The 54,284-nt window shown below is 65.5% G+C and carries 61 protein-coding genes, 1 tRNA gene and 1 pseudogene (2 of these 63 cut by a window edge); 30 read left to right on the top strand and 33 right to left on the bottom strand.

The window, feature by feature from the left end:
• Positions 1-439, top strand: the 3' portion of a protein-coding gene (gene hisH, locus Q0C42_RS07275) for an imidazole glycerol phosphate synthase subunit HisH (protein WP_295074081.1). The gene continues 212 nt to the left of window position 1, outside the view; only the last 439 of its 651 coding nucleotides appear in the window; its start codon lies beyond the left edge, outside the window; it ends in the stop codon at positions 437-439.
• Positions 436-1,338: a glutaminase gene (locus tag Q0C42_RS07270; RefSeq protein WP_295074078.1), complete on the top strand. Its 903-nt coding sequence runs from the start codon at positions 436-438 to the stop codon at positions 1,336-1,338. The genes hisH and Q0C42_RS07270 overlap by 4 nt, the downstream gene beginning before the upstream one ends.
• On the opposite strand, the gene Q0C42_RS07265 is transcribed toward Q0C42_RS07270, so the two are convergent.
• Genes Q0C42_RS07265 through Q0C42_RS07255 form a run of 3 tightly spaced genes read right to left on the bottom strand, consistent with a single transcriptional unit; the run spans position 1,335 to position 3,080 of the window.
• Complete coding sequence (locus tag Q0C42_RS07265) at positions 1,335-1,742, bottom strand: VOC family protein (protein WP_295074075.1); 408 nt, start codon at positions 1,740-1,742, stop codon at positions 1,335-1,337. The genes Q0C42_RS07270 and Q0C42_RS07265 overlap by 4 nt on opposite strands.
• Positions 1,743-1,766: 24 nt before the next feature.
• A complete protein-coding gene (locus Q0C42_RS07260; RefSeq protein ID WP_295074072.1) occupies positions 1,767-2,642 on the bottom strand; it encodes an EamA family transporter in 876 nt (291 codons plus the stop codon).
• 48 nt (positions 2,643-2,690) lie between these two features.
• Positions 2,691-3,080: a DUF2147 domain-containing protein gene (locus tag Q0C42_RS07255; RefSeq protein ID WP_295074069.1), complete on the bottom strand. Its 390-nt coding sequence runs from the start codon at positions 3,078-3,080 to the stop codon at positions 2,691-2,693.
• 144 nt (positions 3,081-3,224) lie between these two features.
• Between Q0C42_RS07255 and hisA the strand changes: the two genes are divergently transcribed.
• The 5 genes from hisA (at position 3,225) to Q0C42_RS07230 (ending at position 6,877) form a co-directional block, all read left to right on the top strand.
• A complete protein-coding gene (gene hisA, locus Q0C42_RS07250; protein ID WP_295074066.1) occupies positions 3,225-3,944 on the top strand; it encodes a 1-(5-phosphoribosyl)-5-[(5-phosphoribosylamino)methylideneamino]imidazole-4-carboxamide isomerase in 720 nt (239 codons plus the stop codon).
• An 854-nt stretch (positions 3,945-4,798) separates the two neighbouring features.
• Positions 4,799-5,266, top strand: coding sequence for a DUF2867 domain-containing protein (locus tag Q0C42_RS07245; protein WP_295074063.1), 468 nt, complete (start codon positions 4,799-4,801; stop codon positions 5,264-5,266).
• A 102-nt stretch (positions 5,267-5,368) separates the two neighbouring features.
• Positions 5,369-6,130 carry an imidazole glycerol phosphate synthase subunit HisF gene (gene hisF, locus Q0C42_RS07240; RefSeq protein ID WP_295074060.1) on the top strand — a complete coding sequence of 254 codons (762 nt, stop codon included), beginning with the start codon at positions 5,369-5,371 and terminating at the stop codon, positions 6,128-6,130.
• A 7-nt stretch (positions 6,131-6,137) separates the two neighbouring features.
• Positions 6,138-6,443 carry a phosphoribosyl-ATP diphosphatase gene (locus Q0C42_RS07235; protein WP_295074057.1) on the top strand — a complete coding sequence of 102 codons (306 nt, stop codon included), beginning with the start codon at positions 6,138-6,140 and terminating at the stop codon, positions 6,441-6,443.
• Positions 6,444-6,550: 107 nt separating this feature from the next.
• On the top strand, positions 6,551-6,877 hold the full coding sequence (locus Q0C42_RS07230; protein WP_295074054.1) for a helix-turn-helix transcriptional regulator: 327 nt from the start codon (positions 6,551-6,553) through the stop codon (positions 6,875-6,877).
• A 138-nt stretch (positions 6,878-7,015) separates the two neighbouring features.
• On the opposite strand, the gene Q0C42_RS07225 is transcribed toward Q0C42_RS07230, so the two are convergent.
• Together Q0C42_RS07225 and rlmB are read right to left on the bottom strand one after the other, a co-directional pair.
• A complete protein-coding gene (locus tag Q0C42_RS07225; protein ID WP_295074051.1) occupies positions 7,016-7,429 on the bottom strand; it encodes a CoA-binding protein in 414 nt (137 codons plus the stop codon).
• A 156-nt stretch (positions 7,430-7,585) separates the two neighbouring features.
• Positions 7,586-8,380 (bottom strand): 23S rRNA (guanosine(2251)-2'-O)-methyltransferase RlmB, encoded by a 795-nt coding sequence (gene rlmB, locus Q0C42_RS07220; RefSeq protein ID WP_295074048.1) that lies wholly within the window; start codon positions 8,378-8,380, stop codon positions 7,586-7,588.
• 131 nt (positions 8,381-8,511) lie between these two features.
• Here rlmB and Q0C42_RS07215 point away from each other — a divergent pair.
• Both Q0C42_RS07215 and Q0C42_RS07210 read left to right on the top strand, forming a co-directional pair.
• A tRNA-Tyr gene (locus Q0C42_RS07215) sits at positions 8,512-8,595 on the top strand.
• A 407-nt stretch (positions 8,596-9,002) separates the two neighbouring features.
• Positions 9,003-9,236, top strand: a complete 234-nt coding sequence (locus tag Q0C42_RS07210; protein WP_295074045.1) for a hypothetical protein — start codon at positions 9,003-9,005, stop codon at positions 9,234-9,236.
• A gap of 204 nt (positions 9,237-9,440) precedes the next feature.
• Here Q0C42_RS07210 and Q0C42_RS07205 read toward each other — a convergent pair whose 3' ends face one another.
• The 12 genes from Q0C42_RS07205 to Q0C42_RS07150 all read right to left on the bottom strand — a co-directional run bounded on the left by Q0C42_RS07205 (position 9,441) and on the right by Q0C42_RS07150 (position 19,988).
• Positions 9,441-9,623: a hypothetical protein gene (locus Q0C42_RS07205; protein WP_295074042.1), complete on the bottom strand. Its 183-nt coding sequence runs from the start codon at positions 9,621-9,623 to the stop codon at positions 9,441-9,443.
• On the bottom strand, positions 9,620-11,137 hold the full coding sequence (locus tag Q0C42_RS07200; RefSeq protein WP_295074039.1) for a winged helix-turn-helix domain-containing protein: 1,518 nt from the start codon (positions 11,135-11,137) through the stop codon (positions 9,620-9,622). Before Q0C42_RS07200 ends, Q0C42_RS07205 begins: the two co-directional genes overlap by 4 nt.
• A gap of 302 nt (positions 11,138-11,439) precedes the next feature.
• Positions 11,440-11,754: a MocE family 2Fe-2S type ferredoxin gene (locus Q0C42_RS07195; protein WP_295074036.1), complete on the bottom strand. Its 315-nt coding sequence runs from the start codon at positions 11,752-11,754 to the stop codon at positions 11,440-11,442.
• A gap of 28 nt (positions 11,755-11,782) precedes the next feature.
• A complete protein-coding gene (locus tag Q0C42_RS07190) occupies positions 11,783-12,583 on the bottom strand; it encodes a 3-methyl-2-oxobutanoate hydroxymethyltransferase (RefSeq protein ID WP_295074033.1) in 801 nt (266 codons plus the stop codon).
• Positions 12,584-12,594: 11 nt separating this feature from the next.
• On the bottom strand, positions 12,595-13,695 hold the full coding sequence (locus tag Q0C42_RS07185) for a fatty acid desaturase family protein (RefSeq protein WP_295074030.1): 1,101 nt from the start codon (positions 13,693-13,695) through the stop codon (positions 12,595-12,597).
• 43 nt (positions 13,696-13,738) lie between these two features.
• Positions 13,739-14,587, bottom strand: coding sequence for an aldose 1-epimerase (locus Q0C42_RS07180; RefSeq protein ID WP_295074027.1), 849 nt, complete (start codon positions 14,585-14,587; stop codon positions 13,739-13,741).
• Entirely contained in the window at positions 14,588-15,295 is a 708-nt protein-coding gene (locus Q0C42_RS07175) for an SDR family oxidoreductase (protein ID WP_295074024.1), read from the bottom strand. It lies immediately after the preceding gene.
• A gap of 5 nt (positions 15,296-15,300) precedes the next feature.
• On the bottom strand, positions 15,301-16,032 hold the full coding sequence (locus tag Q0C42_RS07170; protein ID WP_295074021.1) for an ATP-binding cassette domain-containing protein: 732 nt from the start codon (positions 16,030-16,032) through the stop codon (positions 15,301-15,303).
• Complete coding sequence (locus Q0C42_RS07165) at positions 16,029-17,015, bottom strand: ABC transporter permease (protein WP_295074018.1); 987 nt, start codon at positions 17,013-17,015, stop codon at positions 16,029-16,031. The genes Q0C42_RS07170 and Q0C42_RS07165 overlap by 4 nt, the downstream gene beginning before the upstream one ends.
• 68 nt (positions 17,016-17,083) lie before the next feature.
• Positions 17,084-18,061, bottom strand: coding sequence for a sugar ABC transporter substrate-binding protein (locus tag Q0C42_RS07160; protein WP_295074015.1), 978 nt, complete (start codon positions 18,059-18,061; stop codon positions 17,084-17,086).
• 35 nt (positions 18,062-18,096) lie between these two features.
• Positions 18,097-19,299: a mandelate racemase/muconate lactonizing enzyme family protein gene (locus Q0C42_RS07155; protein WP_295074011.1), complete on the bottom strand. Its 1,203-nt coding sequence runs from the start codon at positions 19,297-19,299 to the stop codon at positions 18,097-18,099.
• Complete coding sequence (locus tag Q0C42_RS07150; protein ID WP_295074337.1) at positions 19,296-19,988, bottom strand: FadR/GntR family transcriptional regulator; 693 nt, start codon at positions 19,986-19,988, stop codon at positions 19,296-19,298. The genes Q0C42_RS07155 and Q0C42_RS07150 overlap by 4 nt, the downstream gene beginning before the upstream one ends.
• Between Q0C42_RS07150 and Q0C42_RS21615 the strand changes: the two are divergent.
• From Q0C42_RS21615 to Q0C42_RS07135, 3 genes and pseudogenes are all read left to right on the top strand, one after another.
• Positions 19,938-20,264: pseudogene (locus Q0C42_RS21615) on the top strand (SMP-30/gluconolactonase/LRE family protein); the annotation flags it as partial. The gene Q0C42_RS07150 and the pseudogene Q0C42_RS21615 overlap by 51 nt on opposite strands.
• Positions 20,265-20,476: 212 nt before the next feature.
• Positions 20,477-21,619, top strand: a complete 1,143-nt coding sequence (locus Q0C42_RS07140) for a hypothetical protein (RefSeq protein WP_295074005.1) — start codon at positions 20,477-20,479, stop codon at positions 21,617-21,619.
• Complete coding sequence (locus Q0C42_RS07135; RefSeq protein ID WP_295074002.1) at positions 21,616-22,614, top strand: hypothetical protein; 999 nt, start codon at positions 21,616-21,618, stop codon at positions 22,612-22,614. Before Q0C42_RS07140 ends, Q0C42_RS07135 begins: the two co-directional genes overlap by 4 nt.
• Before the next feature lie 25 nt (positions 22,615-22,639).
• Here the strand turns inward: Q0C42_RS07135 and Q0C42_RS07130 are convergent, their stop codons facing one another.
• Positions 22,640-23,092, bottom strand: coding sequence for an Lrp/AsnC family transcriptional regulator (locus Q0C42_RS07130; protein WP_295073999.1), 453 nt, complete (start codon positions 23,090-23,092; stop codon positions 22,640-22,642).
• Between the two features lie 73 nt (positions 23,093-23,165).
• On the opposite strand from Q0C42_RS07130, the gene Q0C42_RS07125 reads away from it, so the two are divergent.
• Positions 23,166-23,765, top strand: coding sequence for a LysE family translocator (locus tag Q0C42_RS07125; protein ID WP_295073996.1), 600 nt, complete (start codon positions 23,166-23,168; stop codon positions 23,763-23,765).
• Positions 23,766-23,800: 35 nt separating this feature from the next.
• On the opposite strand, the gene Q0C42_RS07120 is transcribed toward Q0C42_RS07125, so the two are convergent.
• From Q0C42_RS07120 to phhA, 3 genes are all read right to left on the bottom strand, one after another.
• Positions 23,801-24,775: a hypothetical protein gene (locus Q0C42_RS07120; RefSeq protein WP_295073993.1), complete on the bottom strand. Its 975-nt coding sequence runs from the start codon at positions 24,773-24,775 to the stop codon at positions 23,801-23,803.
• Positions 24,772-25,563, bottom strand: a complete 792-nt coding sequence (locus Q0C42_RS07115; RefSeq protein ID WP_295073990.1) for a dimethylarginine dimethylaminohydrolase — start codon at positions 25,561-25,563, stop codon at positions 24,772-24,774. The genes Q0C42_RS07120 and Q0C42_RS07115 overlap by 4 nt, the downstream gene beginning before the upstream one ends.
• Positions 25,564-25,797: 234 nt before the next feature.
• Positions 25,798-26,592 (bottom strand): phenylalanine 4-monooxygenase, encoded by a 795-nt coding sequence (gene phhA / locus Q0C42_RS07110; RefSeq protein ID WP_295073987.1) that lies wholly within the window; start codon positions 26,590-26,592, stop codon positions 25,798-25,800.
• 115 nt (positions 26,593-26,707) lie between these two features.
• On the opposite strand from phhA, the gene Q0C42_RS07105 reads away from it, so the two are divergent.
• Together Q0C42_RS07105 and Q0C42_RS07100 are read left to right on the top strand one after the other, a co-directional pair.
• A complete protein-coding gene (locus Q0C42_RS07105; RefSeq protein ID WP_295073985.1) occupies positions 26,708-27,181 on the top strand; it encodes an Lrp/AsnC family transcriptional regulator in 474 nt (157 codons plus the stop codon).
• A 44-nt stretch (positions 27,182-27,225) separates the two neighbouring features.
• Positions 27,226-27,690, top strand: coding sequence for a thioesterase family protein (locus Q0C42_RS07100; protein WP_295073982.1), 465 nt, complete (start codon positions 27,226-27,228; stop codon positions 27,688-27,690).
• Here the strand turns inward: Q0C42_RS07100 and Q0C42_RS07095 are convergent.
• The 3 genes from Q0C42_RS07095 to Q0C42_RS07085 all read right to left on the bottom strand — a co-directional run bounded on the left by Q0C42_RS07095 (position 27,687) and on the right by Q0C42_RS07085 (position 31,422).
• On the bottom strand, positions 27,687-29,444 hold the full coding sequence (locus Q0C42_RS07095; protein ID WP_295073979.1) for a monovalent cation:proton antiporter-2 (CPA2) family protein: 1,758 nt from the start codon (positions 29,442-29,444) through the stop codon (positions 27,687-27,689). The genes Q0C42_RS07100 and Q0C42_RS07095 overlap by 4 nt on opposite strands.
• Positions 29,445-29,552: 108 nt before the next feature.
• Entirely contained in the window at positions 29,553-30,923 is a 1,371-nt protein-coding gene (locus tag Q0C42_RS07090; protein WP_295073975.1) for an HWE histidine kinase domain-containing protein, read from the bottom strand.
• Between the two features lie 88 nt (positions 30,924-31,011).
• Positions 31,012-31,422, bottom strand: a complete 411-nt coding sequence (locus Q0C42_RS07085; RefSeq protein ID WP_295073971.1) for a VOC family protein — start codon at positions 31,420-31,422, stop codon at positions 31,012-31,014.
• Between the two features lie 222 nt (positions 31,423-31,644).
• Here Q0C42_RS07085 and Q0C42_RS07080 point away from each other — a divergent pair, with 222 nt between their 5' ends.
• Positions 31,645-32,934, top strand: coding sequence for an O-acetylhomoserine aminocarboxypropyltransferase/cysteine synthase family protein (locus tag Q0C42_RS07080; protein WP_295073968.1), 1,290 nt, complete (start codon positions 31,645-31,647; stop codon positions 32,932-32,934).
• A gap of 16 nt (positions 32,935-32,950) precedes the next feature.
• Here the strand turns inward: Q0C42_RS07080 and Q0C42_RS07075 are convergent, their stop codons facing one another.
• The 3 genes from Q0C42_RS07075 to Q0C42_RS07065 all read right to left on the bottom strand — a co-directional run bounded on the left by Q0C42_RS07075 (position 32,951) and on the right by Q0C42_RS07065 (position 35,717).
• Complete coding sequence (locus Q0C42_RS07075; protein ID WP_295073965.1) at positions 32,951-33,733, bottom strand: hypothetical protein; 783 nt, start codon at positions 33,731-33,733, stop codon at positions 32,951-32,953.
• On the bottom strand, positions 33,733-34,899 hold the full coding sequence (locus tag Q0C42_RS07070) for a hypothetical protein (protein ID WP_295073962.1): 1,167 nt from the start codon (positions 34,897-34,899) through the stop codon (positions 33,733-33,735). Before Q0C42_RS07070 ends, Q0C42_RS07075 begins: the two co-directional genes overlap by 1 nt.
• Before the next feature lie 125 nt (positions 34,900-35,024).
• Positions 35,025-35,717: an SIMPL domain-containing protein gene (locus Q0C42_RS07065; RefSeq protein WP_295073959.1), complete on the bottom strand. Its 693-nt coding sequence runs from the start codon at positions 35,715-35,717 to the stop codon at positions 35,025-35,027.
• 160 nt (positions 35,718-35,877) lie between these two features.
• Between Q0C42_RS07065 and Q0C42_RS07060 the strand changes: the two genes are divergently transcribed.
• Positions 35,878-38,880: a hypothetical protein gene (locus tag Q0C42_RS07060; RefSeq protein WP_295073956.1), complete on the top strand. Its 3,003-nt coding sequence runs from the start codon at positions 35,878-35,880 to the stop codon at positions 38,878-38,880.
• 336 nt (positions 38,881-39,216) lie between these two features.
• Here Q0C42_RS07060 and cobT read toward each other — a convergent pair whose 3' ends face one another.
• Entirely contained in the window at positions 39,217-40,224 is a 1,008-nt protein-coding gene (cobT, locus tag Q0C42_RS07055) for a nicotinate-nucleotide--dimethylbenzimidazole phosphoribosyltransferase (RefSeq protein WP_295073953.1), read from the bottom strand.
• A gap of 77 nt (positions 40,225-40,301) precedes the next feature.
• On the opposite strand from cobT, the gene cobS reads away from it, so the two are divergent.
• From cobS to Q0C42_RS07025, 6 genes are all read left to right on the top strand, one after another.
• Positions 40,302-41,072, top strand: a complete 771-nt coding sequence (gene cobS / locus Q0C42_RS07050) for an adenosylcobinamide-GDP ribazoletransferase (RefSeq protein ID WP_295073950.1) — start codon at positions 40,302-40,304, stop codon at positions 41,070-41,072.
• Positions 41,073-41,230: 158 nt separating this feature from the next.
• Positions 41,231-42,313, top strand: a complete 1,083-nt coding sequence (gene ribB / locus Q0C42_RS07045) for a 3,4-dihydroxy-2-butanone-4-phosphate synthase (protein WP_295073947.1) — start codon at positions 41,231-41,233, stop codon at positions 42,311-42,313.
• Between the two features lie 4 nt (positions 42,314-42,317).
• Positions 42,318-42,818, top strand: coding sequence for a 6,7-dimethyl-8-ribityllumazine synthase (locus Q0C42_RS07040; protein ID WP_295073944.1), 501 nt, complete (start codon positions 42,318-42,320; stop codon positions 42,816-42,818).
• Positions 42,815-43,285 carry a transcription antitermination factor NusB gene (nusB, locus tag Q0C42_RS07035; RefSeq protein WP_295073941.1) on the top strand — a complete coding sequence of 157 codons (471 nt, stop codon included), beginning with the start codon at positions 42,815-42,817 and terminating at the stop codon, positions 43,283-43,285. Before Q0C42_RS07040 ends, nusB begins: the two co-directional genes overlap by 4 nt.
• A gap of 41 nt (positions 43,286-43,326) precedes the next feature.
• Positions 43,327-43,764 (top strand): META domain-containing protein, encoded by a 438-nt coding sequence (locus tag Q0C42_RS07030; RefSeq protein WP_295073938.1) that lies wholly within the window; start codon positions 43,327-43,329, stop codon positions 43,762-43,764.
• A gap of 78 nt (positions 43,765-43,842) precedes the next feature.
• Positions 43,843-44,616 carry an ion transporter gene (locus tag Q0C42_RS07025; RefSeq protein WP_295073935.1) on the top strand — a complete coding sequence of 258 codons (774 nt, stop codon included), beginning with the start codon at positions 43,843-43,845 and terminating at the stop codon, positions 44,614-44,616.
• A gap of 210 nt (positions 44,617-44,826) precedes the next feature.
• Here the strand turns inward: Q0C42_RS07025 and Q0C42_RS07020 are convergent, their stop codons facing one another.
• Together Q0C42_RS07020 and Q0C42_RS07015 are read right to left on the bottom strand one after the other, a co-directional pair.
• Entirely contained in the window at positions 44,827-45,771 is a 945-nt protein-coding gene (locus Q0C42_RS07020; RefSeq protein ID WP_295073932.1) for an alpha/beta fold hydrolase, read from the bottom strand.
• Complete coding sequence (locus tag Q0C42_RS07015) at positions 45,768-46,055, bottom strand: SCP2 sterol-binding domain-containing protein (protein ID WP_295073929.1); 288 nt, start codon at positions 46,053-46,055, stop codon at positions 45,768-45,770. Before Q0C42_RS07015 ends, Q0C42_RS07020 begins: the two co-directional genes overlap by 4 nt.
• A 161-nt stretch (positions 46,056-46,216) precedes the next feature.
• On the opposite strand from Q0C42_RS07015, the gene Q0C42_RS07010 reads away from it, so the two are divergent.
• From Q0C42_RS07010 to Q0C42_RS06990, 5 genes are all read left to right on the top strand, one after another.
• Complete coding sequence (locus tag Q0C42_RS07010; RefSeq protein ID WP_295074336.1) at positions 46,217-46,684, top strand: tetratricopeptide repeat protein; 468 nt, start codon at positions 46,217-46,219, stop codon at positions 46,682-46,684.
• A 3-nt stretch (positions 46,685-46,687) separates the two neighbouring features.
• A complete protein-coding gene (locus Q0C42_RS07005) occupies positions 46,688-49,603 on the top strand; it encodes a helicase-related protein (protein WP_295073926.1) in 2,916 nt (971 codons plus the stop codon).
• Positions 49,604-49,927 (top strand): RNA-binding S4 domain-containing protein, encoded by a 324-nt coding sequence (locus Q0C42_RS07000; RefSeq protein WP_295073923.1) that lies wholly within the window; start codon positions 49,604-49,606, stop codon positions 49,925-49,927.
• Between the two features lie 52 nt (positions 49,928-49,979).
• Positions 49,980-50,318 (top strand): ferredoxin FdxA, encoded by a 339-nt coding sequence (fdxA, locus tag Q0C42_RS06995; protein ID WP_295073920.1) that lies wholly within the window; start codon positions 49,980-49,982, stop codon positions 50,316-50,318.
• Between the two features lie 286 nt (positions 50,319-50,604).
• The gene (locus Q0C42_RS06990) at positions 50,605-51,117 is read left to right on the top strand and encodes a CarD family transcriptional regulator (protein ID WP_295073917.1); all 513 of its coding nucleotides are present in this window, start codon (positions 50,605-50,607) and stop codon (positions 51,115-51,117) included.
• A gap of 66 nt (positions 51,118-51,183) precedes the next feature.
• Here the strand turns inward: Q0C42_RS06990 and Q0C42_RS06985 are convergent, their stop codons facing one another.
• From Q0C42_RS06985 to Q0C42_RS06975, 3 genes are read right to left on the bottom strand one after another with little or no spacing between them, the layout of a single operon-like run.
• Positions 51,184-51,342 (bottom strand): hypothetical protein, encoded by a 159-nt coding sequence (locus tag Q0C42_RS06985; RefSeq protein ID WP_295074341.1) that lies wholly within the window; start codon positions 51,340-51,342, stop codon positions 51,184-51,186.
• Complete coding sequence (locus tag Q0C42_RS06980) at positions 51,339-51,644, bottom strand: hypothetical protein (protein WP_295073914.1); 306 nt, start codon at positions 51,642-51,644, stop codon at positions 51,339-51,341. The genes Q0C42_RS06985 and Q0C42_RS06980 overlap by 4 nt, the downstream gene beginning before the upstream one ends.
• Before the next feature lie 9 nt (positions 51,645-51,653).
• Complete coding sequence (locus Q0C42_RS06975) at positions 51,654-52,256, bottom strand: riboflavin synthase (protein WP_295073911.1); 603 nt, start codon at positions 52,254-52,256, stop codon at positions 51,654-51,656.
• Positions 52,257-52,365: 109 nt separating this feature from the next.
• On the opposite strand from Q0C42_RS06975, the gene Q0C42_RS06970 reads away from it, so the two are divergent.
• The gene (locus tag Q0C42_RS06970; protein ID WP_295074335.1) at positions 52,366-53,655 is read left to right on the top strand and encodes a capsular biosynthesis protein; all 1,290 of its coding nucleotides are present in this window, start codon (positions 52,366-52,368) and stop codon (positions 53,653-53,655) included.
• Positions 53,656-53,753: 98 nt separating this feature from the next.
• Positions 53,754-54,284, top strand: partial view of a polysaccharide biosynthesis/export family protein gene (locus Q0C42_RS06965; RefSeq protein ID WP_295073908.1) — the beginning only. Its footprint extends 600 nt past the window's final position; only the first 531 of its 1,131 coding nucleotides appear in the window; it begins with the start codon at positions 53,754-53,756; its stop codon lies beyond the right edge, outside the window.

Genomic DNA, 54,284 nt, shown 5'->3' with positions numbered 1-54,284 from the left:
CATCGAAGAGTCTGTCATCCGCCGCGCCCGCCCCTTCCTCGGCATCTGCGTCGGCATGCAGATGCTCGCCTCGCGCGGTCACGAATACCGCCTGACCGAAGGTTTCGGCTGGATTCCGGGCGACGTCGTGAAGATCGAGCCCGCAGATCGCACCCTGAAGGTCCCGCACATGGGCTGGAACGACCTCGTCATCGAAAGCCATGCGAACGGGCCGCACCCCGTCCTCGACGGCATCGCCACCGGCGACCACGCCTATTTCGTCCACTCCTACCACTTCCGCGTCACCGACCCGGCCCACCGCCTCGCCTTCTGCGACTATGGCGAGCCGGTCACCGCCATCGTCGGCCGCGACAATATCCTCGGCACCCAGTTCCACCCCGAAAAATCCCAGGCCGCCGGCCTCCGTCTGATCGGCAACTTCCTCCGCTGGACGCCGTGACCATCGCTGACCACCTGGCCGAGATCGCGGCCGAAATGACCTCCCGCACTGACCGGGGCCAGGTGGCCGACTACATCCCCGAGCTTGCCGCAATCGACCCGAACCAGTTCGGCATCTCCGTCACGCTGCCCGACGGCACGCAGCACTCGGTCGGAGACACCACCACGCCCTTCTCGATCCAGTCCGTCTCCAAGGTCTTCGGCCTCGCCATCGCGCTTGGCCGTCTGGGCGACCAGCTCTGGACCCGTGTGCGGCGCGAACCCTCGGGCCTTGCCTTCAACTCCATCCTGCAGCTGGAAAGCGAACAGGGCATCCCCCGCAATCCCTTCATCAACGCAGGCGCCATCGTCACCACCGACGCGGCGCTGGGAAACCGCCAGCCGCGCGAATACCTGGCCGAGCTTCTCCTGTTCCTCCGCACCGCCGCGGGTGACGAGGACATTCACATCGACCGTGCGGTCGCGAAGTCGGAAACCGAGACCGGCCACCGCAACTTCGCCCTCGCGCATTTCCTGAAGGCCGAGGGCAATTTGAGGAACGCCCCCGAGCTTGTCCTCGGTGCCTATTTCCACCAATGCGCCATCGCAATGAACGTCGAACAGCTTGCCCAGGCGGGTCGTTTCCTCGCGGGTTTCCAGCGCCTGATCGCCCCAGAGCGTGTGCGCCGGATCAACGCCCTGATGCTGACCTGCGGCCACTACGACGGCTCCGGCGAATTCGCCTTCCGCGTCGGCCTTCCCGGTAAATCGGGGGTGGGCGGCGGCATCCTCGCCATCGCCCCAGGCCGCGCCTCCATCGCCGTCTGGTCCCCGGGTCTCAACGCCCAAGGCAACTCCCAGCTCGGCACCGAGGCCCTGGAGATGCTCGCCCGTCGCACCGGCTGGTCGATCTTCGGCTAGGCCTCCCAAAGCCTCGGTTCGGCGAACTCCACCGAATTCCCGCCCGGATCGCGCACGTACAGCGACCGCGCGCCATTGGGCCAGTCGAACTCCGCCTCGACCGCCACATCCGCCGCGAAGAACCGCTGCCGCCAGCCTTCGATCTCCTCGCGGCTCGCGGCGAAACACACATGCCCCGCCCCCCGCGCGCCGTGCACGGGCACCGGCAGGTCCGGGTTGCCCGAAGGCACCTCCGTCGCGGCGGGATTGAACACCAGCAGCACCCCCGGCCCCACCCGGAAGAACACATGCCGCCCCTCGACCTTGGCGATCACATCCAGCCGCAGAAGGCCGGTATAGAACTCCTCCATCGCCGCAAGGTCATCGGCATAAAGCGCCGTCTCCAGAATCGCCGAAGGTGTCATGACCACTCCCCTTTCAATACCGCCTCAACGCCGCGCCGCGCGCACCCGTTCCATCAGCGCCAGCCCCCCAAGGATCAACGCCAGCCCCGCGAAGTGCCGCAACTCCAGCCGTTCGCCCAGCACCAGCCAGCCCAGGCCCGCCGCGCTGAACGGAATGAGGAAAGTGACCAGCGAAATCGCCGTCGCCCCCGCCCGCGCGAGGATGCGAAAGAAGATCAGATAGGCCAGCGCCGTCGACAACGCGGCCAGGGCCACCACCGCCGCCACCGGCACCGCGCCCGGCCATTCCATCGCCCAGGGCCGGTCCACCACCAGCCAGACCGGCGCCAGCAGGACGGCGCTGCACGTCACCACCCCCGCCGCCGTCTGCAACGGCGAAACCCCCGCCGCCTTGAACCGTCGTCCCCAGACCCCCGCCAGCCCATAGGACAAAGCCGCACCCAGACAGGCCAGCATCGCCAGGCCCTCACCTCCCAGATCCTCGCCGGCCATCATCACCACCACCCCGCCGAACCCAAGCGCCACCCCCACCGCCTTCACCGGCGTCAGCCGCTCGTCCGACGTCGCCAGATGCGCGACCAGCACGGTGAAGAGGGGCGTCGTCGCGTTCAGCACCGAAGCCAGCCCCCCGGTGATCTGCCCCTGCGCCAGCACGAACAGCGTGAAGGGCACGATGTTGTTCAACACCCCCATCACCGCCAGCGCGGGCCAGACCCGGCGCGCAGGCATCCCCTGCCCCGACAGCCGCACCACCAGCGCCAGCAGCACCGCCGCCAGCGCCACCCGGCCCCAGACGATGGTCAGCGCAGGCAGACCGGACAAGGCCAGCTCGTTGAAAAGGAAAGACCCTCCCCACAAGAGGGAGAGGGTCCACAAAAGCATCCAGTCAATCGGTTTCATGCCGCCCTGATGCCCGAACCGAAGGGCAAAGGCGACCCGATCCTTGCGCTACTTCACCCGCTTCCAGGTTCCGCCATCGCGGCAGATCCCCAGCACGCAGCCCCTGACCGATAGGTTGTTGCCCGCCAGAGTCATGTCGCCGTTGTATTCCTTGTCGCGGTCGGGCGAATAGATCTTGCCGTCGTCATAAAGCCCGTCCGCATAGGCGACCATGTCCCAGACGATCTTGCGGCCGACATTGGGGCTCTCGATCTCTTTGCCCGCACCGTCGAACGCCTTGACCAGCACGCCACAGAACGCCGGCCCGCATGGTGTGATCTCCACATGCCCGAAATTGCCGTTGTCGTCCTTCTTCGTCTGCCAGACCCCCTCGACCGGATCGGCAAACGCCGCTCCACCGACCAACGCCAGCACCGCCGCAAAAGCGAAAACCTTCATCACACGTCTCCTCCAGACTGTCCCTGCTCGCGTGACTTTGCGCGGCCTGCAAAACCGATCAAGCGTGACGTGGGGTCGCTTTTGCCTGCTTTTCTTTCGCGCCGCCCCATGCCAAAGACCGGCCACCAGCGAAGGGGGCCGCCGATGATCCTGTATCCCGCAATCGACCTGAAGGACGGCCAGTGCGTCCGCCTCCTCCGCGGCGAGATGTCAGCGGCCACCGTCTTCGGCGACGACCCCGCCGCCCAGGCCCTGAAGTTCCAGACTGCCGGATGTGAGTGGCTCCACCTCGTCGACCTGAACGGCGCTTTCGCCGGCCAGCCGGTCAACGCCGCCGCCGTCGAAGCCATCCTGAAAGCAGTCAAGGTCCCCGCCCAGCTTGGCGGCGGCATCCGTGACATGGCCACCATCGCCATGTGGCTGGAAAAGGGCCTTTCCCGCGTCATCCTCGGCACCGTCGCCGTCGAAAACCCCGACCTCGTGCGCCAGGCCGCCAAGGCCTTCCCCGGACATGTCGCCGTCGGTATCGACGCCCGCAAGGGCCGCGTCGCGACCAAGGGCTGGGCCACGGAAACTGATATCATGGCCACCGACCTCGCCCGCTCATTTGAGGACGCCGGGGTCGCCGCGATCATCTACACCGACATCGACCGCGACGGCGCGATGCAGGGCCCGAACATCGAGGCGACCGAAGCCCTCGCCCGCGCCGTCGCCATTCCGGTGATCGCCAGCGGAGGCGTAAGCCGGATGGAAGACCTGATCACCCTGCGCGACACCGGGGTCATCGCCGGCGCCATCTCCGGCCGCGCGCTCTATGACGGGGCGATTGATCTTTCTGCAGCCCTGCAGGCCCTCAAGGCATAGCTCCTCGTTCGACTTCGTCTCCTCATCGCCTCAAAGCGCACCCCCAGCGAGGAGTGACGAAGTCATCGACGAGCAACCGGAGCGGCAAGTCGCGCGCCTCTTGCGACAGGTCCAGAATCCCGGGGGCGCCATCAGCGGGTCCACCACCTCGCGCCGGACCTTGTTGCACGACACCAGGATGACCCGTCGTCGGGGGAACCTCCAGTGCAAGGTTCCCGACAGCGCCAGCTGGTGCGGCCAGTGGGGCAACCGCCGCGACCTGATCCAGCCCATCGGCTGCACAGAGGGCGCAGCGCCGCTCAGACCCTAGCATGCCGTTGTATAGCCGACGCCCGGGTTCTGGTTAGCCCAGACGATCGCTTCGCCACGGCTGTCGACATCGCAGGCCGAAAGCCTTGCGGGTGCATGGGGGGCTTCGAACACGACGGCGCCCGTGACAAGTGCAACTGAAATTAAGAGAGACAATTTGATCATGTCATCCTCGCTTTATGAATGTTGCGTATGCTCAAGGTGCCAGACGCCGTGCGCTTGCGCTGTTTCCCAGGGAACAGCAACGTCACGATTGCACGCGGGCCAAGCGAGTGCAGCGACATGCAGCTTGCACCTGGCAGCAAGGTCGCCCGAAACGCCCTCTGACCGAGTGTTCTTTTGCGCCAAGCGGTGCCCGTGGTCGCTGAACGCCCCAAGTCGGGCGCGATGATCCTTCGGGCGTCATCACCCTGGCGCCGAGGCTCCCGTTTCTTCTGCACGCGGCAAAGCCCCCCTTGGCGCATTCGGTCTTGGTGGGGGGCGCAGGCAAGCCCCGCGACCAGTCGCCTCATTCCCAATTGCCGGCCCCGGTGTAGGCTGCCCGCATGTCCCGCATCCGTTCCGACACCCTCCCTCGCGCATCCTCGCTCTGGGCCCTCCACCGTTCCGGGGACTTTCTTGATTGCTACTCGGTTCCCTCCACCCTTTCCCCGGCCGAGGCCGCAAAGCGGGGCCTCGCTCTTCCGGGCTGGGCCGGTGCCCTGCTCCGCCTGCGCAACGCCCTCGTCCGCCCCTTCGGCCTGAAAACCGGAGAACCGGACCGCCCAATCTTCCCGACCTGCCTTGAGACCGAGGACGAGATCGTCCTGGGCACCGACGACAAGCACCTGAACTTCCGCATCGGCCTGTTCCGCGACAAGGGGCGCATCTACATGTCGACCTGGGTTCACCGTCACAACCGCTGGGGCCGCGCCTATCTGCGGCTGGTGATGCCCTTCCACATCCTCATCTCACGCGGGGCGGTGGCGCGGATGGCGACCGAACCCGCCGCAGACAGGTTGCCAAACCCTTAACGCCCACAGCCAAGCCATTGATTTTCCTGAACCGGAGAAGCCCGCCACGCGTGGGCAGCTTCCCGCTTGCTTTTCCGGCCCCCTCGCGGCATTTCTCCCCCCATGCTGAAGACCCGCATCATCCCCTGTCTCGACGTGGCCGACGGCCGCGTGGTGAAGGGCGTCAACTTCGTCGACCTGATCGACGCCGGCGACCCGGTCGAGGCCGCGAAAGCCTACGATGCCGCCGGGGCGGACGAACTCTGCTTCCTCGACATCATGGCGACCGAGGACAACCGTGCCACGATGTTCGACCTCGTCACCCGCACCGCCGAACAGTGCTTCATGCCCCTCACCGTCGGCGGCGGCGTCCGCACGCCCGATGACGTGAGGAAGCTCCTCCTTGCAGGTGCCGACAAGGTCAGCTTCAACTCCGCCGCCGTCGCCCGCCCCGATGTGGTCGCCGAAGCAGCCGACCGCTTCGGCAGCCAGTGCATCGTCGTCGCCATCGACGCCAAGACCGTCGCCCCCGGCAAGTGGGAGATCTTCACCCACGGCGGCCGCCGCGCGACGGGCATCGACGCCGTCGACTTCGCCCGCACCGTCGCCGCCAAGGGCGCGGGCGAGATCCTTCTGACCAGCATGGACCGCGACGGGACGAAGGGCGGCTACAACCTCCCCCTCACCCGCGCCATCGCCGATGCCGTCGACATCCCCGTGATTGCCTCGGGCGGCGTCGGCACGCTCGACCACCTGGCCGAGGGGATAACGGAAGGCCACGCCTCTGCCGTCCTCGCCGCCTCGATCTTCCATTTCGGCACCTTCACCATTGGCGAGGCCAAGGCCCACATGGCCGCCGCCGGCATCCCCGTTCGCCTGTCGTGAGGTTGCCATGAGCCTGGAAAAACTCGCCGCCACGATCGCCTCCCGCAAGGGCGCCGATCCGGAAACCTCCTGGACCGCCAAGCTTTTGTCCAAGGGACCAGAGAAATGCGCCGAGAAGTTCGGGGAAGAGGCCGTCGAGGCCATTATCGAGGCGGTCAAGGGCGACCGCGCGCGGCTGACCTCCGAAGCGGCCGATGTGCTTTACCATCTCCTCGTCATGCTGACCGCCCGCGACGTGACGCTGGAGGAGGTCCTTCAGGAACTCGAACGCCGTGAGGGCACATCGGGCATCGCCGAGAAAGCCGGGCGCTGATCAAATTTCTTTAGCAAGAAATTTGTCAAAATCCTTGCTCAAGGATTTTGGGTCGCCCCGTTGACAAACCCATCACCAAAGGGTGCGTTATTCATAGCCACACGGTGATGAATTGGACCGCACAAGACAGCCTTTTCCACGCCCTTTCCGATCCCACCCGCCGGGGGCTCCTTGAACATCTCATGCGGGTGGGGGAGACGAATGTCGCCAGCCTGACGCAGGCCGCAGGCGTCTCGCAGCCTGCCGTCTCGAAGCACCTGACCATCCTCAAGGATGCGGGCCTCGTCTCGGGACGGGCCGAGGGACGGCAGACCCGCTACCGCACGGAACCCCGGGCGCTTGCTCCGCTGTTCGACTGGATGACCTTCTACCGCGCCTTCTGGGATGACCGGCTGGCCACGCTGGAAGACACGCTGAAACGGATGGACCAATGACCGAAAGCATCCGGATCAAGAAGGACCTGCCCACCCGGTTGTTAAGGTCTGGCGCGCGCTGCCGCTGGCACCTTTGGCACTGATGATGCTGTCGGGACTTTACCTGTTCTTCCGGCCCTACCTGAGCCGGGCGGCGGCTTAAAGCCCCAGGCGTGGGATCTCGATTGCCGGGCAGCGGTTCATCACGACCTTCACGCCCGCCCCCCGCGCCCGGGATGCGGCCGCCTCGTCCACCACGCCGATCTGCATCCAGACCACCTTCGCGCCCAGTCGCACCGCCTCATCCGCCACGGGCCCGGCTTCCTCGCTGCGGCGAAAGATGTCGACCATATCGACCGGCCCCGCCTCGGCCAGCGTCGCCACCACCGTCTCGCCCAGCGCCTCCTGCCCCGCCTGGCCCGGATTGACCGGGATCACCCGATAGCCCTTGCGCTTCAGGTAGTCTGCCACCCGGTGGCTGGGACGGTCCGGCTTCGCCGACCAGCCCACCAGGGCAATGGTCTTCACTGAAGACAGGATGTCACGGATTTCGGCATCGCTGGTGCTTGTCATGGGACCTCCGAAAAGAAAATGGCGCCCAAGGATAACCTCAGGCGCCAAGTCGCGGAACGAGGGACAGTGAAGAGAGTACGGGGTTCCGGTCCCGTGCCTCTACACATTCATTTAGGAAGCAGGACGCAGGATTGAAGACCCGTCGCAGAGTCGTGATCAAGCGACGCCCCTTGTCGCGGCATAAAGCGAAACCGCAGCGGCGTTCGACACGTTCAGGCTGCCGAACACGCCCGTAAAGGGAATGCGCGCCAGCACATCGCAGGTCTCGCGGGTCTTTTCCCGCAGTCCCGGACCTTCGGCACCCAGGACCAGCGCGATCGGCCGACCGTTCACGTCCGCCACAGCCTTGTCCAGCGCAAGCTCTGCCTCGCCGTCCAGCCCGATCAGGGTGAACCCCATGTCCTTCAACGCCTGCATCGCCTCGGACAGGTTCGTCACCTTCAGATAGGGTTGCCGTTCCAGCGCCCCGCTGGCGGTCTTCGCAAGCGCCCCCGTCTCGGGCGCCGAATGGTGCTTGGGGGCGATCACGGCGCGCGCGCCAAAGACCTCGGCAGACCGCAGGATGGCACCCACGTTGTGCGGGTCCGTCACGCGGTCCAGCAGAACCACCAGCGGCAGGCCTTCTCCGGCTGCGCAGACATCGGTGAACTTGCCCCAGTTCAGGGGCCGGACCTCGACCGCCGCGCCCTGGTGGACCGAGCCTTCGTCAATCGGCACGTTGAAATGGCGCGGCTCGACCACTTCGGGCGCCATGCCCGAGGCTGCGACCGCCTCTTCCAGCTTGTCCAGCGCGTTCTTGGTGACCACCAGCCGCAGCTTTTCGCGATTGGGGTTCGCCAGCGCATCCCGCACCGCGTGCAGGCCGAAAAGCCACACGGTCTCCCGCGCCTCGCGCCGCTCGCCGCGCTCTTTGTCAACCACCCAGGCTGGCTTCTTTCCGCCCGCTGCCATCCGAAAACCCCCAGAAATCAGGCCCGGACCTTGACCTGCGGACCGCGCCCGATGCAAGCCGAAATCTTGGCCCCGCCGCCGCTGATCCGCCCTTGACGCCTCCGGTGCCCTTGAGTACACGACGCCTCAGTGGGCGATATGCTACAAGGTGTGGCAGCGGACTGTAACTCCGCCGAGGCGACTCATGCCTGGTTCGATTCCAGGATCGCCCACCATCAGGAAACCTAATGTGTGATTTGTATTGCGTTTTTGGCGGTTGAGGCTGCTCGACGCTCCAAAAACCCATCAAAATCAATGCGGCTGAAGCAAACGTAGTGCGACAAGCTGTGCTTGCTCAGCCTTTGTTCCTCGCAGACAATTCGATGCGCCCCGAGAGCAGTTGTTCCAGCCCCGGCACTCTGGGCGCGGACTCGCTGTAGCGGTTGCAGCTCCCGCTCTAATCCTGCTTTGGGCTCTTCCTTGCGAAGCCAAAGTGATCGCGAGATAGCTATAACCACTTTGCAGCCGACACTGGAATTGGAACTTTTCGGAATGCATTTCGGAAGAATTCGGACCGCTTCAGGACGATGATGGCCCTCGTCTGACAGGTTTGTCTGGTCAACCAGGACCGGAGGAACAGACCATGACAGACCTTCCCATCAGCCATTCGCAATCGGCCGACAGCACCGGAAAAATCGCCGCGGCTTTCACATGGCTGATCACCCTGTTTCGGACCGCTTGCGGCGCTCTGGCCCAAGCCACCGCGCGGAATGCCGAACGCAGAGCCATGCGCCGCGCGCCCGAGGAAATCCTGGCTGCACAGGCCCGCCGCGAAGAGGCGCGCCGTACTGTGGACCGGCTTTTACAGCGGCGCTGATCACTCCGGTATGCCGATGCCGCGCAGACAAGCCCCCATCCTGCGATGGTCATCGGGCACCTTGTCAGGTTGGCAAAAGGCTGTACCGCGAGCGACGGCTTGTCCGGCAATGGCGGGGCCTTTGCCGGATCTGCCTGAGCTTCGGCGGAAAGCGTCAATTGATAAGGCGACACTCGGCACCGTCGACGATGGTCCGCGCTCCGATCAGCTTGTGCAGGCCCAGACATGCTCCAGCAGTTCCACCTTGGTCACCACCCGGCCGGATGGCGCGTCGAGATAGTACAGCACGTCAAAGGCCCGCGCGCCGATCTCCCCGGTCTCGCCATCGATCCGCACCGCGCGCCCGGCGGGCAGGATGACGACCGACTGTGCAGGGGGCGCGGTCATTCCGGAACTCCCAGCCCGCGCAACGCCGCTTCGACCAGGACGCGGAAGCTTGGCAATCGCTGCGGCATGTCATTCAGCAGTCCCGAGATCGTCAGGTCCGGGACTTTCTGCATCAGAATCGAGCAATGGCGAGCGGCCTCCTCCTTGCGACCAGCGGACCAATAGGCAACGGTAAGGAACTGGTGCAGCGTCCCCATTTCCGGGACCTGCGTCAGCGCCTGCTCAAGTGTGGAAATCGCCGCATCCACTTGCCCAGCCATCAGCAGGGCAAGTCCCAGTCCGACGTAGGCATGGCCAGTGTTCGGCGCCAGCGGGTCCAGTCGGATCGCTCGGCGAAAATGATCAGCAGCGATGTCCAGCTCTTCGGCGTAGGTGTGGACATAGCCTGAAGATATCAGCACGAAGCTGGAATTGGGATGGAATCCAAGGGCCTGTCGCAGCAGGCCTGCCGCACGCACGGACTGACCGCCGACATAGCCGATCAAATGTCCGGCATATGTCAGGACGAGTGGATCGGCCGGTGACGACTCCAGTATCTCCTCGGCCAGCGGCAGCGCTGTGCGGGCCTCGTCGATACTGATGAAGCGGGCCCCGTAGGCGACCAAATACAAGCGACACATCAATGCCTTTGCTTGCGCATAGTCCGGATCAAGCGCGATCGCACGCTCCAACAACGCTTTCGCCTTGGTGAACGACTCCATGTACGCGACCCGATGCGCCAACATAGCGGCCTGCTGGCACAGGTCATAGGCCATGAGGTCGGTCGTCGGTTTGGAGCTGGCGTGCCGCTGTTCGGCAAGGATCAGGTTGGGCTCGATCACGGCGGCTATTTGTGCGCTCACTTGATCCTGCAACGCGAAGATCTCGTCCAGAGCGCCATCGAAACGCTGACTCCAGATCGTGTGTCCGGCCGCAGCGTCGACAAGCTGTGTGTTGATCCTCAGTCGATCGCCGGCGACCTGAATGCCGCCCTCCAGAATGTACCGCACACCCAGTTGCCGACCGACCTCGGCCAGATCGACGCTGCGGCCCTTGAAGGTGAAGCTGGTGTTCGCTCCGATCACAAAAACCGTAGGAATGCGGGACAGCGTCCCGATCAGGTCAGAGACGATCCCATCCACCAGATAGTCCTTGCCCGCATCGCCCGTGAGGTTGGCGAAGGGAAGCACCGCGAGCGAGGGCTTGTCCGGCAGCGGCAAGGCCTTTTCCGGATCTGCCGGAGAGGTGGCCGCCAGGGTCAACTGATACCCGACACCCGGCACCGTCGCGATGGCCCGCGCGCCGATCAGCTTGCGCAGCGTGGCGATCTGGACCGTGAGGTTGCTTTCCTCGACGTTAAGATCGGCCCAGACATGCTCCAAGAGTTCCGCCTTGGTCACCACCCGGCCGGAATGCGCGTCAAGATAGGCCAGCACGTCGAAGGCCCGCGCGCCGATAACCTGTTCAGAACCGTCGATCCTGAGCCTGCGCAAGCTACGCAGTAGCTCAATGTGGGGTTGAACGGGATCAATCACTGCAACGCCCAAGAAATGGATATCGGGCGACGATAGAGGCCAAGGGGCTACATGCCAAACTCTATTCCGCCGGCGAGGTTCGCGCCCCTAGACGCCGGCCTTCCCATCACTTCCTGAACCAAGGGGCAGCTTTTGCGGTTGCCGCGCTGAACTTCGTACAAACAGCGAGCGTCTGCATCCCGCCCCTGAAGGACATTCAAATGCAGCCGAAACACCCTGTCGTCGTCGGCATGACCAAAAAGAGCGCCGCTCGTCCTCGCATGGGTCCGACCAGGTCACTGACTTGCCGCCAGGGTGGAGCCTCAATCTACATCGATGAACACCAAGCCATCCTTAGCCTTCACGGGAAATGTCCGCAGATTGACGCAGACGGGGGCACGCTTTGCCTCGCCCGTGCGATAGTCGAATTGGCCGTTGTGTTTCGGGCATTCGATCAGATGTCCCATTACCAGCCCGTCACAGAGATGCACGTCCTCATGGGTGCAGCGGCCTGCGGTGGCATAGAACTGGCCGTCGGGTGCGTGATAGATGGCATAGGTAGATCCGGCGTGGTCAAAGCGGATCAGATCTTCGCGCTCGATATCGGTTTCCGCGCAGGCGCGAATCCATTCCGGCATGGTGCTTCTCTCCTGTCCTTTCGTCGGTTTAGTCCGCGGGAATGGCGGCTTTGAACGCTGACAGTTCCTCCGGTAACATTTTGACGACGTGCTTGTCTTCGGGATAGGCCGACGAGGCGACATCGGCGATGAATTCTCGAAACGCCGCCACCCGTTCGGCCTGCAGGCGGTCATATTCCTCGGCAAAGTTGCGATAGACTTTCGAATGCCGGGGCATGTGGCCGCGGTTGGTACCCAGAATGTCTTCTGCGAACAGGTATTGCGCATCGCAGCCCGGGCCCGCCCCCATCGACCACAAGAGGATGCCGACCCTTCGGCTGATTTCGCTGGCGACTTCGACGGGGACAACCTCGATCTCGACCGCAAAGGCCCCCGCCGCCTCATAGGCGCGCACTTCATCCAGCAGGGCCATGGCATCCTGCGCGGTTTTGGCCACCGCCTTCATGCCACCGGTCCAGGTGGCGCGGCTGGGCACCAGACCGACATGGCCGACCACGGGGATATGTTCCCGCGCCACATGTTCCACCGTGCCAAGCCCGCCCGAGCAATAGACCGCGTCCGCCCCCGCCAGCATTACCTTGCAGGCCCAACGCAGATAATCGTCGCGCGTCCCCGCCTCCAGATGGGTCTGGCCGGTCATCGAAAACAGGGTCGGCGCCACTTCGCGGTAGCGCGGATGGGTGACGATTTCGGCAGGCACCGAGACGATGTCGATGCCCGCGTCTTCGGCGGCCGCCGCCTCCTCCAGCGACATCACGCGCAGCATGGTCAACTGTCCTTTGCCCTTGCGGGCCCGAAGATCGGCGATGGTGGGTTTGGTCCGGGTCATGGCAGTCTCCTTCAGGTCCCAGGACGGGCGATGTCGAGGTTGTGAAACTCTTCGCGGTAGGGCCGGGCCGTGGGGGGCAGTTCCTTGCGCAAATAGTATTCTGGGTCGATCTTCTGCTGGCGCAGAGAGGCCAGGATCTCGCGGTAGCCATCCAGGATCGAGGGGTTGGGCGGCGGCAGATCGTCCTTGATCAACGCGTGCAGGCGCGGAAGTGCGTGATAGGGCACCATCGGGAACATGTGATGTTCGATGTGGTAGTTCATGTTCCAGTAGATGTAGCGGCTGATCGGGTTCATGTAGACGGTGCGCGAATTCAGCCGGTGATCCAGCACGTTCTCCGCAAGCCCCGCATGCTGCAGGTGCCCGCACATCACCATGTGCCAGCAGCCGTAGATGCGCGGAAAGCCGATCAGGAACAGGGGCAGCCATGACTGCATCCAGAGGGCCGTGACCACGGTTGCAGCATAGATGGCCATATGGACGCGGGCGGCAAAGACGGTCCTGCCCCATTCGCTTTGCGGAATGAAGTCCTTTTCATCCGGCGAAAGCCTTCCCGAAGCGTTGCGGAGAAGGATCTGCAACGACTTGAACGAGCCGATGACATCGAAAAAGGCGAGGAAGTTCATCAGGGTCCTCGGCGGACGCATCCAGGCGATTTCGGCGTCGCGACCGACGATGTAGGTATCGGTGTGGTGGCGGGCATGGCTCCAGCGCCAGGTGACGGGATTGCGGATCACCATGAAGCTTGCGATCTGGTAGATGACATCGTTCATCCAGGCGGTCTTGAAGGCTGTGCCATGGCCGCATTCATGCCAGCGGCTGTCGCAAGATGACCCATAGATCACGCCGTAAACGATGAAGAACGGCACGGCTGCCCAGGTGCCCCAGAAGTATATGCCCCCCCACGCCCCGCCGATCAGCAGCGCAAACCACAGGATCGTATCGCGGATAGCCGGGCCGTCGGTGCGCTTCATCAGGTCTTTCATCACGGCACGTGGCACCTGGGAATGATACCATTCCGCCGATGCCAGTCCGATCTCGACGGCGCGGCGGCTGTCGGCACCGACCAGACTGTAGTCGCGTTGTCCGACGGGGATTGTGGCTGTGGTCATGGTTGCACCTTTGGTCGGCGAAGCGGGGTCATGCGGCGTGCTCTCAGTTCAGGGTCATTGAAACGATGAAATCTGCACCGGGGGCAAGGCGGACAAGTCCGGGTTGACTGGGCAGATTATGCGCGTCGACCGGATGCGAAACCGGCTCGAAACAGAAGAAGTCGGCTCGATCGGACGGGGAATAAAGCAGGGCCGTGCCAAGGCCTGTGCAGGCGATCCGCAACGACATGGCCGCATTGCCCTGAACGATCCGGGCCTTGCCGTCCCAACCGGAAAACCCGCTGTTGATCCAGCCGTGCGGCAATGGTTCAGGCCGCGCCCAGGGGCAGGTCGTGCCGAATGGTACCGGGACCGGCGATGTCGGCAGGTGGTCGGGGCCCTCGGGCCACTGACCGGTGGCGCTGAATTGCAGGCGGGTATCTTCATCGCGCGGGAACCAGGGATGAAGACCCAGACCAAAGGGCAAGGCCAGATCGCCGGTATTGGTGACGGAAAGCCGGGTTTCCAGCGACCCTTGGGTCAGGTGGTACCGGACAGAGGCGGAATGACGGAACGGGCCGATTTCACCACCCACCAGGCTCAGTTCGGCACGGTTCCCGGTCACGTCCACCACTTGCCAGGGCCGCTGAAAGCCATCGCCATGGATCGGACAGACCTCGCCCGGCAAATTGGGGTGAAGCGAGTGCCGTGCCCCCTCATAGTCAAAGCCGCCACCCGAAATCCGGTTCGAAAAGGGCACCAGCAGGTTGCAGGCCAGCGCAAAGAGGCCATCTTGCACACGGCCTGACCAGGGCCGGAGCACAGGCTTTTTGTCGGCCCACAGACCAGCCAGCCCGGCCCCCATTTCGGCAATGATCTCGGCCTTCGACGGACCTGCGGTCAGCGTGATCATTTACCAGCCCCCGTCGATGCCGATGTTCTGGCCCGAGATCATCCGCGCCGCATCCGATGCCAGAAACACCGCCAGATTAGCCACGTCTTCCGCCTGGATCCGGGACTTCAGGCTCTGGCGGTCAAGGATGAAGCGGTTGTATTCGTCCAGACGGTCGGCAAACACGCGGTTCTCGGCCTCGGACACCACGGCACCGGGGGAGATGGCATTGACAGTGATGCCATGGGGCCCAAGTTCTCGCGCCAGCGCATGGGTCAGGCCCAGCAATGCGCCCTTCGAGGCGACGTAAGGTACAAAACCGTCCCATTGGCCGTTCAGCGTCAGCGAGGTCAGGTTGATGACACGGCCCCAGCCCCTAGCCTTCATCGCGGGGGCGCAGGCGCGGGTCAGGGCGAAGGCGGCCGATGAGTTGATGCGGATCTGCTCCTCGTATTCTTCAAGGCTGAATTCTTCGAAAGGCTTGTTGATGATCAGGGCCGCGTTGTTGATCAGGATGTCAAAGGGGCCTGCCGCGGCCACCCGGGCCTGCACGCCCGACAGGTCGCCAAGGTCCACGCCAAGCCAGCCGTGGCCGACAGGTGGCGGGGCGGAGGGGCGGTCAAGCACCGTCACCCGCGCCCCGGCTGCGGCCAAGGCCGTGGCAATGGCGGTGCCGATGGTGCCGACGCCCCCGGTGACCAGGGCATGTTTTTCGGACAGATCGGTCATGGCGGTCACAGCATTTCCGAGACTTCCTCGATCGAAGTTTCAGACACGGGCTTGTCCAGCACAATCTGACCCAGCGCCATGGCGACGATCCGGTCGCAGCAGGCAAAGACGTGGTGCATGTTGTGGCTGATGAAGATCGCAGTCACGCCCTGCGCCTTGAGGCCTTGGACAAAGCCGATCACCTTGGCCGTTTCCTTGACTGACAGGTGGTTCGTCGGCTCGTCCAGGATCATTACCTTGGATTTGAAATGCATGGCCCGTGCAATTGCCACGCCTTGCCGCTGGCCGCCCGACAATTCACCCACCAGCGCATCGGGTGAGCGCAGATGCAGGTCAACATCGGCAATCGCCTTGACCGAGTCTTCACGCATCTTGCGTTCATCCAGGATACCAAAGCCGCCAATCGACCACTTCAACGGCTCGCGTCCGATAAAGACATTGCGCGAAATCGTCATCAGCGGAACCATCGAGTTGTACTGGTAGATCGTCTCGATCCCCAGACGCATCGAATCCTTGGGGTTGCGGATATTGACCGGCTGGCCTTCCAGCAGAATCTCGCCTTCATCCTGCTGGTGCAAACCAGAGAGGATGTTGATCAGGGTCGATTTGCCCGCGCCATTGTCGCCCACCAGACCCAAGGCCTGTCCAGGTTCCACCTTAAGGCTGACACCTTTCAGCGCATGCACGCCCGAGTACCATTTGTGCAGATTGCGGGTTTCGATGATGGGGGTGGTCATTTGTCCGTCTCCACCTTCATGGCGCGGCCACGGCGGCGCAGCCACGCATTGCCGACCACCGCAAAGATCGTCAGCGCGCCGATGGCGAACTTGAACCAGTTGGCGTCGATCTGCGACAGGACCATGCCATTGTCGATCACCCGGATCAGCGTGGCACCGATCAGCCCGCCCAGGATGGACCCGACCCCGCCTGACAGGGAAGTGCCCCCGATCACGGCGGATGCCACGGCCTGCAACTCCATGCCTTCGCCAATCGACGGCAGGAAAGAGTTCAAGCGCAGGGATTGGATCATGCCCGCAAAGCCGGCAAGCACAGAGCAGATCATGAAACAGGCAATCTTGACCTTGCCCGTCGATATGCCCATGGCCGCCGCCGCAGGGGGAAAGCCGCCCGTTGCACGGACCCAGTTGCCGAAATTCGTGCGGGACAGCAAAAGGCTGATCAGGATGGCAATGCCCACAAACCACAGCACCGAAGCCCGCACCAGCCCGCCCTCATCGACAAAGCCGACGAACAACCAGCTTGGTACCTCGCCGGGTTTGATCCGGGGTGGGAAGCCGCCAGATATCACCACCGTCAAAGAGCGTGCCATGAACAGCATGCCAAGCGTGGTGATGAAGGATGGGATGTCGTAGCGAATGGTGATCCAGCCGTTCAGGAACCCGATGAGGGCGCAAAGGGAAAGTCCTGCCAGCACGGCAATCCAGAACGGCCAGCCGCCCACGACAAGTACCGCCATAGTCATCGGCATCAAGGCAAAGACCGACCCGACCGACAGATCAAACTCACCACAGATCATCAAGAGCGTCACACCCAAGGCAACGAGCGCGGTTTCCGGCAAGATGCCCAGAATTCCACGGATGTTGTTTGCCGAAAGGAACACGCTGTCGGACCGGACCTGGAACACGATCACCAGCAGCAATAGCAAGAGCGCGCTGGCCAGCTCGGGCTTTTGCAGGGACAGTTTGAAAAGGCGACGCATCTGGCGGATATCCCTTGATGAGAAGGTGGTTGGCGCAAGGACATCCCGCGCCAACCGGTTTCGAACTGTCAGCGCAGGCCCTGCTCGGACAGCTCACGCACCGCGGCTACATCCTTGGGGTAGACCAGTGCCTCGCCCGTGTTGATGTCCACCGGGGCCAAGCCGACCGTCTTGGACTGATAGACCATCATCACCGGCATGAAGCCCTGCATGAAAGGCTGCTGGTCCACCTCGACCTGAATATAGCCCGCGTCCATCTCGTCGAGGACGATGGGAACAAGGTCAAAGCCCGCAAGCAGAACCTTGCCCGGTTCGATCCCACGGTCGCGCAACACGCCCGCGACGCCTGCATGCCAGAAACCGGTATCGAAGTAGGCGTTGGTTTCAGGGCGTGCCGAAAGATACGCCCCGACACGGTCTGCCACGATTGCCAGATCAAGGCCGGAGTCGATCTTTTCATAGGTGATGGCGCGGTCTGGATTTGCCGCGATCATCTCGTCAAGGAAGGTCGTCACCCCCAACGCGCGGGTTTCAGACCAGTTTTGACCCGGGCCAGAGACGCCAACAAGCACATGGATCGGCCCTTCGGCAGGCATGTTGGCCCATTGGGCGCGCGCCAGGCCATAGCCGGCAGGCTTGAAACCCTGCCCGACGAAGGCCTGCCGCGCGTTGCCGGCAGCGCCTTCAAGATCATCCACGTTGGCCGCAATCACGATCACACCGGCGTCACGGGCGCGCTGGATCACCTCGTCAAAGGCGGTGTTGTCGATGATCGAGGTGATCAGGGCGTCAGGGCTGCGGGCAAGGGCTGCCTCCATGTTGGCAACCTGCTCGGGGATCGAGCCGTCGGTCTGCAAATAGACCATCTGGCAGGTTGCGCCGATCTTGCCGCAGGCATCCTCATACCCCTTTTGCACGGCCTGCCAGAAGGTGTTCGACGCACCCGAGTGGACGGTGAACACAATGTCCAGCGGGTCTTGGGCGAATGCCCCGGTTGCAGTCGTCGACAACATGGCCGCGATGGCCAGTCCCTTTAGCTTCTTCATCTTTTGCTCCTCCCATGAAGCAGGTTGCGGCCGTTTCAGACCGTAGTTGCGTCGGATATCTTTCGCGACGTCGTGAAAGCCCGGTCAAGGTCGGGATGAAGCGCCATCCCAAGCCCCGCCCCTGGCGGAACCGAGATCATGCCGTTCTTGACCTCGGGCAAAGCCGTAACCAGATCGCGGTACCAAGTGCGGTAGAAGGCGCGCACGCTTTCCTGTATCAGCGCGTTCGGCGCGTTAAGCGACAGATGCGTGCTGGCGCACAAGACCACGGGACCCGTACAATCATGCGGGGCTATTGGCAGGTGCCATGCCTCGGCCATTGAGGCGATCTTGCGCGCCTCTGACAGGCCACCGCACCAGGACAGGTCCAGCATCACCACCCCTGCAGCTCCGGTTTCCAGAAGGTCGCGAAAGCCCCAGCGGGTGGCCAGCGTCTCGGACGCCGAGATCGGCGCGGGCGACACCTCGGCATAGCGTTTCAGGCTGGACAGGCTGTCCATCTTGATGGGGTCTTCGTGCCAGAACGTTTGAAATGGCGTCAGGGCCTTGGCGATCTGCATGGCGGGCAGAAGCTGCCACATCGAATGAAACTCAACCATGATGTCCATCCGGTCACCAACGGCGGAACGGATTTTCTCGAATGGTTCCAGTGCCTTGCGCATGTCTGGCATGGAAATGTACTGGCCGAGAGTGGCCTCGGCCGCTGCGTCAAACGGCCAAATCTTCATGGCCGTGATACCCTCTTCCAGAAGGGAATGCGCCACTTCATCGGCCCGTGTCAGAAAGCCGTTCAGGTCGTCAAACTCCAGGCGGGTGCCAAGGCCATAGTTCGCTGTCACTTGCCCGCTGGTCTTCTTCACATAGTCCACCCCGGCGCATGTGTTGTAGGTGCGAATCTCGCGCCGGGTGAACCCGCCCAGCATTTGCGCGATGGGCTGGTTCATCGCCTTGCCGAAGAGATCCCACAGCGCAATGTCAAAGGCCGAATTGCCTCGCATTTCGGCCCCGGATGACCGAAATCCCAGATAGCCGACAAGGTCGGCGGACAGGCGATCAATTTCGAAAGGATCGCGGCCAAGGACCCGGGGTGCGATGTAGTCATGCACATGCGCCTCGACCGCGGCGGCACCAAAGAAGGTTTCACCCAAGCCGGAAACACCTTCGTCGGTATGAACCTGCAACCACAAGAGATTGGGCCGCTCAGCAACACGGATGGTTTCCAGTGCCATGATCTTCATGACATGCCTGCCGCCAGCAAGGCCCGCACGCTTTCATCAAAATGCTGCGCCATGGCGTCCACGGCCTGCTGCGGGTCACCTGCGGCTACGGCACGGGCAATGTCTTGATGGGTGGCCAGCATCAGATCCCGCGAAGCTTGGGTCGGCCGGCTTTTCCAGCCAATCGGCCAGGTCTGCCGGATGATCCCCTGAAAAGCCCCGATCAGCAGTGAATAGACGGGGTTTCGCGACGCGCGGGCCAATGTCGTGTGAAAGGCCAGATCATGCTCCAGCAGGGCGGCGGGGTTGTCAGCGCACTCCAGCATCTGCGCGGCAAGCGAAAGGATCTCTGCCGCCTCGGCATCACTGCGCCGGATGGCCGCCAGCGCAACGATCCGCGTCTCGATGGTGCGCCGGACGTCGTAGATCTGCTGAATGTTGATCTGGTCGGTATGCACCCCGTGTTCGATCATCAGCGACATCGCGCCATGGTCGATCTGGGCCACAGTGGCCCGCTTGCCGGTTGCGAGCTCAATGATGCGCATGGCCGCGAGCGACCGGAACGCCTCGCGCACCACGGTCCTGGAAACATTCAACTCTTTCGACAGGATCGCCTCGGATGGCAACCTGTCGCCGGGCATCAGATCCTTTTCACGAATATGGCGCGAGATGGCACCGATAGTGTCGACAACCAGCCCGCTGCTGCCCACCTGTTCCAACTCATCCCCCTCAACCTGTCAGACAGGTTTGGCTTGAAGGGTACATATTTTATGGTCGGCCTGCCTGTCAACGGATTCGTTGATGGACGCTGCCATGGGTCCAATACAAGTCTTGCGGCACAGGATGTCGTCGGCGAAAGCCCAGTCTGGGATGACCGAATTGGTCGGCTGATGTGGGTCGACATCATCGCCCGCCACATCCAGGCGCTCGATCCGGCAACCCTTGAGCACCGGCGTTGGACGCTTGACGGCAGGCCCACGTCGATCGGGATGCGCGCAGTTGGTGGCGCAATCCTTGGTATGGAACGGCACCTCTGCGCTGGGGACGGGCATGCGAAACCCGTCCTTCGAAAGGCTTTCCAAGCTCCCGGGCCACGCCCGAGGGGCTTTTGCGCCTGTTCCGACGCCACCCCAAGGAATCACTCGCCAGATGCCGGCTTTCGTGTAATGTTAATCGTATTAACACGTACGGAGGCGCGATGGACCGCCGCAGCTTTACCCTTGGTTCCCTGGGCTTGGCCGCCGGCCTCGCCACCCCGTTTCCTGCCCTGTCCCAACCCGTCTATTCCGGTCCGAACGTCATCCTCGTCCGCTTCGGCGGCGGGGTGCGGCGCGCGGAAACCATCGACGAGGCCGCGACCTGGGCGCCCTACCTGCGTCACAGCCTGGCACCACGCGGGACCTTCATCCCCGACCTGCGCATCGACCGGCTGGAAGGGGTGAACACCAGCCATGCCGAGGGCACGCTGAACCTTCTGACCGGCCGCTACCTCGCCTACCGCAAGCTTGATGCGGCCAGCGACCGGCTGGAGCCCACCGAGCCGACGCTCTTCGAATACCTCCGCCGCAGCTTCGACATCCCTTCGCACCAGGTGCTTCTGGTGAACGGCGAGGACCGCCCGCAGGAAGAGTTCTTCACCTTCGGCGCGGGCGATCACTTCGGCGTCGCCCACCGGTCCGAGATGCTGAGCCTGCACCGCTACAAGCTTTACCGCTCCGCGATGCAACTGGCCGAGGGCCGCCTGCCGGAAGATCAGTTGCGCGGCATTGCGCAAGAGCGTCAGGCGCTTCTGACGGCCGACGCGCGCGGTGAGACGCCCGCCCCCTCGCCCGAGGTGCAGGCGTTCTGGGCGCGCTGGCGGCAGGACTTCGGCGACACCGGGTTGAAGAACCCGCGCGGCGACCGGCTGCTGACCGAACTTTCCGCCCGCGCGCTGGCCGAGTTGAAACCGCGCTTCCTGATGGTGAACTACCAGGACCCCGACTATGTCCACTGGGGCAACGCCAGCCACTACACCCGCGCCATCGCCATCATTGACGAAGGCCTGCAACGTCTGGTGGCAGCGGCAGATGCGGACCCGTTCTACCGCGACCGGACAATTTTCGTGATCACTCCGGACTGCGGGCGCGATGCGAACCCGCTGGCCGAAGTCCCCTTCCAGCATCATTTCAACTCGCGGTCCGCACACGAAACCTGGGCGGTGCTCTTCGGTCCCGGCATTGCGCGTGGCGTGATCGACACGCCGGTGGACCAGTCCGCCATCGCGCCAACCATCGCCGCCGCAATGGGCTTTGCCGCCCACCGTGCCGAAGGCAGTGCCATCGAGGGGGCGTTCCTGTGACCGCGCTTGCCCGCCCGCTGGCAACGCCCGGCCGCCTGTCCCGACTGGCCCGGTGGGCGATCGACGCGACGGTGGGCACGCTTCTGTGCACCGGCCCGGTCACTGCCCTTATCGCGCTTGGTTGGCTGACCCGGCGTCAGGGCCACCTTGCCCGTGACCGCTTCGGCGCTGCCGAGGAGGCCCCCGGCTGGCTTCTCGGACCGCGCGAATGGAACGGCCACCCGACCGCGCGCCTTGGCCGCGCGCTTGGTGGCCTTGCCGCCAACATCCGCACCGGCCTCATCGCCCTGAGCGCGCTTGCGGTCTGGACCCTGCCCTTTTCCCTGCTCTGGCTTGGCGCCTGGTGGGCCGGCTGGGAGAATTCGTTCAACAAGGGCTACGAGCAGGCCCTTGTCGGTCCCTCGGTGTTTCTGGCGGGGACGCTTCTCGCCGCGCTGATCCTTCCCGTCCTGCCCTTCATGCTTGCCCATCTCGCGACCGAGAACCGGCTCTCCGCCGCCTTCGAACTGCGCCGCCTGCGGACCCTGATTGCCCAGGCCGGCTGGTGGGTTCCGGGGCTGATGGTCCTGAGCCTCCTCACAGCCGCGCCCTTCGCCGCCGCGCGCGGCCTGATCACCACGGCGACCGACTGGGCGCCCCGGATTGAGGACCTCTCCCCCGAAGCGGCCGCGTCGCTGAACGGGCAGATCGCGCTGGCTCTGGCCGCGCTGGCCTTCCTTTCAGTCTGGACGCTGCGCGCCCTCGCTGCCCGTGCCTATGCCGCCGCCGCCCCTCGCGCCGCTGGCCTGAAGCCTGGGCTTTGGGACGGCACCTGCGCCGCCGAGGCCGCGGTACCCGCCAAGGCCCGTCCCCGCCTCCTCACCTGGCTGTGCTACGGGGTGGCGATGGCCGTCGCACCCGGGGTCGCGTTCCTGATTCTTGCCGGTCAGTTCTTGGACCATGCCTGGTGGCGCTGGCTGTTCCACCCCGCGCTGACCCTGCCCTGGGCGGGGTGAAGCCGCCTGCCGTAAACACCCTCTGTCAAGCGCGGTCATCCTTGGGGCTGCCCATCACGACAAAGGTGGTGATCGCGCGAACCTGGGGAAGGACGCCCAGGACTTCGGTATGCCAGTGCTTGTAGGCGGCCAGATCGGTGCATTCGACCCGCAACAGGTATTCGACCGTGCCGGTGATGTTATGGCATTCGCGGACCTCGGGCGCACGGGCCGCCGCCCGCTCGAAGGCCTCCTGCGCGGCTTTGGTATGGGAACCTAGCCCGACCGTGACATAGGCCACAAAGCCGATCCCAAGCTTTGCCGGGTCCAGGACGGCACGGTAGGACTTGATGATACCGGCCTTTTCCAGCGCCTGCACCCGGCGGAGGCAGGCCGAAGGCGAAAGCCCCACCCGGTCGGCCAGCGCAAGATTGGGCTGGCGCGCGTCCCGGATCAGCTCGCGCAATATCCGGTGGTCAATCTCGTCAAGCTTGCTCATTTGTTGCAAATCTAGCCGCGTCTCCCGCATCTTTGCAATCCTTCGCCGCCTGTGGCGCTGCAGAATTGCATTCATGACCTACGAGCTTTTTGTCGCCCTCCTGGGCTTTGCCTTCGTCACCTCGGTCACGCCGGGGCCGAACAACATGATGCTGCTCGCCAGCGGGGTGAACTTCGGCTTCCGCCGGACCGTGCCGCACATGCTGGGGATCAGCGTCGGACATGCCCTCATGGTCTTCCTGGTGGGCCTGGGGCTGGCGGGGATCTTCAAGGCCTGGCCAGCCGCGCTGATGGCGCTGAAGGTGGCGTCGGTCGCCTACATGCTATGGCTCGCCTGGAAGATCGCCCATTCCGCCGCGCCGGGCGAGGGGCGGGCCAAGGCTGCGCCGATGACATTCCTGCAGGCGGCCGCGTTCCAGTGGGTGAACCCGAAGGCTTGGGCGATGGCCCTTGGCGCGGTCTCGGCCTATGTGGTCGAGCCGTCGGCCCTGGCCTACGCCGCGGTGGCGGGAACCTTTGCCCTGGTCAACCTGCCCTCGGTTTCGGTCTGGGCCGGGGCCGGACAGGCGGTGCGGCGCTGGCTGGACCGGCCAGGGCGGCTCCAGGTGTTCAACTGGGCGATGGCGGGCCTGCTCGTGCTGTCGCTCTGGCCGGTGGTGACGCTGGAGATGTGAGGGCAAGCGCAGGCTGGGCGCTATCGCCCACCTGCCTAGCGCACCCAGAGACCCTCGCGTTTCAGCGTATTGCGGATCATCTGTTCACGGCGAGGCAGATGCGCCCGGTCGAACAGCGCACGGGCCCTTGCGCCTTCATCCTGGATGACCATGCGCTTGAAGGCCCCCCATTGCCGCAACACAGGCCGCAGGTCCGGATCTGCGGCGATGGTCTCCAGCACCTCGACCGCCCGGTCGCTTTCACGCGCGTAAAGCAGGGGAAGCGTGCGGTAGTGACAGGTCGCGGCTCCATCCAGCGCAGCCAGCTCTGGGCCGGGTCGCCCGCCGCCGAAGGAATGGACCACAAGCGGCAGGGTGATCTGGTCAAGCCAGGGGTACAGCTCCTGACAGACCAGTTCCTCGGGCGGGTTAGAGCGGATCTCCTTGGCCCAGGCCAGGAAGCGGTTGCCGAACGCCCGCGGGCTTTCGTGAAAGAACCAGCCCGCGTTGAAATACAGGAAGCGCTGCCAGTAGTCCTCGGGGTGGGCCAGGTCCAGGCTGGTTTCGAAGTCCAGGCCGAAACGCGTATAAAGCGACTTCCAGGTCTGCGTCGCCGTCGGGCCGTAAAGCTCGACCTTCGGCCAGGTGTTTTCCCGCCGCATCGAGGCAGAGGGCCGAGCGAAATCGAAGGGGATCTGGCTGACCGGCCCGGTGATCAGCGTATCGGTATCCAGGAACAGGAACGGCGCGTCCGGCAGCGCCGCCAAGGCCTCGATCTTGTTGCCATGCGGGTAGTCGGCACCGAAGGCGCGGCTCTCGAACGGCAGGATCGTCGCCCCAAGCGCGGCCAGAGTCTTGCCGGCGCGGTCGGACATCCGCGGATCGTCGGGCCACTTCGGCCCCGGCTGCGGTTCGGCGATGAAAAGGGTGCCGGTGAAACCCGGATCGCACAGGCGCAGCGAAGCCGCCAGCAGGATCGCCTCATGCTCCAGCCGGCCGGACTGGCCGACGGCAAGAAGGTTGAAGCTCATCGCGGGGTGAAGCGCAGGCTCAGGCAGGACATCCCGCCGTCCAGCTTGGCACATTCGGAATTGCCGATCTCATGTACCGTGAAGCCCGCCCCGGCGATTGCGTCGCGGGTGCGGGGAAAGCCTGCGGGCATCAGGACCCGGTCGTTGAAGCGGATGGTATTGGCCGCCGCTTCCTCGCCGTCGGGGATGTCGATGACCCGATAGCCGGCGAAGCAGCCCGAGGCTGACAACCGCCTGGTCGACAGGATCGTCTCGGCATCCAGAAGCGAGCAGTCGGTCTTGAAATGAAGCACGCCGGGCGGCGTGATCACCTCGCGGACAGTGTGGCCCCAAGGCGCGACAAGTCGCGTCAGTTCGGCGATCCCCGCCGCATTGGTACGGGCAGAACGGCCCACAAGGATCTCGCGTTCGGTGACCAGGATGTCACCGCCTTCGATGAAGCTGTCCGGCCCGGTGATTTCCACGACATGCCCATAAAGCGCGCGAAGGTGGGGGGCCATCTCGGCGGCTTCGCCCAACCGGGAGGGAGCGCCGGGGCGCATCACGACGGCACCTTGCGGAAGGCAAAGCGCGGTGTCCTCGACGAAGACGCTGTCGGGATAGGCGTCAAGGGCGGCAAGTTCGACCACCGTCGCTCCGGTTTCGCGCAGTGCCGCGATATAGTCGGCGTGATGGGCCTGCATCAGGGCAAGGTCGGGCGCACCGATGTCGACCGCGCGCAGGCCCAGGGTGATGGAAGCGGCGGGGCGGCGGGTGATGGCATGGGTGAAATGGGTGGAAAAGGACATGTCGGACCCCGAAGCTGCGCGTCTTGTGTCGCATCAGCCCGGGGCCGGGCGCAAGGGGGGAGGACTGGACCGATCTTCCCTGCCGGGTTTGTGCAAGGTTGCCGACCAACTGCACCGGCCTGGCATAGCCCTTGAAGACGAAGCTGCGGGTCAGCGTTCCAGCCGCCTCGTCCAGCAACCACTCGCCGTGCAGCCCACCCATCCGTTCCCGGCACTCCGCCGCGTCCAGTGGCCTCACGCCCGCATTTCCTTCGGCGGATACTTCGGCGCATGCAGGCCCAGCTTCCGCGCCGTGGCTATATCAGCCAGAAGATCCCGCTGGGCCGCCGCAAAGAGGTCGTCCAGCCGCTCGATCACGAAATAGACCGGCTGGTGAATGTCGATCCGGTAAGGGGTGCGCAGGATGTCGATCACGTCGAAGGGCCGCAGCTCCGGTTGCCCCTCGCCCTGGCCGACCGCCCAGATCAACTCCGAGGGCGAGGACGCCAACCCCGAGCCGAGTGTCTTCGTCTCGCCCCCCTCGACCGTCAGTCCGAATTCGACGGAAAACCAGTAAAGCCGGATCAGCCAGGCATAATCCTCCTTGGCGCAACGCATCCCCGCCTGCCCGATGGCCTGACTGAACCCGGCAAATCGCGGGTCGGTCAGCAAGGGCGCATGCCCGAAAACCTCATGGAAGATGTCGGGCTCTTCGATGTAGTCGAAATCCTTGCGGCTGCGAATGAAGCTTGCGGCCGGAAACTTCCGCTCCGCCAGCATCCCGAAGAACCGCCCGAACGAGATCAGGGCCGGGACCGGTACCACCTGCCAGCCGGTCAGGGCCTTCAGTGTCCGAGACAGGTCCGGGCATTGCGGCACCCGATCACGCGGCATGTCCAGCACGCCCAGTCCCTTCAGGTACGGTGCTGCCGCATGCCGCTGGACCATCGGCCACTGCCGGGCCACCAGGTCGCGCCAGACCGCGTCCTCCTCTGTCGTGTAGTCGATGAAGCCCGCCGCATCCGGCGTTTTCGCGGCATAGTCGGTCATCGCCGGCCCCCCTGTTGCCTCCCAATCCAGTTTGCCCCATCGCTGCGGAAATTCGTTTCTTTCGCGGTGTCATCTGGCAGTATTCCGGCAAGTCATTCCGCAAAGGCGCGCTATAATGAAATCTGATTTCCCGCTGGACGATGCCGACCGTCGCATCCTGACCGCCCTGCAACGCGACAGCACCCTGTCCGTCCAGGCGCTTGCGGACATCGCGCAGATGTCGCCCTCACCTTGCTGGCGCCGCGTCAAGGCCATGCGCGACGCCAAGGTCATCCGGGCCGAGGTCGCCCTTCTTGACCGCCGCAAGGTGGGGATGCCGACGCTTGCCTATATCCACCTCTCGCTCGTCGACCACTCCGAGGCGACGATCCGCAAGTTGGACGACTTCACGCAGCGCCACGACCGCATCGTGGAATGCGCCACCATCACCGGGGCGGATGACTACATGATCAAGGTCATGGCCCGCGACCCCGAGGATCTGGAGCGTTTCCTGATGCACGACCTGCTTGCCCTTGGCGTCGTCCGGTCCTCCACCACCCATTTCGTCCTGCGCCAGACCAAGTACACCACCGCCGTGCCGCTGGATTGACAAGTGCGGGAAACCCGGCACCTTGACGAAAAGGGGGGACGGACATGACCGTTTGCTACACCACCGACCGGATGCTGCACTTTGGCGATTGCGACATCTCGGGCACCGCCTATTACCCGGCCTACCTCAACATCCTCAACGGCGTGGTCGAGGAGTTCTGGGCCCATATCGGCTGGCCCTGGCACGAGATCATCTGGAAGGAACGCTGGGGCACGCCCACCGTCCACCTCAGCTGCGACTTCTCCAAGCCCTCGTTCTTCGGCGACACCCTGACCTTCCGCCTGCGGATCCTGAAGGTCGGCAAATCCTCCGTCCGGCTGAACCATACGATCCACTGCGGTGACGAACACCGCTGGTCGGTGGAACAGGTCCTTGCGGCAAGCTGGCTCGACAAACACACCTCGATGCCCTGGCCGGACGAGGTGAAGGCCAAGCTTGAAAGCCTGATGACCCCGCCCGAGCCCGCCGACCGCCGCGCCGTGGGCGCGCCCGGACAGGACCGCGCCTAGCTTGCGCGCGCCGTGTGCTCGGCGTTGCCGATGATCAGGCTCTTGCCGGAATAGATGTCCCCGGTCATCTGCAGCGCCAGCCGTTCGGCGTCGCGCCGGATGATTCCCTCCTGGATCGCCCCGATCTCGTCGGGATCGACCCCCAGCACCTCCAGCGCCTCGCCGCCCAAGGCCAGGGCCGAGTGGAAGACCTCGCGCATCTGGTGATCGACCCCCTCGCGGATCAGTTCCAGCGCATGCGCCCGGTCCCAGGCGCGGGCCAGCACCACCGCGTTCGGGAACTCGTGCTTGACCAGTTTGGCGATCCGCGTCGTGGTGTCTTTCTTGTCCGTCGCGATCAGCACCGCCTGCGCCGTGTCCGCCCCCGCGGCCTTCAGGATATCCAGCCGCGTGCCATCCCCGAACCAGACCTTGAAGCCGAACGTTTCCGCCGCCCGGATCATCTCGGCATCATCGTCGATGATGGTGACCGAACAGCGCCGCGCCAAGAGCGGCTGGCAGGCGATCTGCCCGAACCGGCCGAAGCCCACGATCAGGACTGATCCCGACAACCCGTCCGGAGCCTCCACCCCCTCGGTCGACACCAGCGCCACCGCCTTGAACCGGTCGTGCAGGATCACCATCACCGGCGTCAGCACCATCGAGACGATGACGATTGCATTCAGGATCGCGTTTTCTTCGGGGTTCAAAAGCCCATAGGCCAGCGCGGCAGAATAGAGCACAAAGGCGAACTCGCCCCCCTGCGCCATCAGCACCGTCCGCTCCAGCGCCTCGGGGTGGCTGGCCCGCGTCAGCCGCGCCACGCCATAGATGATCGCCGATTTCAGCACCATCAGCGCCGCCACGCTGACCGCGATCAGCTGCCAGTTCGCCGCGATCACCGACAGATCCAGCGCCATGCCGACAGCCAGGAAGAACAACCCCAGCAGGATGCCCCGGAACGGCTCCACATCCGCCTCCAGCTGGTGGCGGAAACTGGATTCGGACAGCAGCACCCCGGCCAGGAACGCCCCCATCGCCAGCGACAGCCCGCCAAGTTGCAGCCATAGCGCCGACCCCAACACCACCAGCAAGGCCGCCGCCGTCATCACCTCCCGCGCCCGGGCAGCCGCGAGCAGCCGGAAGAGCGGGTTCAAAAGGTACAGCCCCGCCACCACCAGCGCCAGGATCGCCCCCAGCCCGATCCCCACCCCCACCAGCCGGTCAGCCAGCGTCACATCCTCACCGCCCGGCGCCAGGAACGCGACCAGCGCCAGCAAGGGCACGATCGCCAGGTCCTCCAGAAGCAGGATCGACACCATCCGCTGCCCCTTCGGCGCGCTGATATCCCCCCGTTCCTGCAGCATCTGCATGACGATGGCGGTCGAGGTCAGGGTGAACCCTGCCCCGGCGATCAGCGAACCCGCATAGGGATAGCCCAGCGCCAGACCCACCAGCCCCAGAAGCGCGATGCAGAGCGCGACCTGCAACAGCCCCAGCCCGAAGATGTCCCGCCGCATCGCCCACAGGCGGGACGGCTCCATCTCCAGCCCAATGATGAAGAGGAACATCACCACGCCCAACTCGGCCACGTGCAGGATCGCCATCGGGTCCGCAAACAGCCCCAGCCCGAACGGCCCGATCGCCAGTCCTGCTGCCAGATACCCCAGCACCGACCCCAGCCCGATCCGCTTGAACACCGGGACGGCCACCACTGCGGCGCCCAAAAGCGTCACCACCGAAACCAGATCAACGCCCCCTGTTTCCGTCGCCATCGCGCACTCCCCTGCCGAATGGAGAGAGTTGGCCGGACGCCGCGCGTTGGCAATGGGATTCGATGCAACCGCCCCGTCCGCGCCCGCCCCCGCGCATCTGTGCCCTCGTCAGGTCATCTGATCCAGTGGCGCGGCAAGGTGCCAGGTCAGGCCACCGGGTGCAAAGTCGATCGTCACCACGCCACGGGTTCCAGCCTCGACCATCTGCCGCGTCACTTTCGAGCCGAACCCGGTGCGCAGAGGCTGCGTGACGGCAGGCCCCCCCACCTCGACCCAGGACATCCGGAACCCGGGCATCGCGTTCGGCTCTGCCGACCAGGAAATCCGGATCGTCCCGGCATCGTCTTTCAGGGCACCATATTTCGCGGCATTGGTGGCAAGCTCGTGGACCGCCATCCCGACGGCCCGGGTTGCGGTCGGGTTCAGCGACATGTCGGGGCCATCCAGCAGGATGCGATTGCCGATCTGGTCAGCAAAGGGCGTCAGTTGCGAGCGCAAGAGCTCGTCCAGGGACACCGCGTCCCAGCCGTTCCGCGTCAGAAGGTCGTTCGAGGCGGCCAGCGCCCAGACCCGCTGGCCGAAGCGTTCCAGAAACTCCTCCGGCCCCGCAAGCGCGGTCTGCCGGGCGATGGCCTGGATCACACCCAGCATGTTCTTGGAGCGATGGTTGATCTCGTCGACCAGCGCCTTGGTCTGGTCCTCGTGCAGCTTGCGCTCGGTGATGTCGTTGAACAGGATCGCCACCCGGTGCTCGCCCGGCTCGTCGATGGGAAAGGCATAGACGTCGAACCAGCGTCCCAACAGCTTGGACGCATCGGCAAATCGGACCGGCGTGCCCGTCCGCGCCACGCGGCCATAGGTATCGAACCAGTGATCCTCCAGCCCCGGTGCCGCCTCGCGCAGCCAGGCCCCCAGGATGCCCGGCGGGAAACCCGTCTTGGCATAGAAGGCCGGGTTGGCTTCGACAACGCGGTAATCGACCTTGCCCTCCGGCCCCGCCAGCAGCACTTCGACGATGCAGAACCCCTCGTCCAGCGCGTTGAACAGCTTTCGATACCGTCCCTCGCTGGCCCGCAGCCTGTCCTCCAGACTGTGGACGAATTGGACATCCTCGGTGACGTCGACGTTGACGCCGCGCACCACCAGCACCTGCCCCTGCGCGTCGCGTTCGATCACCGCACGGTCCAGAATCATCCGTTCGCTGCCGTCCGGCCGCAGGATGCGAAAGGCGTGGCTGTAGTTCCGCGCGTCCGACCCCAGCAGGGCCGAGGTCTCCCCCTCGACGCGCGTCCGGTCCGCCGGATGCAGCCGCGCAGTGAATTCCTGCTCGGTGGTCGGAGCCGTCGTCAGGCCGTAGATCTTCAACAGGTCAGGCGACCAACGCAGTTGATCCACCAGCGGCCGCCATTCATAGCTGCCGATCTGCAGGCCTTCGATCATGTCGGTCAAGGGCTGTCCCAGCGATGTCTCTGTCGTCACAGGGTACCTCGTCGCAAAAAACACAAGCTTCCGCGCCAAGTCCGATACCTGACACCCGAACGGGACAACGCTTTGCCAGCCCGGTCCTTCAGACGAAGACCGCCCCCAGATCCTGGAACCCCTTCACCTCGATCGGGTTCCCGCTGGGGTCGCGAAAAAACATGGTCCACTGTTCCCCAGGTTGTCCCTGGAACCGCACCTGCGGCGGCAGGACAAAGTCCACCTCCGCCCTGGTCAGCCGGTCGGCCAGCGCCTGCCAGTCAAGCAGGTGCAGCACCAGACCCAGATGCGGCATCGGCACCATGTGGTCGCCCACCTTGCCGGTGTTCGTGGTCCTGAACGGCTCGCCCAGGTGCAGGCTGATCTGATGGCCGAAGAAGTCGAAGTCGACCCAGGTTTCGGTGCTGCGGCCCTCGCGGCAGCCAAGCACGCCGCCATAGAAGGCGCGGGCCTCGTCCAGACTGGTGACATGATAGGCCAGATGGAAGGGGGTCAGCATGGCGCTGGCTCCGGGGTCAGGCGGGGCGATCCAGGCATGGAAGCGCTGCGGGCCGCAACAATCCTTCTCCCGCAGGTCCTGTGCAGAGATTGAGATTCTGTAAACGTGAAGGACCAAGCCATTGATATACTTATTCAAGCAAGGACTGCCCACCGTGGACAGACCCCGTTGCCAGCCGATCCGTTCCCCCCTACCCTCGCGTCAAACAAGGGAGGACGACCCATGACCGACAGACCCCTCGGCTTCGACACGCTCGCCATCCATGCCGGTGCCGAACCTGACCCCGCGACCGGCGCCCGGCAGGTGCCGATCTACCAGACCACCGCCTACGTTTTCCGTGACGCGGACCACGCGGCCAAGCTCTTCAATCTGCAAGAGGTCGGCTATATCTATTCCCGCCTGACCAACCCCACCGTCTCGGCCCTCGCCAATCGGGTGGTGGCACTTGAAGGCGGCGCGGGCGGCATCGCCTGCTCCTCGGGCCACGCGGCGCAGATCATGGCGCTGTTTCCGATCATGGCCCCCGGTCGCAACATCGTCGCCTCGACCCGGCTTTACGGGGGCACGATCCAGCAGTTCTCGAACACGATCCGCAAGTTCGGCTGGTCGGCCAAGTTCGTCGACTTCGACGACCCCAAGGCGATCGAGGCCGCCATCGACGCCGACACCCGCGCCCTGTTTTGCGAGACGATCTGCAACCCGGGCGGCGCGCTCTCGGACCTGCCCGCCATCGCCCGCGTCGCGAACCAGGCCCATATTCCGCTGATCGTCGACAACACCACCGCCTCGCCCGCGCTTTGCCGCCCGATCGAGCACGGCGCGACCCTCGTCGTCCATTCGGCCACCAAGTATTTGACCGGCAACGGCACCGTCACCGGCGGGATCGTGGTGGACTCGGGGAAATTCGACTGGTCGAAGGATGACAAGTTCCCGTCGCTCTCGCAGCCCGAGCCCGCCTACCACGGCCTCGTCTTCCACCCGACCTTGGGCAATATGGCCTTCACCTTCCACTCCATCGCCATCGGCCTGCGCGACCTTGGGATGACCATGAACCCGCAAGGTGCGCACTATACCCTGATGGGGATCGAAACCCTGTCGCTCAGGATGCAGCGCCATGTCGAGAATGCGCAGATCGTGGCCGAGTGGCTGGAGCAGGACCCGCGCATCGGCAAGGTCACCTATCCCGGCCTCAAATCCTCGCCCTACAACAAGCTGGCACAGTCGATCACGCCCAAGGGGCCCGGAGCGCTGTTCACCTTCACGGTGAAGGGCGGTTACGAAGCCTGCATCAAGCTGATCGACAACATGAAGCTTTTCAGCCACGTCGCGAACCTTGGGGACACGCGGTCGCTGGTCATCCACCCGGCCTCGACCACGCACCGGCAACTGACCGAGGACGCCCAGGTGAAAGCCGGTGCCGCGCCGGATTCTGTCCGGGTGTCAATCGGGATCGAGGACGTCCGCGACATCATCGCCGATCTCGATCAGGCGCTGGCAAAGGCCACGGCCTGACCGCCGGCTCCGCCGCTCAACCGCCCGAAAGGGTCTCCAGCGGCGGGGCCACGAACATGCCCTCGGGCAGCGGATCCAGCCAGGCGATCCGCGCCCGGCCCGAAACCGCCTGTCCCGGAGCCCAGGTCAGCGAGATTTCCATCGTGCGGCAGATCTCGCCCACGGTTTCGGAGGCGCAGGCTTCATCCACGGCGGCAAGCAGCGCCTGCAGCGCGGTTTCGGGGGTGGCGCTGCCCTCGGCCCCGGCTTCCAGCTCCAGCCCGACGCTATCCATCCGCAGAACGTGGGCGGCAAGATCGGGCAGCTCGACCCCGTCCGCAGGCAGACGGTAAACCAGTTCCAGATCGAAAAGTGCGGTGCCGCCCACCGGATCGATACTGCCGTCCACCACCCGGGCCGAGTTCACCGCGCAGTCCTGCGCAATGGCCATGAGCACCGAACAAAGCCCGCCGGCGACCCTCGGGGCGCGAATATCGGCCAGCACCTGAAGAAACGCGGGCTCGGGCAGTTTCTCGCCCTCGGCCAAAAGGTCCGCAAGACGGGCCTCGCGCCGGATCAGCACGTGGCGGCTTGGCACAAAGCGTTCCTGGGCAAGGTAGGCATCGACCTCGTCCTGCCGGATCTGTCCGCCGGTGGGCGAGATGAGCCAGCTTTGCCGACTTGGGACCGGGGCTGCGTCCGCGGCGGCCACGGCCGGCGCGTCGGGGCTTGCAGGCAGCGACTGCCAGTATTGCCAGCCAGCCGCCCCGAAGCCCACGGCCATCAACAGGACGCCCGCACCGATCACCAGTCGCAGCATCAGAACTGCACCCCCTGGCGAAGGTTCGCAAGATCCCCGAAGGCGAAGGCCGTCGCGATGGCCTTGACCCGTGCGACGAAATCTTCCCTCTTGGCCACTTGGCCACGGATCTCGAAATAGGCGTCCTGCGTCAGCCGGATCCGAGACGCCTGGACCGGCGCATGCACGGCCTTTGGCTCAGCCTCTCCGGGCTGCGGTCCCACGACTGAGATCGTGCCGCCGAACCCGGCCCGCGTTTCATCCGCAAGCACGCCAAAGCTGTCACGGAACCAGGTGTTGTACGCGGCGATGGCGTCCTGCATGGCGGCAAAATCCACTTCCGCAGCGGCCTTGTCCAAGGCCGGTCCATTCGCCAGCACATCAAAGAATCGATGGCCGCGATTCAGCTCATAGGCGGGCTGGATGCCGCAAGCCGCCAGCGCCTGGGCAGGCAGGACTTCGACCGGCACGACAGGATCAAGGTTCGCCACCCCGGACTGCGTGCCACCCAGCAGGATCACCCGCTCGATCCGCGCACCGGGGGCGAGGTGGATGTTCCAGATCCGGTTGCGCACGACGCTTTCAAGCACCAGGTAAACGGGCGCCCGCGTTTCGGTCACCGCGACGTCGTAGACGTCATAGGCCAGTTCCGCCGGAGGCCGGACTTCGGCCTCTCCGGCCTTGCGATAAAGGTTTACAAAGACTTGCACCGCCGCGGCCAGATCCATGTCGTTGTAGGTCAGGATCGGCAAGGCCAGGCCGGTTGTCCCCGCCGTGACGTGGCCCACCTCGGTCCCCTCCAGTGGCTGCGTCAGCCTGCACCCCGAGATCGGGCGGATCGTGGTCAGTTCGGCCGGGACATCCGCGGCTACCTCCGTGGTATAGCCGCTGATCACGTCCGTGATGTAGACGGGCCGGTTGCCCGCCATTGCGGCAATCGGCCCCTCGACGCTCAGCCCCTCGGGCACGTCCAGCAGGTATTGGCCCGGACCATCCTGCACCGGCGCGGCGACAACCCGCTTTGCCCCGACCTCGACGGACAGCTCACCCGATTGCAGAGGGTCAGCACCCGCCTCTGGCTGGTCCAGCGCTTCGAACAGCTCTGTCGGAAGGAAGGCATCCAGCAGGTTGTACTTCACAACGGCGAAAGTGATGCCGATTGTGGCGCCAATCAAATAGATGATCACGCGAAACGCCATGCAACCTCTGCTCAGGCCCGATTATCGTTGAGTGCCTGTTTGCCCGCCGACTTGGGCCAAATCATGACAGAAATCGACGGAATCCTTGCGAATCCCGCCGGTTGCGCGTCATTTCACTCGGCGATTGCCCAGGTCACCGCGACATTGGCGACCAGACCCAGCTCGCCCCCCACCACCGGCACCGGCGAGGCCGAGATCGCATCGCGGTACATCGGCGCCGGATCGGTCATCGCACCGGCATCGGTGATGGACATGACCTGCCCCAGCTTGACCCCGGCCGCAGAGGCCAGAAGCTCGGCCTTGGCGCGGGCATCCTCCACCGCCTCCCGGCGCGCGTCGTTATAGGCCGGTTCGGGGTCGGCCAGGCCGAAGGTCAGTCCGTTCAGCGTGTTGGCCCCGTCCGCGACCGACGCATCCAGGATCGCGCCGGTCGTGTCCAGGGCGCGAACCCGCACGGTCAGCATGTTCGATGCGACGTAGCCCGAGATCGTGGGCGTCGAGCTGTCATAGCCCGTCCAGTTCGGGTTGATCGACAGGTTCGAGGTCTGCATGTCCCGCGCGGCCACGCCCGAGATGGTCAGCCGGGCGATCACCGCCTCGGTGGCCTTGGAATTCTCGGCCAGCGCCTCGGCGGCGGTGGCACCCTGGGTGGTCACGCCGATCATCAGCGTTGCCATGTCGGGCGCGGCCTCGATGGTGCCGGTGCCGGTCACGCTGATGGTGCGGGGCAGGTCCTCGGCCAGCGTGGGGGCTGCCAGCGGCAGGGCAAATGCAGTGGACAGGATCAGAGCGGACAGAACACGCATCGGGGTCTCCTTCAATTTGCGTGACATTTCGCAGTTGTGACGCGCGGCGCAACGACTTCCTTGGCCCTTTTCCTTCCCTTCGGCGAAAAGCTGCTTTAGTTATGCGCGCAGCAGCTGGCGCACGTTCCAGCACCTTTAGAAACCGTGCTAGACCCGCGACATGAAACCGACATTTGCACTTGACCTGACCCGTGAGACCATCGGGCTTCTGCACCGGACGCCAAAAGGCTGGCTGTCCGTCGGCGAAGCCGCGTTTGACGCCCCCGATCTGCCCGAGGCGATGGACTACCTGCGCAAGACCGCGCTGGGGCTCTCGCCGCTTGGGGTCGCGACCAAACTGGTCCTGCCGAACAGCCAGATTCTCTACACCGAAGTGCACGCTCCCGGCCCCAGCCGCGAGGAGAAGCGCCGCCAGATCGCCGAAGCGCTGGAGGGTCGGACCCCCTACGCCGTCGAGGATCTTGCCTTCGACTGGTCGGGCAAAGGTGCAACCGTCAAGGTTGCCGTCATCGCCAAGGAGACGCTGGCCCAGGCCGAGGAGTTCGCCGTCGAACACCGGCTGAACCCGGTCTCCTTCGTGGCCATCCCCGAGGATGGTTCCTTTGTCGGCGAGCCCTGGTTCGGTCCGACCGCCGCTGCAGCCTCGATCCTGGCCGAGGACGAGACGGTCGACCGCGACCGCGAGCCGGTGACGATCCTGCACCGCGAGTTGCCGAAAGCTGAATCGACTCCGGTGTCGACGGCCGAGCCCGACCCGACGCCAGAACCGACACTTGATACGGCGCCAGAACCCACACCAGAGCCGGCGCCCCAACCAATGCCTTCGGCAGCGCTGCCCGAAGATGATCTGCCCGGTCTGGCCGAAGCCCTGAATGCCGAATTGCCGGTGCCCCCCGTTGCGGCCCCTGTCGCTCTCGCGGCCACGACGGCGCCCGATCCCGCACCTCTGCCCGCAGCCGACCTGGCCGAGGACGAGCCCGAAGCGATCCTTGCGCGCGAAACGGCTCAGGACGCGTCCCTCTCGGTTACTTCTGCCACCACGGTGGAAGATACCTTGCCGAGCAGGATCCCTCCCGCACAGCCGGCCCCTGTGGCCGAGCCCGAGGAAGCCCCCTTCGCGCACGTCACCGATACCTCTGCCTTCCCCGAGGGCGATGATCTGCCCTCCGCACCGACGGCGCGGAAGCTGGTGATCGATGACCTGGACGACGACATCCCGCCCGCCCCGCCCTCGGCGGCGATGGTGGCCTTCGCCAGCCGTCGCGGTGTTGCCGCTGACAGCGCCGCCCGGCCGATCGACGGCGTGACCCGCCCAGGTGTGTCCGCCGGCACCAGCCCCGCCGCGAAGGCCGCCCCAACGGCGCGTCCCGCGAACGGCAAGGGCTTTGCGGGGCTGGTCACGGCCCCCTCCATTCCCGGCACACGCACAAAGCCCAAGCTGAAGGGCAACGACATCCCGCGTCCGGCGATCGGCTCCACGACCACGGTCAAGTCGCCCGCCCGACCGGGTGGCACCTTCGGCTCGGTGACCCCGGCGAAAAAGCGGACGGGCACCGTCTTCATGGTGATGGTCGGACTGCTCTTGCTGTTCCTCGCGCTGGTCGCGGCCTGGGCGTCCTACTTCGTCGGCGGAAACGGTTCCCCGACCGAAGAGGCCGCCGCGGCGACAACCGAGGTCGTGCCCGGTGTCGACGACGAGATGCTTGCCGACATGCAGGACCCCGAAGGGATGACCGATCCCATCCCCGAAGCGGACGGCGCCGCCACGGCGGACGTCGAGGACCTTGCCACTGAAAGCCTCCCGGTCAACATGGGGGGTGAGGAAGCCTCGTCCGATTTGGCCGCCGACCCTGCTCCTGCCGAAGCACTGGAAGCCGCCGACCTCGTTCCGGACCCAGCCGAATCCGAAGAAGTGACAGCCGAGGCTGCGCCGGAACCGGCACCCGAGCCTGCGCCTGACACGGTGGTCGCCACCGACGTCTCGGCCGCCTCCGCTCCGGTCGAGGATCAGGACGAGATTTTCCTTTCGGCCATGGACGCTCCCCCGCCCGCCTTGGACGCGCTGGCCCTCCCCGCCCTGGTCGAGTCCCGTGATGTGCTTCCCGACCCCGTGATGCCGCCCCCGGCGCCGGGAACGGTCTACCGGTTCGATGCGCGCGGCCTGCTGCAACCCACCGCCGAAGGCATCATGAGCCCCGAAGGCGTGTTCCTGATTGCCGGAAAGCCGCCGCTGGTGCCACCCGTCCGCAGCGAAGCCGCGATCGCCGCTGCCCTGGCCGCCGTACCCGTGGCCGCGCCCGAGACCCTGACCGCCTCCGCCTCCCCTGATGCCGCCTCCCCTGACGCCGCCTCCCCGGCCACCGCGTCGTCCTCCGCCGACGCGTCGCTCGTCACCGCCGGCCAGACTGCTCCCGCCGCCGAGCTTCCGCCAGCCGATCCCGCGATGGCCGGCTTCCGCCCCCGCCCGCGCCCCGATGGCCTGACCCCCGCCGCCACCCCCGCCGCCGCCGCGGACGACGCCGCGCTTTCGCCAGAGGTCGCGGCCGAGTTTGCCGGCCTTCGTCCTCTGTCCCGCCCGGCCAGCGTGACCGCAGCCGCAGCCGCCGCAGCCCCGGCTGAAGCCGCCGACCTTGGCGCGCAGGCCGCCTCGCTGACCGCGCAGGCCGAGGCAAAGCTGGCCGAGGCTGCAGCACTGGAAGCCCAGAATCCGTCCATCGTCGCAATCTCGATGCGGCCCGCCTCGCGTCCGAACGACTTCACCGACGCGGTCGAGGCCGCCGTGGCCGCCGCCGTCCGCGAGCCCGCACCGGAACCCGAGGTCGAGCTTGCCGCCGCCGCCCCCGCCCCCGAGGCCAAGCCCGAGGAACTGGACGAGATCGACGAGCCCGAGACAGCGCGGGCCGCGCCCTCGATCCCGACCAGGGCGAGTGTGGCGAAGCAGGCGACCTTCGCGAACGCGATCAACCTGTCGAAGATAAACCTGATCGGAACCTACGGCACGGACTCGCGCCGGTACGCCCTCGTCCGGCAGTCGAACGGGAAATACAAGAAGGTCAAGGTCGGCGACAAGATTGACGGCGGCACCATCAAGGCAATCACCGAGACCGAGGTCCGCTATCAGAAAGGCGGCCGGCTGGTCAGCCTGAAGATGCCAAAGGCCTGACCTGCGTACGCCGGACGGCCTCGGCCATTCCTGAAAAATCAAGGGTTTGTCTCTAGACGTCACCCTTCGGCGACCAAAACTTGCCCAGAATTGCGCCGCACCGCACCGGCGAGGATAAGGCGAAGCCGCTGAAAGGCAGTCCATCAGGCGCCGCAGCGACACAGGCACTTGCCCCAACCAGCGCCCAGCAGCGATACCGCCACGACGCGCCAGCCGGTATTCGGTCGTGCCCCCCCAGACGAAGCCCGCTTCTCCTGGCCCGCAATCAACGCGGCCCATCGACCGCGCCGTCCCGCGCTCGCGACGAGAAGACGAAGTCGCACGAGGAGCAGGCGGTCACGAGCCCGCGGCGACGCCCGCTTCGGCAAAGGTCGCCATCCCGGAGTGGCAGGCGACAGCCCCCTGCACCACCCCGATCGCCAGCGCGGCACCGGAGCCTTCACCCAGCCGCAGGCCCAGCGACAGCAGCGGCTCCTTGCCCAGCTTCTCCAGAAGCCGCGCATGGGCACCCTCAGCACTTTGATGACCCGCGATGCAGTGATCCAGCGCGCCGGGAGCGGCCTTCTCCAGAACAGCGGCAGCGGCGCAGGCGATGAAGCCGTCCAGGATGACCGGCACGCGCCCCATCCGCGCCCCAAGGATCGCACCAGCCATCGCCGCAATCTCGCGCCCACCAAGGCAGCGCAGAACCTGCAGCGGATCGCCAAGCAGCGCCTTGTGCCGCTCTACCCCTGCCGCCACGGCGGCCTCCTTGCGGCGAAGCCCCTCGTCATCGACGCCGGTCCCGCGGCCCGCCCAGCCAACACCACCGAACAGCGCCGTGGCGATGGCGGCGGCAGAGGTCGTGTTGCCGATCCCCATCTCGCCCGCGACGAACAGGTCCGCCTCCAGATTGACCGCCTCAAAACCCTGACGCATCGCGTCGACGACCTCGTCTTCGGTCATCGCCGGGGCTTCGGTGAAATCCGCCGTGGGGATGTCGAGGTCCAGCGCATGGACGTCCAGCTTCGCCCCGAAGGTGCGGGCCAGCTGGTTGATCGCAGCTCCGCCGTGGGCGAAATTTCCGACCATCTGCGCGGTCACTTCGGCCGGGAAGGCCGAGACGCCCTTGGCCGTAACCCCATGATTGCCCGCAAAGATCACGATCTGCGGCTTGTCGGCCGTCGGCTTGTCGGTGCCTTGCCAGCCGCCCATCCAGATCGCCAGCTTTTCCAGCCGTCCCAGCGCGCCGGGGGGTTTGGTCAGCTGACCGTTCCGCGACTCGGCCGCCGTGATGGCCGCCGCTTCGGGGGACGGAAGCTTCGCCAGCATCGCGTGGACATCGGCAAGGGACTGGAACGGCATCATCTTCTCCGGATTGCACCTTTTCGCATCCGGGGCTACCCCATGGGTCACGCCAACGCCAGCCGGGATAAGCCGCTTTGACCCCAATCCGCGACATCGCCATCCGGCTGCCCAGCGACCTCCTGTCCGCCTTCGCGCTGCTCTCGCGGCTGCCCCTGCCCGACCACCAGGCCACCGGCGCTGCCTCGGCCTGGGCATGGCCGCTGGTCGGCGCGGTGCTGGGTGCCCTTGGGGCGGCGCTGGCGTCGGGCGCATTGTGGCTGGGTGTCACGCCGGGGGTAACGGCGGTGCTGGTCCTGGCCCTGTCCGCGATGCTGACGGGTGGCCTGCACGAAGACGGGCTGTCCGACACCGCCGACGGGCTTTACGGCGGCTGGACCAAGGCACGGCGGCTCGAGATCATGAAGGACAGCCGGGTCGGCAGCTACGGTGTCCTGGCGCTGGTCCTGGTGACGCTGGCGCGCTGGTCGGCGCTGACCGCGGTGCTGGTCTACGGGCAAAGCGGCGGCGACCACTGGGCGGCGCTGATCGCCACGGGTGCCCTGTCGCGCGCCCCGATGGCTCTGGTGATGTCGCTGCTCCCGAATGCGAGGGGCGAGGGCCTGAGCCACGCCACCGGTCGGCCAACCGCTGCGACGGCGCTGGCTTCTCTGGCTCTGGCAGCGGGAATTGCCGTGATCCTGACCGGCTGGACGGCGGTGCCGCTGGTCTTCGCAACGCTGACCGCCGCGCTCCTCCTGGCGTTCCTTGCATTGCGCAAGATCGGCGGGCAGACCGGGGACATTCTGGGTGCCACGCAGCAACTGGCCGAGGTGGCCTGCCTGTCGGTCCTTTCGGCGCGCATCTGACGCCGGAGGGCGATGTCGTCGAAGAAACCGTAGCGGGGTCTTTGAAGGCCTGGCCCTGCCGCGGCGCACATCGCCTCTGCACCGCAAGGGCCGCCACCCTCTGGCCTTTGTGCCCGGCCCGCGATACATGGGCCGGGAGAGCTTGCGAGGCACCCCCCATGTCCGAATTTTCCGACGCCATTTCTTCCACGGAAGAGATCATCGAAGACGCCCGCAACGGGCGAATGTTCATCCTCGTGGACCACGAGGATCGCGAGAACGAGGGGGATCTGGTGATCCCCGCACAGATGTGCACGCCGAACGCCATCAACTTCATGGCCATGCACGGCCGCGGGCTGATCTGCCTGGCCCTGACCTCCGAACGGGTCGACCAGCTGGGCCTGCAACTGATGGACCGGAAGAACTCCAGCCGCCATTCCAGCGCCTTCACGCTGTCGATTGAAGCGGTCGAGGGCATTTCGACCGGCATCTCCGCCGCCGACCGGGCGCGGACGGTGGCGGTGGCCACGGACCCGACCAAGGGCGCGGCCGACATCGCCAGCCCCGGCCACATCTTCCCGCTGCGCGCGCGCGATGGTGGCGTTCTGGTCCGGGCAGGCCATACCGAGGCCGCGGTGGACGTCAGCCGTCTGGCCGGCCTCAACCCCTCGGGCGTGATCTGCGAAGTGATGAACGACGACGGCACGATGGGTCGTCTGCCGGACCTGATCAAGTTCGGCCAGCGGCACGGGATCAAGATCGGCACGATTTCGGACCTGATCGCCTACCGCCGCAAGCACGACAACCTGGTCAAGGAACGCTCGGTCAAGGCCGTGACCTCCGTCCACGGTGGCGACTGGCTGATGCGCGTCTTCGTCGACGACCTGCAGGGTGCCGACCACGTGGTGCTGACCAAGGGCGACCTTTCCACGCCTGACCCGGTGCTGGTCCGCGTCCACGCGCTGAACCCGCTCGAGGACGTGCTGGGCCTCGGCGAAGGGTCCGACCTGCCCGCCGCCATGCGCATCATCGCGGCCGAGGGACGGGGGGCGGTGGTCCTGCTGCGCGACACCTCGATGAAGATGGTCGAGGATGGCGAGCAGTCGCCCCAGACGCTTCGCCAGTACGGCATCGGCGCGCAGATCCTGTCCGCCCTCGGGCTGTCGGCGATCACGCTTGTGACCAACTCGGTCCAGCCCAAGCTGGTGGGCCTCGAAGGCTATGACCTGACCATCGCGGGCACCCGCGCGCTGAAGGATTGACGCGATGGCGACCGCCGAGACGCATTACACCCTGCCATTGCCCACGTTCGACAAGCCGGTGAAGCTGCTGATCGTGGTCGCGCCCTACTACAAGGACATCGCCGACAACCTTGTCGCCGGGGCCCGTGCGGTGGGGGCGGCCTGCGGGGCCGAGGTGGAGCTGGTCGAAGTTCCCGGCGCGCTCGAGATCCCCTCGGCGATCGCGATGGCTCAGCGGCTGGCCGACTATGACGCCTACGTGGCGCTTGGCTGCGTGATCCGGGGCGAGACCACGCATTACGACACCGTCTGCAACGATTCCTCCCGCGCGATCAGCCTTCTGGGTCTGCAGGGCGCCTGCATCGGCAACGGCATCCTGACGGTGGAGAACCGCGCCCAGGCCGAGGTGCGGGCCGATGCGGCAGGGCAGAACAAGGGCGGTGGTGCCGCTGCGGCGGCCTTGCACCTTGTGGCGCTTTCACGCAAATGGGCCGGAAAATCCAAAGGGATCGGTTTTCGGGCATGACCACGGCCAAACGCGACGAAAAGCGCCAGATGAAATCCGCCAGCCGGCTTTACGCCGTGCAGGCGCTGTTCCAGATGGAAAGCTCGGGCCAGACGATCGAATCCGTGACCCGCGAGTTCGAGACGCACCGTTTCGGCGCGACCTACGACGAAGGCGAGTTTGCCGAGGGCGACGTCGACCACTTCCGCGCCGTGGTGGCATCAGCGGTGAACTGGCAGGCGAAGATCGACCAGATGACCGACCGGGCGCTTGTCGTGACCTGGCCGATCGACCGGATCGACCCGGTCCTGCGGGCGCTGTTTCGGGCGGCCGGGGCGGAACTGGTGGACATGGTCACACCGCCCAAGGTGGCGATCACCGAATACGTCGACGTGGCCAAGGCCTTCTTTCCCGACGGGAAAGAGCCGAAGTTCGTCAACGCCGTGCTGGATCACATGGCGCGCGAGGCCAAGCCCGAGGCCTTCTGACGCGTCAAAGGGATATCTGACCCAATGACGGAGCCGATACGATGCGCCTTTTGCCCCTCTTTGCGGCCCTTGCGATGACCGCCTGCACCACCGCCGAAGCCCAGGACCCGACCTCGGACCCGACAGGGGTCGAATGGCAGCTTCTGGCCATCGACGGCCAGGTCGTCGACATCCCCGCAACGCTGACCCTGAACGCGAACGGCTCGGTGGCGGGCAAGGCACCCTGCAACAGCTACGGCGGGCAGAACCGGGCCACGTTGCCCGATCTTGCCCTTCCCGCGCTAAGGGCCACCCGCATGGCCTGCGACCGGCTGGCCGACGAGAAGACCTACTTCACCGCCCTCTCGGAGATGACCCGGCTGGAACGGTCCTCGGCCAGCACGCTGGTCCTGACCGGACCGGACGGGCGCAGCATGGAATTCGCCCGCGATCTGCAAAGCAGCCTGACGCGCTGCACGACCTGCGCGCCACAGGACTAGCTTTCCCGTCCTCGGGGACTGGACGCGGCAGACAGACGACCTCATATCGGCGGCAATGTCCCAAGTTGCCGAGGTCCCATGTCCCGCCGCGCCGCCGTTGCCGATTTCCTCGACCGCCCGGCGGTCGCGCGCTTCATCATCGTGGTCATCCTGGTGAACGCCGTCACCTTGGGGCTCGAGACCTTCCCCGCGGTGATGTCCCGGGCCGGAACGCTGATCCTTGCCATCGACCGGATCTGCCTTGCGATCTTCGTGGTTGAACTGGCCCTGCGGCTTTTCGCGCTTGGCCCGCGCTTCTTCCGCTCGGGCTGGAACGTCTTCGATTTCCTCATCGTCGGGATCTCGCTTCTGCCGGCCACCGGCAGCTTCTCGGTCCTGCGGGCTATGCGCATCCTGCGGGTGCTGCGGGTGGTGTCGGCAGTGCCGAGCCTGCGCCGCGTGGTCGACGGTCTGGGCCGCGCGCTGCCGGGGATGGGGTCGGTCTTCCTTCTGATCCTGATCATCTATTACATCGCCGCCGTGATGGCGACGAAGCTCTTCGGGGCAAGCTTTCCGCAGTGGTTCGGCAGTCTGACCGCCACGTCCTTCACGCTCTTTCAGATCATGACCCTGGAAGGCTGGTCGGGCGAGATCGTGCGCCCGGTGATGGAAGTCTATCCCTATGCCTGGGCCTTCTTCGTGCCCTTCATCCTGATCACGACCTTTGCCGTGCTGAACCTGATCGTCGGCCTGATCGTCAGCTCGATGCAGGAGGCCTCCAGCGAAGCCGAAGAGCAGCGCGACCAGGTCTTCGAAGCCAAGGTCATGGAGCGTCTGACCGCCATCGAGCAGAAGCTGGACGCGCGGAACTGACGACGGGAGGGTGGGCGGATCGCCCACCCTACGCCTGCGCGCCTGCTTGCCGTGAGTATGCTGGTGGAAGGTTGTACCACCGCGAAAGGCTTCCACAGGTTTAACGCGGGCGTTCACAGCCCGCGTGGACTTGCAACAAACCCCAGTCACGCCTCCTGCCGTCAAAACCCCGGACGCAGGCGTAGGGTGGGCGATCCGCCCACCGTCCCCTTAGCGGTTCGCGTCGAACAGCGCGGCGGCGCGGTCGAAGAACCGAGCGCGGGCGGCGGGGCCTTCCATCATGATCTCGTGCTCCGCCCCCGGGTAAAGATCGAGTTGGCCATTCGACCATGCCGCCATCCGCAGATGGATCGGCGGCACGTCCACGACCTTTTCCGCGGTCCCCAATGCACAGACCGTCGGCACCCGTGGCGCGGGCATCCGCGCCAGCGCGGCGCATTCGTTCAGCGCGGCCTTCAGCCAGGTGATCGACGGCCCGCCAAGCGCCGCCTCCGGCACCTCGACCACCTGGCGGCGCATGTAATCCCACATGTCGCGGTCAGTGGTCAGGACATTGCCCGCGAAGGGCTGGCTGACGAGGTAGGGCTGCCCGCCCGTCGTCGGGGCATAGCGGTTCCCGATCCCCAGGGGACGGGCCAGCGCACCGACCACCGACGCGACGGGCCGCAGCCAGGCGGCCATCGCGATCCCCCACATCGGTGCCGAGAATACCGCCGCACGGATCGGCAGGTCCCGCATCAGGGCGCGAAGCCCGATGCAGCCGCCCATCGAATGTGCCATGAGAAACCAGGGGTGCGGCAGGCCGGCGCGCGTGGCCTCGGCCAACATCGCGTCGAAGTCCTGCTGGTATTCCGAGAAATCACCGACATGGCCGACCATCCGGTCCGGAAAGGCCCGGTCCGCCAACCCTTGCCCGCGCCAGTCGATCGTGATCACCGAAAAGCCGCGCGCCACCAGGTCGCCCACCGCGCGGCCGTACTTCTCGACACACTCCGTCCGGCCGGGCAACAGCAGGATGGTCCCCTTGTCCCCCGCCTTCCACCAGGCCACGCGGACCCGCGCCGCCCCGGCCTGCAGCCAGACGCAGTGGGCGCCCGGCGGCCCGTCGGCCAGGTCTGCGTAGAACGGAGCTTCGGAGACCGTGCCGTCCTTCACCCCAGCACCGAACCCAGCTTCATCGCGAGACCCATATTGCCGTCCACCGACAGCTTGCCGGTCATGAAGGCCATCGTCGGGTTCATCTCGCCATCCAGGATCGCGCGGAAGACGTCGGCGTCAGCGGTCAGGGTCACGTCGGACTCTTCGTCGCCCGACCGCACCCCGGCGTGGTCCAGCATGATCGCCCCCTCGCCCGGGATGACGAACTTGGCAACGCCGTCAAATCCGCCCGACAATTTCGCAGTAAGCGCCTTCACGGCGGCATCAATCATTTCGCTCATCAAAGTCTCTCCTTCGTGACCCCGGCGCCTCTGGCAATCTGGCGTGGATCGTCTAGTTTCAAGATATGGGCGTGAAAGTTGCCATTCTCAATCGTATCGTTGCGGCACTTTTGCCGCTTTTCCTGACTTGCGCCGTCGCGTTTGCCGAGGACACCGCGAAGCTGGATGGTTTGTTCGACCGCCTGAAGACCGCCGAAGAAGCCGAGGCGGGCCGGATCGAGACGGAAATCTGGATCGAATGGTCGAAATCCGGCTCTCCGGCGATGGATCTTCTGCTGCAGCGCGGGAAAGATGCGATGGCCTTGGGCGAAACCGGCCAGGCGATCGAGCATTTCACCGCCGTCATCGACCACGCCCCCAGCTTCGCCGAGGCCTGGAACGCGCGGGCGACCGCCTATTACATGGCGGGCGAGTTCGGGCCTTCGGTCGCAGACATCGGCCAGGTGCTGACGCTGAACCCCCGGCATTTCGGGGCCTTGTCGGGGCTTGCGATGATTCTCGAGGAAACCGGCAAGCCGGACCGTGCGTTGGAGGTTTACAAGGCTGCCCTCGCGATCCATCCCCATCTTCAGGGCGCCTCGGAAGCGATCGAGCGTCTGGAGACCGAGGCCGAGGGTCAGGAGCTTTAAGTCATGGACGCCCCGCGGCGGGTGACGGCGGTCCTTGGACCGACGAACACTGGCAAGACCCATCATGCGATCGAGCGGATGCTGTCGCACCGGACAGGCGTGATCGGCCTGCCGCTGCGCCTTCTGGCGCGTGAGGTCTATGACCGTATCGTCGCCAAGGTCGGCCCGTCCGTGGTGGCGCTGGTCACGGGCGAGGAACGCATCGTCCCCGAACGCACCCAGTACTGGGTCTGCACCACCGAAGCGATGCCGCTGGAGATCGGGGCCGATTTCGTCGCGGTCGATGAGATCCAGCTTTGCGCCGACGCCGACCGGGGCCATGTGTTCACCGACCGCCTCCTCCGCGCCCGGGGGCTGAACGAGACGCTGTTCCTCGGGTCCGACACCATGCGCGCGGCCATCGCGGGGCTGGTGCCGCATGTGACCTTCCTCAAGCGTGACCGAATGTCGACGCTGACCTATTCGGGGTCGAAGAAGATCAGCCGGATGCCGGAACGGTCGGCCATCGTCGGCTTCTCGGTGGAAAACGTCTATGCCATCGCCGAGCTGATCCGCCGCCAGAAAGGCGGTTGCGCCGTGGTCATGGGCGCCCTCAGCCCGCGCACCCGAAACGCCCAGGTCGCGCTTTATCAGAACGGGGACGTGGATTACCTGGTGGCGACCGACGCCATCGGCATGGGCCTCAACCTCGACATCAGCCACGTTGCGTTTTCCTCGACGGTGAAGTTCGACGGCCGCCGGATGCGCGCGCTGTATCCGCAGGAACTGGCCCAGATCGCCGGTCGCGCCGGCCGCCACACCGAAGACGGAACCTTCGGCGTCACCGGCGAAGCGCGGCCCTTCGACGAGGATGTCGTCGAAGCCATCGAGACCCACCGCTTCGCCCCGGTCAAGAAACTGCACTGGCGCAACGAATCGATGGATTTCGGCTCGGCCGACCGCCTGATCCGCAGCCTCGAGGCCCCCACCTTCAACGAATGGCTGACCCGCGCGCGGGATGCCGACGATGTGCTGGCCCTCAAGGCCTTGTCCGCCATGCCCGAAGTGCAGGACAAGCTGACCGATGCAAAGCGCGTGCAGCTTCTCTGGGACGTCTGCCGGATTCCGGACTTCCGGTCGTCCTCCGGCCCCGAACACACGGCCCTCCTGACCCGGATCTTCGAATTCCTCGTCGGCCGGGGTCTTGGCGGGGGCCGCATCCCCTCGGACTGGCTGGCGCAGGCGATCAAGCGCATCGACAAGACCGACGGCGATATCGACACATTATCGCGCAGGCTGGCCTATATCCGCACCTGGACCTACGTCACCCAGCGGAAAAACTGGGTTGCAGACGAAAGCCATTGGCGGGATGAGACTCGCGCTGTAGAAGACCGCCTGTCGGATGCGCTGCATGCGGCGCTGACGCAACGATTTGTCGACCGGCGGACGAGTGTTCTGCTCCGCCGGTTGAAGCAGAAGGAGGCTCTCTTGGCCGAAGTGAATGACAAGGGCGAAGTGACGGTCGAAGGCGAATTCGCCGGGAAACTGGAGGGCTTCCGCTTCAAGCAGGATGCCTCGGCGACGCCCGATGCCGCCCGCACGCTGGCCCAGGCCGCGATCCAGGCGCTGAAGCCGGAATTCCACCTGCGCGCCGACCGGTTCTACAACGCGCCGGACACCGAACTGGACTTCACCGAACAGGGTGGCCTCATGTGGGGCACCAACGCGGTGGGCAAGCTGGTCAAGGGCGCCGAACCCGCGAAACCGGGAGTCGAAGCCTTCGTGGACGAAGAAGCCGGTCCGGAAGTGGTGGAAAAGGTCCGCCGCCGCCTGCAGCACTTCATCGACCGCAAGGTCGCCGCCCAGTTCGAGCCCCTGCTCGCCATGGCCCGCGATGAGGCTCTGACCGGCCTTGCCCGCGGCTTCGCCTTCCGCCTGTCCGAGGCGATGGGCGTCCTGCCGCGCGAGGCCGTGGCCTCCGAGGTCAAGGAGCTGGACCAGGAAGCCCGTGGTGCCTTGCGCAAGCACGGCGTCCGTTTCGGCCAGTTCACCATCTTCCTGCCCGCCCTCCTGAAGCCCGCCCCGACCCGCCTGCGGCTGGTGCTGTGGTCGCTGTGGAACGGCCTCCAGGAATTCCCCGAATCGCCGCCTCCGGGCCTGGTGACGATCCCCAACGTCCAGGAAGTGCCGAAGCAGCACTACACGCTGGCGGGCTACCACCCGGCCGGAACCCGCGCGATCCGCATCGACATGCTGGAACGCCTCGCCGACATCCTGCGCCAGAAGGACTCGCGCGCCGGGTTCGAAGCCACGCCGGACATGCTGTCGATCACCGGCATGACCCTCGACCAGTTCGCCGACCTGATGGCGGGCCTGGGCTACAAGGGCGAAAAGGCCGAACGCGCCAAGGTGAAAGCCGCCGAAGCCGCGAAGGTCCCGGAAATCTCGGCCGAAGCCGCCGCCGCCATTGCAGCGGGCGTGCCCATCCCCGAGGAAGTCTCGATCCTGGCCCCGCCGCCGGAACCCGAAGCCGAACCTGCGGCACCCGAGATGGAGGCCTTCTACACCTTCACCTGGGCGCCGAAGCCCCGCCCGCGTCCCGAGCGTGCCCCGCGCCCCGAACGCAAGGAAGGCGAAGCGCCCCGCGCACCGCGTGGCGACCGTCCCCAGGGCGAGCGGCCCCAAGGTGACCGTCCGCAAGGCGACCGGCCCCAAGGTGATCGGCCCAAGGGCGACCGCCCGCAAGGGGATCGCCCGCGTGGCGACCGTCCCAAGGGCGACCGTCCCCAGGGCGACCGTCCGAAAGGCGACTACAAGGGCGGCAAGCCCCAGCGCGACGACCGGCAGAAGTCCTACGAGGCCCGCCCGCCCCGCGCCGAAAAGCCGATCGATCCCGACAACCCGTTTGCGGCCCTTCTCGCCCTTAAGGGCAAGGTCTGATTGGCCGGGCCTTCGGGCAAACCTGATCCAGCCGCTGCCGCAAGGGTGCGGCTGGACAAATGGCTCTGGCAGGCCCGGTTCTTCAAGTCGCGCAGCCTGGCCGCCGGGATGATCGAGGAAGGCCATGTCCGCGTGAACGGCACCCGGATCAGCCGCCCCGGCCGCGACGTGACGCTGGGCGACACCCTGACCTTCCCGCAAGCCAACCGCATCCGCGTCGTCCGCATCCTGGCCCTGGGCCAGCGCCGCGGCCCCGCGTCCGAGGCGCAGGCGCTTTATCTGGACCTCGATCCGGGCCCATCTGCCCCGGACCCGCTTGAATGATCCGCCCGTCTGCCTTAGCTAGGCGCAAACGCTTCGTACCAAGGCCACGCCCATGACCTACGTCGTCATCGACAACTGCATCGCCTGCAAATACACCGACTGCGTCGAGGTCTGCCCGGTCGACTGCTTTTACGAGGGCGAGAACATGCTCGTCATCCACCCGGATGAGTGCATCGACTGCGGCGTCTGCGAACCCGAATGCCCCGCCGACGCAATTCGCCCCGATACGGAACCGGATATGGAGGAATGGGTTTCCTTCAACCGGAAGTATGCGGTGCAATGGCCGGTGATCGTGACCAAGAAGGACCCGCTTCCCGGCTATGAAGAGCGTGACGGCGAGACCGGAAAGCTGACCAAATATTTCTCCGAGGCCGGCGGTAGCGGCGGCTGAAGACCTATGCGATTCGGGCATATCTGTGGCCCCGAATCGGTGACAACGCGGGAAGTTCCGTGATTACAAGGCGTTACGTCTGAACTGCCCGGTTTCGCGGCAGTTGGAATCAGGCGCGTTTTGTGTTATGGTTCCTTTACAAAACAAGCACGGATGCCGAACCGAAGGCTTAGGCCAGCGCCCAAGCCAAAATTTTTTGTGACAATCCAGCTCCACTCGCCTGAACTTGCGTTCAGGGCGCGCGGGGTCTTTGTCGCGGAACGGCGTCCCTTCTGGGGATAAGTGAATGACCAAGTCGAAGAAGCCTGAATTCCGCCCGAACGATTTCGTGGTCTACCCGGCGCACGGCGTCGGCAAGATCATCTCGATCGAGGAGCAGCAGATCGCCGGAATCCAGCTCGAGCTTTTCGTCATCTCCTTCGAGAAGGACAAGATGACCCTGCGCGTCCCCACCCACAAGGCGGTGGAAATCGGCATGCGTGCCCTCTCGGCGCCCGACGTGATCACCAAGGCTCTCGACACTCTGAAGGGCAAGGCCAAGGTCAAGCGCGCGATGTGGTCGCGCCGTGCCCAGGAATACGAACAGAAGATCAACTCGGGCGACCTTCTGTCGATCGCCGAAGTGGTCCGCGACCTGCACCGCGCCGACGACCAGCGCGAGCAGTCCTATTCCGAGCGTCAGCTTTACGAAGCCGCGCTGGAACGCCTGACCCGCGAAGTCGCCGCTGTGTCCGGCGTGGACGAGGCCGGAGCGGCCAAGCAGGTCGACTCGGTCCTGGTGGGTCGCGTCGCGGCCTGATATTTCGATCTAGCGAATAAAACATGGCGGTCCCTCGGGGGCCGCCATTTCTTTGGGCCTATGGGATCAGCGAAAACGCCATCTTGCCTGCGCCCGCTTCACGCGCAGCCGCACCACCTCGATCGGCAGGGTCGGCAGCAACCGCTCCCGCGCCGCAGACCAGCAATGCTTGCGCCAACTCACCCCGCCCTCCAGCGAGGGCCCGCCATTATGCCCAAGGGTCATGGCTGGGTATCCTCGCTGCCATAAGCCCGCCCTGACCGCCGGGCGCGCAGAGCTTTGATCACCTCATGGACAGCCAGCGCGACCAAGGCGCCCCAGACGGCTAGGGCGGCGTAGACGATCTGTTCAAGCGAGCTCATCGCACTGTTGCTCAGCGCGGCCTGCACAGCCAGAACGGTTGCGACACCGACAGCAAGGCCGAAGCAGGCCAGAAAGACCCAGCGGTTGCCAAGCCAGCCCGTCACCAGCCCGACGAAAAGACCGGCGACACTGAAGGCAACTGCAAGTCCTGCGATCTCGCCCATCGCGTTACCCTAGTCGTATTCGCGCAGCCGCGCCACGTAGCGGGCCATCGTATCGACCTCAAGGTTCACCTTGTCCCCCACGGCCACTTCGCCCCAGGTCGTGACCTCCTGCGTGTGCGGGATCATGTTCACTCCGAACTCCGCCCCCGCGACCTCGTTCACCGTCAGCGAGGTCCCGTTCAGCGCCACCGACCCCTTGGGCGCGATGAACTTGGCCAAAGCCTCCGGCGCGCGGAAGGTCACGCGCACCGACCCGCCTTCCGGCCGGACCGAGATCACCTCGGCCACCCCGTCGACATGACCCGAGACGATGTGCCCGCCCAACTCATCCCCGACCTTCAGCGCCCGCTCCAGGTTCACCCGCTTGCCGACCGGCCAACCGTTGTGCCCGATGTTGGTCTTTGACACCGTCTCGCCCGAGATCTCCACGTCGAACCAGCCTTCCGGCTCGGCCCCCAGCGCCACCACCGTCAGGCAGACCCCGTCGCAGGCGATCGAGGCCCCGATATCGATGCCGCCCACGTCATAGCGCGTGGCGATCCGCGCGCGCAGATCACCCGTGACCTTCGTCTCGACGATCCGACCGACATCTGTGACAATTCCGGTGAACATGCGTGCCTCCTGCTGCTTTCGTCCGAGGTAAAGCCCCCCCGCCGCGCTTGCAAGCCTGCGACCCTTCGGGCCATATCGATTCACCATTCCGCAACCGATCCAAGGCAGTCTGCGCAAGGTGAGCCGCCCCATACGCCGCTTCCTCTTTCTGCAAGGCCCGCATGGACCCTGGTTCCATCGGCTGGCCTGGCTGTTGCGCCTGACGGGGGCAAAGGTCTGGCGGGTGGGCTTCAACCTCGGCGACCGGGTGTTCTGGCCGGGACCGGGCTACATCGCGTTCAAGGGCAAGCATGACCAATGGCCGGACACCTGCGCCGACCTCATGGCGCAGCACGGCATCACCGACCTCGTGCTTTACGGCGACACGCGGCCGATCCATGCCCAGGCGATCGCCCTGGCCAAGGACCGCGGCATCACCGTGCATGTCTTCGAGGAAGGCTATCTGCGCCCCTACTGGGTCACCTACGAACGCAGCGGATCGAACGGGCATTCCCGGCTGATGGAGCTTTCGGTGCCCCAGATGCAGACCGCGCTTGCCAAGGTCGACCTCGACCTGCCCGAGGTGCCGGCAACCTGGGGCGACATGCGCGAGCATATGTTCTGGGGCGCGCTTTATCACGGCTGCGTCGCCCTCGGGGGCCGCGTCTACCGCAACTTCCGGCCGCACCGGGCGCTGACCGTCTGGCAGGAATTCCAGCTTTACCTCAACCGCTTCCTCCTGATGCCGGTTCACCGGCTGGAGCGTCGTCTGGCCACCTGGCGCATCCGGCGCGGCGGATTTCCCTATCACCTGGCGATCCTGCAACTGGAACATGATGCCAGTTTCCGCGACCATTCGCCCTTCTCCAGCATGACCGACTTTCTGGCCGTGGTGATCGACGGCTTTGCCAAGGGCGCGCCGCCGCATCACCACCTGGTCTTCAAGGCCCACCCGCTGGAGGATGGGCGCATACCGATCCTGCCCGCGATCCGCCGCCTTGCGGCGGAGCATGGGCTGTCCGGCCGGGTGCATTTCGTCCGCGGCGGCAAGCTGGCACAGCTTCTGAACGACGCGCGCTCGGCGGTGACGGTGAATTCGACGGCGGGTCAGCAGGCGCTCTGGCGCGGCCTGCCGCTGCGCACCTTCGGCGACGCGGTCTATGCCAAGCCGGAATTCGTCTCGTCGCAACCGCTGGAGGAGTTCTTCACGACGCCGCAGCGCCCCGACACGCGCGCCTACCGCGATTACCGGCATTTCCTGCTGGAAACCTCGCAGGTCGTGGGGGGCTTCTACTCCGTTCGGGGGCGCAGGCGGCTTCTGCGGCAGGTGGTGGACATGATGCTGGCGGCCGAGGATCCCTATCAGGCCCTGACCTCGGGCACAGCGGCACCGCGGCAACAGTTCCGTCTCGTCCGCTGAATTCCGCGTGCCCGACTGGTCAACCAAAGGGCGATTCGCTAGAGTTCCCTTTGAAATCCTGACGCAAGACGCAGGGGCATGGGGCGGTGGCGGTAAGAATGTCGTACACGGTTAAGGCAGTTGTCCTGCTGACGAGCCTGACGCTTGTCGCGTCCTGCGGCCTCCCGCGCTCCGGTCCCACCAAACGCGAGGTCCTCTCCGGTTCGGTCGAGGCCAAGGGCAACGCGCACATCGTTCCCGTCACCTCGGCAGTATCCGCCGCAACCGCGGTGCAGCCCAGCTTCGGGTTCAGCGATGGTTTCCGCAACGCGGGCCTTGTTGGCGCTGACACGATTTCGACCGGCGACACGATCAGCGTGACCGTCTACGAAAACGTCAAGGACGAGCCGCTTCTTGGCAATACCGGCCAGCGCGTCTCGGGCCTGTCCGAGCTTCAGGTCGACGGCCAGGGCTACATCTACATTCCCTACGCCGGCCGCATCAAGGCTGCGGGCCAGACGCCGGAAGGCCTGCGCCAGGCGATCACCCGCAAGCTGGAAGACCAGACCCCCGACCCGCAAATCAGCGTCTCGCGCAATGCGGGCGGTGGCTCGACGGTGTCGATCTCGGGTCAGGCGGCCTCGAACGGG

Origin of the sequence: Tabrizicola sp. (assembly GCF_022842145.1) — a bacterium.
GTDB lineage: Bacteria > Pseudomonadota > Alphaproteobacteria > Rhodobacterales > Rhodobacteraceae > Tabrizicola.
The sequence above is the reverse complement of the archived record's forward strand: the minus strand, read 5'-3'. Positions and strand labels throughout refer to the sequence as shown.

Coding starts and splice junctions, on each gene's coding strand:
- Q0C42_RS07265 (WP_295074075.1), bottom strand. CDS start 1,742: ATGACACCTTCGGCGATTCTGGAGACGGCGCTTTATGCCGATGACCTT.
- Q0C42_RS07260 (WP_295074072.1), bottom strand. CDS start 2,642: ATGAAACCGATTGACTGGATGCTTTTGTGGACCCTCTCCCTCTTGTGG.
- Q0C42_RS07255 (WP_295074069.1), bottom strand. CDS start 3,080: ATGAAGGTTTTCGCTTTTGCGGCGGTGCTGGCGTTGGTCGGTGGAGCG.
- hisA (WP_295074066.1), top strand. CDS start 3,225: ATGATCCTGTATCCCGCAATCGACCTGAAGGACGGCCAGTGCGTCCGC.
- Q0C42_RS07245 (WP_295074063.1), top strand. CDS start 4,799: ATGTCCCGCATCCGTTCCGACACCCTCCCTCGCGCATCCTCGCTCTGG.
- hisF (WP_295074060.1), top strand. CDS start 5,369: ATGCTGAAGACCCGCATCATCCCCTGTCTCGACGTGGCCGACGGCCGC.
- Q0C42_RS07235 (WP_295074057.1), top strand. CDS start 6,138: ATGAGCCTGGAAAAACTCGCCGCCACGATCGCCTCCCGCAAGGGCGCC.
- Q0C42_RS07230 (WP_295074054.1), top strand. CDS start 6,551: ATGAATTGGACCGCACAAGACAGCCTTTTCCACGCCCTTTCCGATCCC.
- Q0C42_RS07225 (WP_295074051.1), bottom strand. CDS start 7,429: ATGACAAGCACCAGCGATGCCGAAATCCGTGACATCCTGTCTTCAGTG.
- rlmB (WP_295074048.1), bottom strand. CDS start 8,380: ATGGCAGCGGGCGGAAAGAAGCCAGCCTGGGTGGTTGACAAAGAGCGC.
- Q0C42_RS07210 (WP_295074045.1), top strand. CDS start 9,003: ATGACAGACCTTCCCATCAGCCATTCGCAATCGGCCGACAGCACCGGA.
- Q0C42_RS07205 (WP_295074042.1), bottom strand. CDS start 9,623: ATGACCGCGCCCCCTGCACAGTCGGTCGTCATCCTGCCCGCCGGGCGC.
- Q0C42_RS07195 (WP_295074036.1), bottom strand. CDS start 11,754: ATGCCGGAATGGATTCGCGCCTGCGCGGAAACCGATATCGAGCGCGAA.
- Q0C42_RS07190 (WP_295074033.1), bottom strand. CDS start 12,583: ATGACCCGGACCAAACCCACCATCGCCGATCTTCGGGCCCGCAAGGGC.
- Q0C42_RS07185 (WP_295074030.1), bottom strand. CDS start 13,695: ATGACCACAGCCACAATCCCCGTCGGACAACGCGACTACAGTCTGGTC.
- Q0C42_RS07180 (WP_295074027.1), bottom strand. CDS start 14,587: ATGATCACGCTGACCGCAGGTCCGTCGAAGGCCGAGATCATTGCCGAA.
- Q0C42_RS07175 (WP_295074024.1), bottom strand. CDS start 15,295: ATGACCGATCTGTCCGAAAAACATGCCCTGGTCACCGGGGGCGTCGGC.
- Q0C42_RS07170 (WP_295074021.1), bottom strand. CDS start 16,032: ATGACCACCCCCATCATCGAAACCCGCAATCTGCACAAATGGTACTCG.
- Q0C42_RS07165 (WP_295074018.1), bottom strand. CDS start 17,015: ATGCGTCGCCTTTTCAAACTGTCCCTGCAAAAGCCCGAGCTGGCCAGC.
- Q0C42_RS07160 (WP_295074015.1), bottom strand. CDS start 18,061: ATGAAGAAGCTAAAGGGACTGGCCATCGCGGCCATGTTGTCGACGACT.
- Q0C42_RS07155 (WP_295074011.1), bottom strand. CDS start 19,299: ATGAAGATCATGGCACTGGAAACCATCCGTGTTGCTGAGCGGCCCAAT.
- Q0C42_RS07140 (WP_295074005.1), top strand. CDS start 20,477: ATGGACCGCCGCAGCTTTACCCTTGGTTCCCTGGGCTTGGCCGCCGGC.
- Q0C42_RS07130 (WP_295073999.1), bottom strand. CDS start 23,092: ATGAGCAAGCTTGACGAGATTGACCACCGGATATTGCGCGAGCTGATC.
- Q0C42_RS07125 (WP_295073996.1), top strand. CDS start 23,166: ATGACCTACGAGCTTTTTGTCGCCCTCCTGGGCTTTGCCTTCGTCACC.
- Q0C42_RS07120 (WP_295073993.1), bottom strand. CDS start 24,775: ATGAGCTTCAACCTTCTTGCCGTCGGCCAGTCCGGCCGGCTGGAGCAT.
- Q0C42_RS07115 (WP_295073990.1), bottom strand. CDS start 25,563: ATGTCCTTTTCCACCCATTTCACCCATGCCATCACCCGCCGCCCCGCC.
- phhA (WP_295073987.1), bottom strand. CDS start 26,592: ATGACCGACTATGCCGCGAAAACGCCGGATGCGGCGGGCTTCATCGAC.
- Q0C42_RS07105 (WP_295073985.1), top strand. CDS start 26,708: ATGAAATCTGATTTCCCGCTGGACGATGCCGACCGTCGCATCCTGACC.
- Q0C42_RS07100 (WP_295073982.1), top strand. CDS start 27,226: ATGACCGTTTGCTACACCACCGACCGGATGCTGCACTTTGGCGATTGC.
- Q0C42_RS07095 (WP_295073979.1), bottom strand. CDS start 29,444: ATGGCGACGGAAACAGGGGGCGTTGATCTGGTTTCGGTGGTGACGCTT.
- Q0C42_RS07085 (WP_295073971.1), bottom strand. CDS start 31,422: ATGCTGACCCCCTTCCATCTGGCCTATCATGTCACCAGTCTGGACGAG.
- Q0C42_RS07080 (WP_295073968.1), top strand. CDS start 31,645: ATGACCGACAGACCCCTCGGCTTCGACACGCTCGCCATCCATGCCGGT.
- Q0C42_RS07075 (WP_295073965.1), bottom strand. CDS start 33,733: ATGCTGCGACTGGTGATCGGTGCGGGCGTCCTGTTGATGGCCGTGGGC.
- Q0C42_RS07065 (WP_295073959.1), bottom strand. CDS start 35,717: ATGCGTGTTCTGTCCGCTCTGATCCTGTCCACTGCATTTGCCCTGCCG.
- Q0C42_RS07060 (WP_295073956.1), top strand. CDS start 35,878: ATGAAACCGACATTTGCACTTGACCTGACCCGTGAGACCATCGGGCTT.
- cobT (WP_295073953.1), bottom strand. CDS start 40,224: ATGCCGTTCCAGTCCCTTGCCGATGTCCACGCGATGCTGGCGAAGCTT.
- ribB (WP_295073947.1), top strand. CDS start 41,231: ATGTCCGAATTTTCCGACGCCATTTCTTCCACGGAAGAGATCATCGAA.
- Q0C42_RS07040 (WP_295073944.1), top strand. CDS start 42,318: ATGGCGACCGCCGAGACGCATTACACCCTGCCATTGCCCACGTTCGAC.
- nusB (WP_295073941.1), top strand. CDS start 42,815: ATGACCACGGCCAAACGCGACGAAAAGCGCCAGATGAAATCCGCCAGC.
- Q0C42_RS07030 (WP_295073938.1), top strand. CDS start 43,327: ATGCGCCTTTTGCCCCTCTTTGCGGCCCTTGCGATGACCGCCTGCACC.
- Q0C42_RS07025 (WP_295073935.1), top strand. CDS start 43,843: ATGTCCCGCCGCGCCGCCGTTGCCGATTTCCTCGACCGCCCGGCGGTC.
- Q0C42_RS07015 (WP_295073929.1), bottom strand. CDS start 46,055: ATGAGCGAAATGATTGATGCCGCCGTGAAGGCGCTTACTGCGAAATTG.
- Q0C42_RS07005 (WP_295073926.1), top strand. CDS start 46,688: ATGGACGCCCCGCGGCGGGTGACGGCGGTCCTTGGACCGACGAACACT.
- fdxA (WP_295073920.1), top strand. CDS start 49,980: ATGACCTACGTCGTCATCGACAACTGCATCGCCTGCAAATACACCGAC.
- Q0C42_RS06990 (WP_295073917.1), top strand. CDS start 50,605: ATGACCAAGTCGAAGAAGCCTGAATTCCGCCCGAACGATTTCGTGGTC.
- Q0C42_RS06985 (WP_295074341.1), bottom strand. CDS start 51,342: ATGACCCTTGGGCATAATGGCGGGCCCTCGCTGGAGGGCGGGGTGAGT.
- Q0C42_RS06980 (WP_295073914.1), bottom strand. CDS start 51,644: ATGGGCGAGATCGCAGGACTTGCAGTTGCCTTCAGTGTCGCCGGTCTT.
- Q0C42_RS06975 (WP_295073911.1), bottom strand. CDS start 52,256: ATGTTCACCGGAATTGTCACAGATGTCGGTCGGATCGTCGAGACGAAG.